Origin of the sequence: Bartonella sp. AC535YNZD, assembly GCF_042196625.1 — a bacterium.
GTDB lineage: Bacteria > Pseudomonadota > Alphaproteobacteria > Rhizobiales > Rhizobiaceae > Bartonella.
The window spans coordinates 1-57,671 of record NZ_JBHIQP010000002.1 but is presented as its reverse complement, the minus strand read 5'-3'; the positions used below and the strand labels follow the sequence as shown (position 1 = coordinate 57,671).

Genomic DNA, 57,671 nt, shown 5'->3' with positions numbered 1-57,671 from the left:
TACGCAGTGAGGTTGGCTTATCTTTAGGATATGAATTTGGTTCTCACATGGATTCCTCATCGCTTGCGTATATTACAGCAGCATGGTTGCGTGAGAATAAAGATGACAATCAAACGTTAATTAATCAACGTCATCCATTTACCACGGACTTATCGGGCAATGCAGGTAAGTTAGGATTAGGTTTAAGCAGTTTTGTGAGTGAGAAGTTAAAGTTATATGGTGAGGCCCATTATGTTAAAGGACATAAAACAAAACAGTCCTTTCAGGGTATTTTAGGTGTACGCTATAGTTTCTAACGATATGGTTATTTTTTGATTGATTTCAATGATAATTTTGATAGGAAGCATTTAAAATTATGGAAGAAGATTCAATATTTATTAAGAGTCGGTAGCGCATTTTTATGATGGGATGAGCAATTGCAGGATTTTTATTAAAGTTTTCTTTATAATTTATTCTATATTTTTGAGAATTTGTGTAGATTTTTGCAGAGCCACTTGGCAAAGGGTTCCTTGCTCGCTATAGGAATGGCTAGAGAATATTATCAATGAAATAAAGGTGGTTAAATGGCTTTAGAGCGTACTTTTTCGATGATTAAACCAGACGCAACCCGTCGTAATTTGACTGGCGCAATTACTAAAATGCTTGAGGATGTGGAGCTACGTGTTATTGCGTCTAAACGTGTCTGGATGAGCAGACGTGAGGCTGAAAAATTTTATGCTGTTCATAAAGAACGTCCTTTTTTTAGTGAATTGGTTGAATTTATGTCTTCTGGTCCAACCGTTGTACAAGTTTTGGAAGGTGAAAATGCAATAGCTAAAAACCGTGAAGTAATGGGGGCTACGAATCCTAGTGATGCAGAAGAAGGGACAATTCGTAAGGTTCATGCTTTATCGATTGGCGAAAATTCTGTCCATGGATCCGATAGTGCTGAAACGGCAAAAACAGAAATCGCCTTTTGGTTTCCTGAGGTAGAAATTGTTGGTTAATAAAGCGTATATAAGAAGCAAAAATCCGAAACACTATATTTCGGTTTTTTGCTTATGAGGTTATAGATTTTTTTGAAAGCATATGGAGCCATTAATCATTTTTTTAGCTTTTAATATTGCAGCTGCTTTTACGAAAATATAAAGCCTATTTACTCTTTTCTGAAGAGTTTTTATCTACACGCTACCCTTACTTGTAATGTGCAAAAAAGTGTTTTATTGATTTATCATTAATAGATTTAAAATAAATCAATCTTATGCTATTCTCATCTCTTATTTAAGTACAAAAAGATAAATCATTTTATAAAATTCCATACTATTCATAGGATAACGTGTTTTAAACCTGCACGAAAATAATCCCACCCTGTCCACAATGTAAGGAGGGCAGAAATCCACAGCATAGTAATACCAAACTCTACTGTGTAAGGGAAAATTTTATTACCGGCTGGTCCAGCTAAAAGAAATACAATAGCGATCATCTGTACAAAAGTTTTCCATTTTGCAAGACGAGAGACAGGAACACTAACTTTTAACTCAGCCAAATATTCACGTAATCCTGACACAAGAATTTCTCTGCAAAGAATGATAATAGCTGCCCATAGAGTCCATCCAGCGATGGTACTGTCTGCGGCAAGCAAGAGCAAACAAGCAGAGACGAGAAGTTTATCGGCAATTGGATCTAACATGCGACCAATATTGGATGTTTGTTCCCAAATACGAGCAAGGTAACCGTCAAGAAAGTCAGTAATGGATGCAACGATAAAAATGGAAACAGCAATCCAGCGGGTGATATCACTTGATTGTAGCCGCCCTTCTAAAAAAAAGCATGCAACAACCATTGGGACTGCAACAATTCGTGCATAAGTTAAAATATTTGGAAAAGAAAAAGTATGATTTTTCATGGAGCCATTTTTAATTCTTGTGAAAGAGAATATATTTCCTAAACGTAACAAGGCGAAGGTTATGAAACAAGCTTATTTTTCATGAAAATGGTTATGAATTTTTTGTGCAATTGTCATAGAGATTCCCGTAACTTTTTTTAAATCTTCAAATGAGGCACTAGCAACAGCTTTGGCACTTCCAAAATGATGAAGCAACGCACGCTTTCTTGTCGGACCGATATTTTCGATTTCATCAAGTGGGTTTTTGAATGTTGCTTTTTTTCGTTTTATCCTATGAGTTCCAATCGCAAAACGGTGTGCTTCATCACGCAGACGTTGCAAAAAATAGAGGATAGGATCACGTGGAGGAAGTGTAAAGGGCGGAATACCTTTTATAAAAAATCGTTCACGTCCCGCATGACGGTCAACACCTTTGGCGATTCCAACAACTGTGAAGAGATCATTTAATTGTAATTCAGCAAGTATTGCATGTACGCTGTTGATTTGTCCTTCACCACCATCGATTAAGATAAGGTCAGGCCAAATGGGAAAAAGATCATCATCTTTTATGTTATGACTTCTATTTGGCAGATCATGCTCTTTGATAAGGCGTGAAAATCTTCGTTTAATCACTTCTTTCATCATACCAAAATCATCGCCAGGCGTGATATCTGTTGAGCGAATGTTGAATTTTCGATATTGATTTTTAATAAATCCCATTTGACCAGCAACAATCATAGCCCCTACAGCATTTGTTCCCATGATATGAGAATTGTCATAGACTTCTATCCGGCGTGGAGGAAAAGGTAGTTGGAATGTTTTAGCAAGACCTTGAAGCAATTTTGTATGGGTGGCTGTTTCAGAAAGCTTATGTTCAAGTGCTTCATGAGCATTGAGATAGGCACGATTAACAAGAGTTTTCCGTTCACCTTGTTTGGGTAAAGAGAGGGATACTTTGTGGTTTGCTTTGAGACTAAATGCTTCTGTAAGAAGTGCCTTTTCTTCAATTTCTTCAGATAAAAGGATGCTTTTGGGAAGTGGTTTATCATCATAAAATTGGGCAAGAAAACTTGCTAAAATTTCAGTACGGGAAAAAGAGGGATCTGCTTTAGGAAAATAAGCACGGTTTCCCCAATTTTGCCCCATGCGAAAAAAGAACACTTGAATACAGGTCATTCCTTCTTTTTGCGCAATCGCAAAAACATCCGCTTCTTTTATCGTTTGAGGATTTATACCTTGATAGCTTTGTATGTGAGAAAGGGCTGATAGGCGGTCACGATAGGAAGCTGCTTGTTCAAAATCAAGATTTTCTGCAGCTTTATGCATAGCTTGAACCATATCGCTTTTAATAGATTGATCTTTTCCCGAAAGGAACGCTTTTGCTCCTTTCACCAGTTCTTTATAATCACTGTCGCTAATTTCATGAGTGCAAGGTGCAGAACATCGCTTAATTTGATAAAGCAAACAGGGGCGTGTACGGTTTTCAAAAACTGAATCAGTACAAGTTCGTAATAAAAAGGCGCGTTGTAAAACATGAACTGTTTGTGTCACTGCACCAGCAGAAGCAAAAGGACCAAAATAGTGAGCTTTTCGTATTCGAGCACCACGATGTTTGTAAAGTGCAGGCACTCGATGATCATCTGTAATCATAATATAAGGAAAACTTTTATCATCACGCAGGAGTACATTAAAATGTGGATGCAATCTTTTGATGAGATTGGCTTCTAAAAGGAGTGCTTCTGTTTCTGTATGGGTGACGATAAATTCCATATGATATGTTGCACGAATCATGCGGGTAATACGATTATTGTGTCCTTGTTCACGTGTATAGTTTGAAACACGTTTTTTGAGATTACGGGCTTTGCCAACATAGAGAATATCACCATTTGCACCAATCATCCGGTAAACCCCTGGCTTATGCGGAAGGTGTCTAACAAACTCTTGTATGAACTTGATACCTTGGAACTGATTTTTCTCATTGCTTTGATTGGCATTATGCCATGTAACATTAGAGAGAAAAGAAAGTTTTTCCCGTTCATTTTGCGGACAATTTGTATTATTTTTCAGGACCATTCCGTTTATTACGAATATGTTGTTTGTTTAATATATGAAATATTCTTTTTTATTAAATAATGATTATTTATGTCTTTATAATTTTTTTTATAAATATATCTTATAGCATAAGAGTATGATTTTAGAGAGCCGATCTTTCATAAAAAAATATGAGAGTTGTTATTCTAAGACAGCTTTATGAATTTGGCCAATTTATCCATTAAAATGATTGAAATAAGAAATCCATGATGATTAAGAGGATAGGCTTTCTAAAAAAATAATTCACGCTGATCGTTATTAGCTTATCATGATAATATGTTGATATTATCCAAAGAATCAAAGAACTTTATCATTTAATGCATTTGTATTTTACAACATGATATTTGATTTAGGAAAGATATCAGAAAAAGATCTAAAATAATAGATGTTCTTTTTGAAGCCACTTATGCGTTATTTTGGCATTTTCATCTTGTCCAAGACGGTTGATAAGAAAGGGGCTGAGTTTTTTCATTTCTTCTTCCAAAAGGTAGGGAGGGTTAATAATAATCATACCGCTTCCATTCATTGTAGGTGATGTTGATTTTTTTCGGATACGCATTTCAAGCTGGAGAATTTTAGGAATTCCTGTTTGATAAAGCGCGTGAAGAAAACTTTCAATTTCTTTGTCATATTTAACAGGATACCATAAAGCGTAGATTCCTCCAGAAAAGCGACGATAGGCTTTCGTTAATCCCTCAATAAGGCGGGAAAACTCTCCAGCTTTTTCAAAGGGAGGGTCAACAAGGATAAACCCACGTTTTTCTTTTGGTGGTACATGAGCATTTAAGGAAAGCCAACCATCTAAATGCAGAACTTTTGTCTGATAATCTCCTGCAAAGTTTTTTGCTAAAATATGATAATCTTCATTGTGCAATTCTATTGCGGTGAGGCGATCTTGTTTCCGTAATAATTGACGAATAAGAACAGGAGATCCAGGATAAAATATAATTTCTTTTTCCCCTTTATTGAGGGCATCAATGATGTCACACCATGGACAAAGGAGTGTTCTTAAATCTTCTGGGATAGGAGTTGAAAAAAGTCGTTGGACACCTTCGCGCCACTCTCCTGTTTTATGTGCTTCTAAAGAAGAAAGGTCATAAATACCGATTCCAGCATGCGTATCTATAACGCGAAAAGCTTTTTCTTTGCGTTTGAGATATTCTACAATGCGAGTGACAATAATGTGTTTAAAAATATCAGCAAAATTGCCAGCATGATAAATATGCCGATAATTCATGGAGTAAACTCTATCATATGTGTAACTGTACCGGATTATTAGCATAGAATAATAGAATTGATATCCATAAAAATACTCTTGTGGAAATCAAACAATGCCCTCATTTCCAAATTATACACTACAGAAAAAATATTAATGTCATGGGAGCATTTATTCACAGGGCTATTTTTATATTATGAGCTTAATCGTTAAAATTTTAAATTTTTTATATGAGAGATAGACAAGAAGAGATCAAACATCTCAATAGAGATATTTATGTTGTAAGAGAATTTTTTTATGATCGCGGTCTCTTCCAGGAATACTATAAAAAAACCTCAATCAACGAGAATATTAGTGAAGTTTGTTGAAAAATTGAAGAGTACCTTTCAAATTCATTCATAAATTTTCTTGTTTAAAGATTAAAGAATTTCAAATACTTGATAAAAACATTGTTACATTTATAAGTTTTTTAGCAAGCGTAAAATTATGGATAGAGCAATAAAGTGCTGGTGTTATAGTGATAGATTTTTGTAAAAGTATGAATGAATCTCATTGCTTTAAGCAGAGCCAAAGCTTTACATTATACACGCTAAATGGCTAGGTTATTGTGTATGATGCTAAAATAAAACTTTTGAGAATTGATATGTGCTCTGCAAGCTATCTCAATAAAATGAGGAATTTTAAACTAAAGCAAATAGGTTTATCTATCTCTAACACTGTATTATCGAGCGGCTTTATAAGGTAATCTTATAAAAAAGGCTAGGATAAGAAATTCTTTTTACATGGATTATGCTTCGATGCCATGCTTTTGATTGAATGTAATTTTCTATTAATGCCCATTCTGGTTTCAATACTGAGATAGGTTAAACACATGATATTATGAGAACGCATGCCCAGAATCCAGAGACTTGTAATAGTTAGAGCATGCCGTGGCTTAGAGAGCTGGTTATATGGAGGTATTTTACTGAATAAAGGCACAAGCTGGTACCTTTTTTATTTTTTAGCAGTATTGCCATACCTCTTGGCACTTGCGTTGGTTCATAAAGTACATTTTTACTCTTTCCGCTAATAGTTTTTATTTACACGACAGATATTTAATTGAATACGATGATGGCTCATATTTCGTATTGTGTATGGAATAATGGATGATAAAATTCCCACCCCAACGCAAAGAATAAATGTTGTGCGTAAGATGATCGTTTTTGAAGAGACTGATGATGTGTTAAGAAAGTTTTTTAGAGATTTTTCTTTCTGATTTTTTTAATTGAATACGTAAAATGTTTTACAGCATTATGATTTTTATCAGTAACGGATAATTTGGCGGAAATATTTGTAATGATACGTACAACATTGTTTAAAAGGAAAGACGTTGGCTATAGTCTTTACAGGAAGATGAGTAACCTAAGAGATCAGATGAAGTTATTTTAGAAAAGTTTTTAAGTGTTTTGAATTTTGTATGAAGCGGTTTATCATTGTTGAATGGTTTGTGTTATAGTACGCTAAAAAGCGATAAGAGGATAAAAAGCTCTTTTTGCAATAAAAGCGTGTAATTGCTTTTAAGTTAAGAAGAAAATATATAAGTAAGATATTATATTTGATACATTCTTCAGAGGAAGCATGAATAAATGAAATCAAATTTAAAAGCATAAAGTTAGAGAGAATAATGGGTAATATTTTTTCACCAACGCATTTAATTATAATTTTATTGATTATCTTTGTGCTTTTCGGTCGCGGTAAAATTTCTGAATTAATGGGCGATGTTGCTAAAGGAATTAAAGCCTTCAAAAAAAATATGAAGGAAGAAGATGATAGCATTGAGGATAAAGTTAAAATGGCTCCTACTTCCCAAATGATTGATGTAGAATCTCAACAATCTCAGCCGTTATCGGTAAAACATGCAACAGTGCGCAGAAAGGTTTCTTCTGCTTCTAAAAAACGCAAAACATCTGTTGCTAAAAAACAGTAACAAAAACGCAATCATCATTGTGCAATATTTTTTGATGAGAAAGTCGAATTAAGAGATGTTTGGGATTGACGGACCAGAGTTTATCGTAATCTTACTTGTTCTCATCATTGTCGTTGGACCAAAAGACTTACCTAAAATATTAAAGACAGTAGCAAAGATAAGAGCGTATGTGTATTCAACAGCAAATGAACTTCGTCATCAGTTTGATAATTTAATAAAACAAATCGAGCGCGATGATTTGCAAAAAGTATGTTCGGATATTAGCGATTCAAGTAAGAAGTTGGCAGAAACTTTTGATCCCACTCAAAATATATTAGAGGATATCCACGATAATTGGGATGTTAAGGAAACACACTATAAATCAAAAAAAGATAAAGAAATTTTGGAATGCGATCAAAACGTAACCAATAAAGATACGACAGTATCTATCGCTTCTAAAGATAAAGAAGATATGTCATGAATGTTAAGAAAGATGAAGTTGATGCCCATATGGCACCACTTTTAGAACATTTAATTGAACTTCGTCAGCGAATTATTGCTGCCTTGGTTGCATTTATGATCGCTTTTATGATGTGTTTTCTTGTTAAAGATTATATCTTAAATTTTTTACTATGGCCATATCAGTGGGCAATGAAAATAGCAGGGGGTAATCCTGAGGGAATTCGTTTACAATCAACGCAAGTATGGGAAACTTTTTTAACGAAGATGAAGCTTTCTGCTTTTGGGGGAATTATTTTATCTTTTCCCTATACGGCTTTTCAGTTTTATAGTTTTATTGCACCAGGGCTTTATAAAAATGAGCGGATGGCTTTTTTACCATTTCTCATTGGGGGGCCTATTTTATTTTGTATTGGAGGAGCGTTTGTTTATGGTCTATTCGCGCCAATAATACTATGGTTTAGCCTTTCTCAACAATTTCTTCCAGATGTTCATTTAAAAATAGAGTTTATAGTGCGTATTTCTGATTATTTGGGCTTTATGACATCATTTATCCTAATTTTTGGTTTGATTTTTCAATTACCTCTTGTCATCAGTCTTTTAACAAAAATTGGATTTTTAACATCTCATGATTTGGCGTCTAAACGAAAATGGGCTATTTTGCTCTCTTTTATCATTGCGGCAATCATAACGCCGTCGGATTTTTTTACGATGTTTGCAGTGGCTTTACCAACGATAGCACTTTACGAGATTTCAATTTTAATTGCTTACAGTATAGAAAAGAGAAGAAAATCCGCTTAAGAAAAGTGTATAATCTTATGCGATAAGGAATGAATAAAAACAATATAAATGAGGAATTTTTATGCTTGATATTAAGTGGATTCGTGACAATCCTGAGAAATTAGATAAAGCACTCGTAAGTAGAGGTCTTGAGCCACAAGCTAAAAGGTTAATACAACTTGATCTTGCACGTCGGTCGCATATTGCTAAGGTGCAATTGGCGCAGGAACGTCGCAATGCTGTTTCAAAGGAAATAGGACAGGCTTTGGCTGTATCTGATCAGCAAATGGCTGAACGTCTTAGAGCTGAAGTTGAAGAGATTAAAGCTTTTCTTTCCTCTGCAACAGTGGAAGAAAAGCAACTGACGGAGAGTCTTGAGAAACTTCTTTCAGCACTTCCAAATATTCCATTAGATGATGTTCCAGAAGGTAAAGATGAAAGTGATAATGTCGTCATTCGACATTTTGGTACACCTCCAACATTTAATTTTACACCAAAGGAACATTTTGATCTTGGTCAAGATCTCAAACAAATGAACTTTGAGCGAGCTAGTCGTTTGTCTGGAACACGTTTTACAGTGCTTTCAGGGGCGTTAGCACGGCTAGAACGAGCATTAGGACAATTTATGCTTGATGTGCATGTGAATGAGCATGGTTATACAGAAGTCTCAGTACCTCTTCTTGTTCGTGATGAGATTGTTTACGGAGCAGCACAATTGCCGAAGTTTGCAGAGGATCTTTTTCAGACAACAGATGGTCGATGGCTTATTTCTACTGCAGAAGTACCATTAACTAATTTGGTTAACGATGAAATTCTTGAAATATCAGATTTACCACTGCGATTTTCTTCTTTATCTCCTTGTTTTCGTTCAGAGGCTGGAGCAGCCGGTCGTGATACGCGCGGTATGTTGCGTCAGCATCAATTTTGGAAAGTTGAAATGGTCTCGATTACCAGTGAAGAGCAGTCTTTAATTGAATTGGAACGTATGACTGAATGTGCAGAAGATATATTAAAACGGCTTGATTTGCCTTTTCGCACAGTGGTTCTTTCTACGGGTGATATGGGGTTTGCAGCGCGTAAAACCTATGACATCGAGGTTTGGCTTCCTGGTCAAGAATGTTATCGTGAAATTTCTAGTTGTTCAGTTTGTGGAGATTTTCAAGGTCGTCGTATGAATGCGCGCTATCGTAAAGACGGCGATAAAAAATTGCATTTTGTTCATAGCCTTAATGGTTCTGGTACGGCTGTTGGACGTTGTCTTATTGCCGTACTTGAAAATTATCAACAGGCTGATGGATCAATTATTATTCCAGATGTTTTACAACCTTATATGGGAGGCATGCGCTGTATTACTGCTTAATTTTACGAAAGGAGAGACAATATGCGTTTATTGCCAAGAGGTGATGATACACAGGCGCAAGTTTTTGCCATTTTAAAAGAAGCAGTTTGTCAGTATGATAAAAGTGCACCTTCATTGGAGATTGAATGATACTATGGGGCAAAAGGGTATTTTACAATTTCGTGAGGAGTTAGCCGCTCTTGTACTGAAAATGCGTAGCAAAGGCATTGATGACGTGCGATTTTTTTCTGCATTAGAGAAAATTCCGCGTCAACAGTTTGTTGCTGCTCCTTGGTTCAATAGTGCTTATGATAATAAAGTTATTCCCCTTGAGTGTGGTGAATATATGGAACGTTTGGAAGAACAACTCTTAATTCTTTCGGCATTATCGTTGAAAAAAAGGCATCGTGTCTTAGAAATTGGTACAGGATCTGGTTTTTGTACTGCTCTTATAGCATGTCTGAGTGACCGTGTGACAACGATTGATCGTTATAAAACGCTTGTTGATTTAGCACGACAAAAATTTCAAACTTTAGGAATTGAAAATATTGTTATACGGCAAATTGATGGAAGTCATAGTGTGACAGGCTTAGGATCATTTGATCGCATTCTTATTTGGCCATCACGTTTTGATGAACCCAAGGAATTTTTAGAACTTTTAGCTGAAAATGGAATTCTCATTCAGGCGATAGGACCTGACGAAGGGGTACAAACGGTGACGCGCTATACAAAAATCGGTAGTCGATTTGAGTGTTTAGAACTGTTCCAAGTGCGTTACCAACCTTTTATTAAAGGCATTGCAGAGATACTTTAATTTTTAAAAGCTAAGAAATTTCTGCAAATTGCCTACGTTAAATTCATTTTGATCTTATATAAAGATATTTATGAATAAAACATCTCATTTTAACTCTTCGGTAATTTAAAAAAGCTTTAATGGAGTGAGTTGATTATTGATGAGTGAGCAAAACGATGTGTCTAAAAGCTTTGGATAATATTTTCCAGCATAATTTTCAGAGAATAACTTTGTTAGCGGTGGTAACTATTGTTGCTGGTTGTAGTTCTGGTACACAGCGTTTTTCCGATACGTTCTCTCATCGTACGGTATCATCTCAATCAAATATATCAAGTACTATGTATACAGATCCGCGAATGCTATCATACGGTAGTGGTATGATACAAAGCACTGAATTGCCACCTGTGGAATCAAGCGATGATTCGTGGGGAGATGATAATTCCCCCTATAATTTTCCACATCAAGGTAGGATAACTTCTTCTGATGGTCGCGTTATGGGCGCCCCTCCACGTAATCTTGGAACACTTTCTCGTTCAGAAATGGATAAATCTCCTATTTTTCGGCGGAATTCTTATATTGTTCAGAGTGGAGATACACTGCTCAGTATTGCACGACAAGTAGGGGTTAGTGTTGAGGCATTAAAATTAGCAAATGGTATAAACGGCAATTCCATTTATATCGGTCAGGTCCTTGTTGTTCCAAGCAGGCGTACATTAGCAGCTTCAAATGCACACAATAATAACGATTGGGCAGTGTCAACAACAGAATCTGCATCCCAATCTCAAGTGATGTCCTCTATAAAAAACAAGAAGTCCTCTCCTATATATAAAGCTCCTGTAACAACGCCACTCTCTGCAAAGATGAACAAATCAAGTTCTGAGAAAAAAATTTCTAGACAGATGATGCAATTGAAACATGAGACTGGTTTGTCAAGTACTGTTACGAATACAGATAATATGATGACTCCGCAAGCCACAGGAATTTCTAAGATGCGTTGGCCAGTACGAGGGCGTTTATTAAGCCAGTTCGGTCAAAAAAAGGGAACAGTAATGAATCGAGGAATAGATATTGCAGTGCCTGAAGGGTCTTCGGTAAAGGCGGCAGAAAATGGTGTGGTTATTTATGCGGGAGATGGACTAAAAGAGCTTGGTAATGTTGTGATGATTCGACATGAAAATGATATTATCACTATTTATGGATGTAATAGTAAGCTTGTTGTTAACAAAGGACAAAGGATAAGGCGCGGTGATGAGATTGCTAAATCTGGTGTTTCAGGAAATGTTAAAACGCCACGTGTCTATTTTGAGATGCGTAAGAATTCATTACCTGTTGATCCCCTTAAATATTTAGAAAACTAATTTATTGATGACTTTTACATTTGAATAGTCTTACAGTTTATAGAAAATTCATGAAAAATAATTGATTTTCTTAAATCAATAACATTGCAGCAAAAAATCATTGGTTTCAGGAAAGTAGTTCGTTGGGGTCGTTAGGTATTACCATCTTTGTATTTATGAAAGTGTAAGACAATAGTATCATACTATTTGTCAGCTTTGAGTGTTCCAATTTCTCTTGCATTTGAGAGAAGCATGAAAAAAATATTTCACGCCTTTCTTAAAAAGTTTTTATCTACAGGCTCATTTCATATGTGTGACGTGCAAGAAAATCGTTTTGATTAATTCAGAAAGTTTGAAATGAGAGCGTTTTATTGTATTTAGATCTGTCATTTGATATCAAAAACGATAAATTATCTATATAAATTAAGTTTGTTCATTAGAAAAATTATCTCGTATAATTTATTGAGTTAGTGAAAAGATTTGTATTGTAGGATATACAATAGGGGAAAGTGAATCTATTTTTTAAGATTTTTCTCATTGTATTTTGGTATTCTGCCTCTTAAGGATTTATTGTATTTTTGTAAAGCTGTGATTAGATTATGTAGTTATTGCTTTTTATGATAAATTCTTTAGGAATTTTTTCTGTATCGGAATTTCATTTTAATAGAGTGGGAAATAACTGAGGTTTAACTATAGGAGATAAAAATGTTTATTACGAACGCTTATGCTCAAATTGCAGGCGATGTTTCCGGTGGAATTTCATTTGCTAGCGCTGTCCCATTCATTTTAATTTTTGCAATTATGTATTTTTTTATCGTTCGTCCACAGCGTGCCCAAATGAAAAAACGCCAAGAAATGCTTAATGCAGTACGTCGTGGTGATACAGTTATAACGGGTGGTGGTATTATCGGCAAGGTTACGAAGGTTCACGACGAGAGTGATGAATTAGAGGTTGAAATTGGTGAGAGTATGAATATTCGTGTTATTCGCTCAACATTAGCTGATGTGCGCATTAAAGGTGAGCCGATTGCAGAAAAAAAATCAAAACTTAATGCTAAAGCAAAAAGACCACAAAAGTCTAAATCTAAAACGGCAACGAAAGAAGATATGAGTATCTCTAAAGAGAAAAAAGCTATATCAAAGGAAAATGCATCTTAAGGTGTAATGGCAGTTTATTACATTTTTTAAGCATTTTTATAAAAAGCTTGGCAAGATCAAGACAATTTCATTGAAAAATGGGCTTTTATAGTGGCTACAGAAAATGGAGTTTTTGTTTTCTTTAGATTATTAAAATAGTTGTTTTATTTATAGAATATTACGCAATTTTTTTCTGTTTTTTTAACAAGATCATTGTTTTTATAAAAAGAGATTTGTGAGTAAATAAGCTGAGGAAACTTTTTAAAAAATAGATTTATTTAAGCAAGTATAGCATTTTACTGCGGTTTATTCCCAAATTTTCATATATTTGTTGTATGATAAGATTAGGGTATTATATAAAAATTTTCACTTCAATACTAGGCTATGTTTAACATATCAATGTTTATATCATCCTTACTTTAATTTTTATGGTGAGAAGTAGCAAAGACAATTGGATTATTCAAAAATAAAAGGTGCATATTCATGTTCGATGCAATTCAAATTCGTGAAGCACATTTTCCAAGTCGCGCACCTATTGATGCTTATGGAAATGGTGGGTTTCGTTTTGCTGATATGTCTCATAGAGGTTCTATTATTTGTGTACCATCAGGCATTTATGGCATTGAGATGGCAGGGCCTGTTCCCACTCAAGGGGATATATCTCGTATTTTAGAAGAAGCTTCTGAAATCGAAGTTTTATTAATAGGTACTGGAATTGAATTATTACGATTACCTGAAGAGTTACGGGTGCTTTTATGGGAAAAACGTATTTCATCAGATACAATGAGTACGGGAGCGGCGGTCCGTACATTTAATGTTTTATTGGCTGAAGATCGCGCTGTTGCGGCGTTATTATTTGCGGTAGAATAGAGTATTGTTTAATAAAAAAAAGGCTCTGGTCTAGCATGAAAGACTTGTGTAATTATTTCCTGCGCTGTAAAATACTGTCGTTTAAGGCGGTGATATAAGGGTATAGAATGTACATAACTTAACACATTAAGTGTTTTTAAATACAGCAGCAAGTATTCAGGACAAAGTTTGCTCGTAGTTCCTAATGAATCACATGAGTGATCAGCTCTTGGCACTTGAGACAGTTCATAAGAGGCATTTTAATTCTTTCTTATACAGTTTTTGCCTACAAGCCAGTTCCGCTTGTGACGTGCAAGGGAATAGTTTTTATTGATGTAACATGAAATTGGTTTGAAATGAAAGCATATCTACGATATTTGGGATTCTAATTTAACATACAAAACACAAAATTGTCATTATAAATCAATGCATTTATAGTAACAGAAACGCACCGAGAGCAATTGGATTTTTTACAAATTGGTGTTGGTAAGAACCTTTGTCTTTTAGAGTGGGGAGGAGGTCAATGATTTGATGAAGTTTTTGTGATCAGTGCATTTTTTATAAAATAACATTGTCATCTATCCACTGAAAAAGTGTTTTGCGTTGTTTGTTGTTCAAGTTTTACTATGCATGTTACGATTGGTTTTTAGCTTTTTTACTGCAAATGAAAACTTGAAGTCCGATAAGATAAGTTTTATCAGAAAAATTATTTATTTAATTTTTTCTTTCTAAAACGAAAAGGGACTAGAAAAGAAATTTTAATTCATAATACAGTTAAGAGACGCATTTAAAAATCTTATTTTCTGAACTGTATTTGCCTATCTTTCATTTTTTAATATGAATAAAAAGAGGGTATTAATTTAATTGCTAAAAAAGGGACGTTAATAGGTTCATAGAATGATAGGCTCTCTTCCTTATTGTCTTGATATTTTACGTACCATAGATCGTGATCGCTATATATCGGTTTTATTTGCGCCTAAAAAAAAGCGCCAAGCATTGGCTGCTCTTTATGTATTTAATGCTGAAGTTTCTCGTATCCGCGAAAGTGTACATGATCCACTTATAGGAGAAATACGGTTACGTTGGTGGTATGACGCTATTGCTCATGGTGAAATGCAAACGAGTGGAAACAATCCGATTTTGAATGATTTATTAAAAGCAATGACTCTTTTTAATTTACCTAAGACAGCTTTTTTACGTTATTGTGATGCGCAAATTTTAGATCTTTATCACAATCCAATAGAAACACTTCATGATCTAGAGCATTATTGTAGTGAGACAGCAGGCATAATTTTACAGCTTTCTTGTCAGATATTAGATCCTGAAACTGCACAAGAGTTTACAGATATCTATGAACACGGAGGGATTTCTCAAGGATTAAGCGGTGTATTGCGTCTTTTATCATTCATGCAATCACGATATCAATATTATTTACCCACTGATATATTAAAAGCTGTAGGAGTGAATAGGGAAGATTTGGAATCTCATCGTCTCAGTGATCAACAAAAGAATTGTATTGTTGAAGCTATAGTAGCATTATCGCGCGATCATTATAACCGATTTTACGAGTATTCTTGTACTTTACCGAGAGTTCTTAAGCCAGCTTTTCTTCCATTGGTCATTGTACCGGCTTCTCTTCAAAAAGCTATACAGCTGGGGGCAGCAATTTTTCAAGAGAGCGCAACTTTGCCATTGATGTATCGCTATTGGTTGATAACAAGGGCAGCAATAAGCGGCAATTTTCCAAAGATATTGTAAAAGAATATTACTATGTTGGAATGCGTGACATGTAGACTGATTTTCTCATATGAAGATAAAGGAGCTATTGTGATTCCAAACCATTTTTTTGTTATAAAAAATGTTGATGTTTTGGTTGTTATGAACACAAAAGAATAAGAAATTTTGTGATCTTGAAAATACGGTATATTTTTTAATCAGTAGTATGTTTTATTCAGTGTATTGGATAGGTGAGATGCAGAGAAAGAAAAACATGAAATAAAATTTCTATTTTATGAGACAAGTTATCTTAGCAGTCTATAAGTCTATAAAAAACTCTTATTTTTGAGAAATTATAACATCATAATTGATGACTGTTATGATTTATGAATATATTGATTTATAATGATAATTCGTTTTTTCTCATATTGAATGAGAGTCTTGAATAGAACAAGATTTCTCCATTTTTATAATGAATTTTAAAAATAGTTTTTTTATCTATTATAAGTTGGGTGTGTAAATGAAATCATTTAAGGAAGAAGCAATACGCTCCCTATGAATGAATATTAAGAGTAGCAATATGAGCTATGAATGAATGACGATAGGGATGACATTTATAGCTTAATGGGCGACAACCTTTGGATGGATAATGTTTTTTAATGCATTGCAAAAACGATTCTACATTCCATTGACTATTTTCTCGCAAATCCATACATGCACTGTTTTGCGAGAAAATGAATCATTATAAAAACGCTGATACTAAGATATGCAGACAAGAAACCTGTCTTACCTCTTAAACTATAGACGAAGAGCGATAGACACTTTATCAAATAAGCCCTTTAAATTATGCACAATCTTTTTATTGGAGAGCGTTAAAGATCTGATTATAATTTGTGCTATTAATTTCCAAAGGATGTTCTTTATTGGCAACTTGGAGCATTTCTAGCTTAAGATCTTCTCTTATCATCATATCTATATTGGCGCGGACCTCAGTTGAAAGAGTATGAGACGTGATATCTTTAGGCATTGTTACAGTCTTTATTTGATAAATGATACGGTTTGTTGCAACCGGTCCTTTTATGACACCATAATGACCTTTGGGACCAGAAAACAAGGCTTTAACACCTTCAACACCAAGGACTTCAGATGAATCTTGACGCCGGAGGGCTGGTGTTGTTTGTTTTGTAACACCAAGGGTATGAGCAAGAGCAACAAGACTTTTTCCTTCCGTGAGCTGTTTGAGAGCATTTTGGGCTTTTTCATCAAGAAGACGTTGGATTTCCTCATTTTTCCATTGAGAAAGAACATCTAGCTTAGCTTCTTCAAGTGTCTTATCGCGGGCAGGAATAATTTTATCGACCTTATACCAGAGATACCCACCATTTTGAAAAGAGAGAGGATCAAGATCGACACCTTCGTTTGATTGATAGATGGCATTCAGTAAAATATCTTTTTGAGGTAAATCCGTGAGTATTGCACCTTCAAGCGTTTTCCCCGTTTTATCAATGGTAATTGTGCGCAAAGATAACTTGTATTGGTCAGCTAACTCTTTGAGAGAAGCACCCTCAAAACGAGCATTTTCAATAGCTACATAATTATTACGAATATCATCCGTAGCACGATTTTTGGCAAGTATTTGGCGAATATTTTCTTCTACACTTTCAAAAGGAAGAGAGCTTGAGGGTTCAATATGTATGATGCGAATGATAACAGGTCCCTGTAAGTCATTGATTACAGCACTGACTTGCCCTTGTTGGAGTTCAAAAATTTCGGATGCTAGATGGCTAGGAAGTTCATTTTCTGCGAGAGGCCCTTTTTGTATGTCATTAAGAGTCTTTTTTTCAGCTTTTACCAGTTCATCAAAACTCAATCCATCGGCTATTTTTTTTGCTGCATTATCGGCTTCTTCGCGTGAGGGGAATCGCAGTTCTTCGAATGTACGCTTTTCAGGGGTTACAAAACGTGAAGCATTTTGGGTATAATAAGCTTTTGCCTCATCTGTTGGGATATCTTTAGGTTTTACGAAATCATTAAGTTCCATAGATAATAAAGAGACAGTGCGGTATTCTGGAGTACGAAATTCATTTTGATGTGTTTCAAACCATTTTTGCAGTGTTTCGTCATCAGGATCAGCTGTTATTTCCTTTTCTTTTAGATCAATCATGAGATAATCTGCGATACGCATTTCTCCTTGATAAAGAGCAAGTGCTTTATAGAAGAGATCTGGTGCTTTCATATCAGAGAATAAAGCTGAAATAATTTGGTTACGCTTTTCTTTTCTGGTGTAATAATTAAGAAAAGCACTTTCACTGATACGTAAATGCTGAAGATAGTTATAAAATAAATTTTTATCAAAAGTGCCATTTATTTGGAACATATTATCAGTTCCAATCATACGCGCTATTGTATCTTTTGAAAGACTTATTTTCATTTTACGGGCTTGTTCATCAAGCAGTGTATTTTGTTGTAATTGATTAAACACAAAAGCGGGAATTTGGTATTGCTGCATTTCATTTGGCGTAAACATTCGTCCAAGATGAGCGGCATGTGCTAAACGTGCGCTTTGATCGGCAAGAGCGAGACGATAATCATCGACAGTTACTGTGGATTTTCCAGAAGTAATAAGGCCTCTTTCATTTTTGGTGTGTAACTGTGGTATCCCCCATAAAAGAATGAAGCATAAGAGTAAAATAGCAAGGAAAATTCTGGCAATCCAAGAATTTGCAGCATTTCTTACGATGTCAAGCATTGTTTAATTCCACTTTTAACATGAGTTATTATCAAAGCAGTAACGGAATTTGCAACAAAGACACGAAAGATGCAAGCTTTAAAGACTTGCTTTCACTTTATAATTTGGTACTTACAGATAAATAATATATTATAATAGCTCTTGAGGTGAAAATATGTCTCCAAATATTCGGCCTTTTCTTGCTGGAAATTGGAAAATGAATGGAACGAGTGAATCGCTTGGAGAGTTGCGTGCTATTGCTACAGGCGTTAGCTCTGATCTAGGTCATTTGTTTGAAGCTTTAATTTGTGTTCCAGCAACGCTTTTATCGCGTGCTTCTGATACGCTGGATGGTGAAAATCTCCTTTTAGGAGGACAAAATTGTCACTTTGATGACTATGGCCCTTATACTGGAGATATTTCAGCTTTTATGCTTAAAGAAGCGGGAGCAAGTCATGTTATTATCGGGCATTCAGAACGTCGTACAGTGTATCAGGAAAATGATGCTATTGTTTGCGCCAAAGTGCAAGCAGCGTGGCGAGCAGGGCTTGTGGCTCTTGTATGTATTGGTGAAACATTGGAAGAACGCAACAATAATAAAGTGCTGGATGTTCTCGCACAGCAGCTTGAGGGATCTTTACCAGATGATGCAACAGCAGAGAATATCATTATCGCTTATGAACCTGTTTGGGCGATAGGCACCGGCAATACAGCAACTGTAGAAGATATTGCAAAAGTGCATCATTTCATTCGTGATGAGATGTGCTCTCGTTTTGGGGAGGAAGGGAATAATATGCGCCTTCTTTATGGTGGATCAGTAAAACCATCCAATGCATTTGAGCTTTTAAGCATTGCTCATGTTAATGGTGCTTTGATAGGTGGAGCAAGTTTAAAAGCGATTGATTTTTTAACTATTTGCGATGTTTATCGTAAATTATAGCGGAGAAATTTGAGTTACCCCTTGGATTGTGTGTTATTTATGTGTAAATAACCATGAAAGAGTTATTTGAAGAGCAGGGTTTATGCAAACAGTACTTATTGTTATTCATTTATTGATTGTGATTACTTTGGTTGGTATTATATTAATTCAACCTTCAGAAGGTGGTGGGCTCGGTGTGAGTAATAGCTCAGGGTTGATGAAAACTCGTGGATCTCGAAACCCTTTAACACGTTTGACTGCTATTTTAGCCTGTTGTTTTTTTGTTGTGTCTATTGGACTTACCGTGGTGAGTAATATATCAAATTCTAGTTCTGATATTTTAAAGCGTATACCGGTTAATTCAGAGCAGAATTCTACCAATAAAGGCTCAGGATCAGTCCCATCATCAGATGGTGAGTCTTCCCCTTCTATTCTTGAGCAGCTAGGAGGTCCTTCGAATTCTCCGCAGGAACAGAAACAGTCCACAAATCCTGAAGCAGAAAGCCCAGTTCCACCGGTTCTTGAAAATACAGTTCCGGATAACAGTACAAAATAGTTTTTTAAGAAAATATAGACTTTTTAAAAAGGTGATTTTTTCACCTTTTTTATTTTAGAAGAAAAATTGTTTCTTTTTGCATTTTTTGCTGGAAAAATCATTATAAATTGCTTATCACCATAAGCCCATGGCACGTTATGTTTTTATTACTGGTGGTGTGGTTTCTTCCCTTGGAAAAGGCATCGCAGCAGCGGCGTTAGCAGCGTTATTACAGGCTCGTGGCTATCGCGTACGTCTTCGCAAACTTGATCCTTATTTAAATGTTGATCCAGGTACGATGTCACCTTATCAACATGGTGAAGTATTTGTGACCGATGATGGTGCAGAAACGGATCTTGATCTTGGTCATTATGAGCGTTTTACTGGGCGTTCTGCAAATAGCCAAGATAATATTACAACAGGGCGTATTTATCGCAATATCATTGAACGAGAGCGGCGTGGTGATTATTTGGGGGCAACAGTCCAAGTTATTCCTCATGTTACAGATGAAATTAAGAGATTCATTACGATGGGAAATGAAGAATTTGATTTTGTTTTGTGTGAGATAGGTGGAACGGTTGGTGATATTGAAGCAATGCCTTTTCTAGAAGCGATTCGTCAGCTTCGCAATGAGCTACCGAGACAAAATGTCGTTTATGTCCATCTCACCTTAATGCCTTATATTCCTTCGGCAGGTGAATTAAAAACGAAACCAACACAACATTCTGTCAAAGAATTGCAAGCAGTTGGTATTTCTCCTGATATTTTGCTTGTACGTGCAGATCGATCTATTCCAGAAACAGAACGATGCAAATTATCACTTTTTTGCAATGTTCGCTCCAATGCAGTCATTCAGGCATTAGATATGCCAACAATTTATGATGTTCCTATGGCATACCATAAGGAGGGTTTGGACTCTGAAGTTCTTTGCGCTTTTGGAATCGATTCGGCTCCTTCCCCCAAGATGGATCGTTGGGAAGATATTACGCATCGCATTCACCATCCTGAAGGAGAAGTTACGATTGCTGTTGTAGGAAAATATACGGGCTTAAAGGATGCTTATAAATCCCTTATCGAAGCGATTGCGCATGGTGGTTTAGCGAATAAAGTGAAGGTTAATATTGAGTGGATTGATTCGGAACTTTTTGAAAAAGAAGATTCTGTTTCAGCTTTACAAAAAGCCCATGGAATTTTGGTTCCAGGTGCTTTTGGGGCACGAGGGTCTGAAGGGAAGATTCGAGCAATTCAATTTGCACGAGAGCGTAAAGTTCCATTTTTAGGAATTTGTTTTGGAATGCAATTAGCTTGTATAGAAGCTGCACGCAATATTGCACAGATTGAGAATGCTTCATCAAGTGAATTTTGCGAAACAGACAATCCAATTGTAGGTTTAATGACAGAATGGCTTAAAGGAGACGTTCTTGAAAAACGTACAAGAAATGGTGATCTCGGCGGTTCAATGCGCCTTGGTGCTTTTGCTGCTGAATTAAAGGAAGAGAGTCATATTGCTCAAATTTATGGGATGACCAAGATTGTCGAGCGACATCGTCATCGTTATGAGGTCAATATTGATTATAAGGATAAGTTAGAACAGTGTGGTTTGATTTTTTCTGGGATGTCTCCTGATGGTATTTTACCAGAAACGATAGAATATGTAGATCATCCATGGTTTATTGGTGTTCAATATCATCCAGAATTAAAATCTCGTCCTTTTGATCCACATCCGCTTTTTTCTTCTTTTATTGAAGCCGCTGTAGAACAAAGTCGATTAGTTTAATGCATAAATTTGGTTACTTTGCTTTTGAGGGATAAAATGACTAAACCAAATGCCCGTGTGAAAGTTGGAAATATGATTTTTTCAAATGAAATGCCTCTTTCATTAATTGCAGGGCCGTGTCAGATGGAAAGTCGAGATCATGCTTTTGAAATGGCTGGTCGTATTAAAACAATTACCGATCAGCTTGGTATCAGGTTTGTTTATAAATCAAGTTACGATAAAGCCAACAGAACCTCTTTGAGTGCGGCACGCGGCATTGGTCTTGAAAAAGCAATGGCTATTTTTTCTGATTTAAAAAAAGAGTTTGATTGTCCCATATTAACTGATGTGCATACAGAAGAGCAATGTACAATTGTTTCTTCTACAGTTGATATTTTACAAATACCGGCTTTTTTATGTCGTCAAACAGATCTTTTGGTAGCAGCCGCTAAAACAGAATGTGTTATTAACATTAAAAAAGGTCAGTTTTTAGCGCCGTGGGACATGGAGAATGTTTTAAAAAAGGTTGTTTACAGTGGTAATCCGAATGTTATGCTTTGTGAGCGAGGCACGTCATTTGGTTATAACCGACTTGTTTCTGATATGCGTTCGTTGCCTATTTTACGTTCATTGGGTGCTCCTGTTATTTTTGATGCAACGCATTCTGTTCAAGAACCTGGGGGGCAGGGGGCTTCATCTGGTGGACAGCGTCAATTTGTTGAAATTTTAGCGCGTGCGGCTGTTTCTGTTGGGGTCGCAGGTATTTTTTTAGAAACGCATCAAGATCCAGATAATGCGCCTTCTGATGGACCCAATATGATTAAAGTTGATGATTTACAAAGATTGCTTGAGACTTTAATGGAATTCGATTATCTGTCAAAGAAACTGAATTGAGAAGAAAAAGTATTTCATTAATAGGTTGTTAGAAATGAATCGCGACTTTTATCGGATAAGGAAATACATATGACTATAATTGTCGATATCATTGGACGTGAAGTTCTTGATAGCCGTGGTAATCCAACGGTAGAAGTTGATGTTCATTTGGAAAATGGTGCGTTTGGTCGTGCTATGGTTCCTTCGGGAGCTTCAACGGGAGCACACGAGGCTATAGAACTTCGTGATGGTGGTTTGCGCTATCAAGGAAAAGGTGTTGAAAAAGCAGTTGCTGCAGTCAATGGCGAAATTCTTGAAGAACTTGGTGGTCGGGATGCAACAAATCAAATCGCTATTGATCAAGCCATGATTGCTTTGGATGGAACGCCAAACAAAGCCCGTCTTGGTGCCAATGCACTTCTTGGTGTTTCATTAGCTGTTGCAAAAGCAGCTGCGGCTTCATTAAATTTACCTTTGTATCGTTATATTGGGGGTACACAAGCGCATATTCTTCCAACACCTATGATGAACATTATTAATGGTGGCGTTCATGCTGATAACTTGATTGATTTTCAAGAGTTTATGATTATTCCTATAGGAGCGCCTACTGTTCGAGAAGCAATTCGTTATGGTGCTGAAATTTTTCATGCGTTGAAAAAGCGTTTAAAGGGTGCAGGTTATAATACCAATGTTGGTGATGAAGGTGGTTTTGCACCTCAATTTAAAAGCGCTGATCAAGCAATTGATTTTATTATGGAATCTATCATGATATGTGGTTATAAACCAGGTGAACAAATTGCCATTGGTTTAGACTGTGCTTCAACCGAATTTTATAAAAATGGCTCGTATTTTTATAAAGGTGAGGGAAAATGCCGTGACACCCAAGAGCAGGTAGAGTATTTAGCGCAGCTTGTGAAAAATTATCCTATTATTACAATTGAAGATGGAATGGCAGAGGATGATTGGGAAGGTTGGAAGCTACTCACGGATACAATTGGAGAAAGATGTCAGCTTGTTGGTGATGATTTGTTTGTAACGAATTCAGCACGTTTGCGTGATGGTATCAAAATGGGGGTAGGCAATTCTATTCTCATAAAAGTTAATCAAATTGGTACATTGAGTGAAACACTTGATGCTGTAGAAGTAGCACATAAAGCAGGTTATCGTGCCATTATATCTCATCGTTCAGGCGAAACAGAGGATTCTTTTATTGCAGATCTTGCGGTTGCAACGAATTGTGGACAAATTAAAACAGGTTCTCTTGCACGTTCGGATAGATTAGCAAAATACAATCAACTTATTCGTATTGAAGAAATGCTAGGAACCCAAGCGCGTTATGCTGGTGATGTATATCGTTGATAGTTGTGAGCACAAAGTGTGAGAGTATGATATTATTTAGATTATGAAATTGAGATTTTTTATCAAAGACATATGCGCAGTAATTTTATAGGTATTTAAATTTATAGGGATTAAGATGAGAGGTATAATTATTACTCAAGATCAAGGAATGTATCTCGTTTCGGGTGATGATGGTAAGCGTTATCAGTTTGCGACTTGGGATTGGTTGGGAAAGAAACCACCAAGGATCGGTGATACTGTTGATTTTGTGTATGAAGGGGGCGTTGTAAGTTCTGTTTTTCCATTGTTGAGAACAGGTACAGAGAACACAAAGATGATGTTCGCACTCCTTTGTTGGTGTGCAGGTATCTTTGGTGTCCATCGCTTTATGGTTGGTAAAGTTAGGACAGGTGCTTTAATGCTGGTTCTATCTTTATCATTGTTTGGATTGATAATTACCGGAATTTGGGCAGTTGTTGATTTTATAGTCATTCTTGGAGGAAAATTTACGGATAAAAATGGGAATCAAATTACAGATTTTTAAAAATCTTATAATAAAAAGGAGGTAATCTAGCCCGCTTTTTATTTTTATCAATATATTAAGTTCATAATAGCTCTGCGTTATTGTATTACATGTCTTTAATGTAAAATATTAAAAGGCTATGCCCAGTTGAACAAAAATATTGAAAAAACTGTGCTATTTTATATAGGTAAAACAAAAGCGCAAATCAATTACAGCGTACTTTAGGTTGCTGCTTATAGCAGGGAAAACATTAGTTATTTGGGGGGGCAAGACTATTCCAATTACACGTTGATCATGGTTTTTATGCGTTTTATTTATACCGTGAGGTTAATCCGCATATTATCGAATTAGAAATAATCTCTTTATGAATAACACATGAGGAGTAGCTTTATAGGTGGGCAAGGATGAAGGGTAAAATTATTGGTCAAGATCAAGGAGATTATTTCGTTTCAGGAGCTGACGGTAAGCGCTATCAATTTACGAGTTGGGATTGGTTAGGAAAAAAAACACCAAAGGTAGGGGATACCGTTGATTTTGTATATGAAGATAATGTTGTTAAATCTGTTCTCCCTCTTTTGAGTAAATCGCAGTCAGAAAAATCAAGATTGGCGATAGCACTTGTTTGTTGGTTTTTTGGTTTATTGGGAATTCATCGCTTTATGGCTGGTAAAGTTGGGACAGGCATTGTAATGCTTCTTATAACGATAACAGGTGTAGGATTGCTCGTTACTATACCGTGGACATTCATTGATTTTATAGTTATTTTATCCGGATATTTTAGGGATGAAAATGGGGATAAAATTATAAATTGGTAGAAATTTTAGAATAATATAAAATGTAAAGAGCTAGAAACTTTCTTTACTTTTAATGTTGTCAATATATTAATTTAATAATGTAAATTATTTTAGGCTATGTCTTTAAATGTGAAATATTAAAGAAAATTATGAATATTTAAATAAAACTATTGAAAAAGATTGTACTATTTCATATGAAAAAAGCAAAAGTGCAAATCGAACAGCGTACTTACCACTTATAATTGCGGGAATTTTAAGTTGTTGGGGGATTTTAAGCTTTTTAAATTGTCATATATCACGGTGAATACAGATTGTATTCATGCTGTGAGGTTTATCCAATATATTATCATATTAGAAGAAAAGCTTCTTTATGAATAACAATTTTATAGGTGGTGAAGATGAAAGGTAAAATTATTGGTCATGATCAAGGAGATTATTTTATTTCAGGGGCTGATGGTAAGCGCTATCAATTTGCGAATTGGGATTGGTCAGGAAAAACGCCGCCGAAAATTGGTGACGTAGTTGATTTTGTGTGTGAAGGGGATACCATTAAATCTATTTTCCCTATCTTGACTGAAGGTCAGTCACAGCAATCAAAAGTGACGTTAGCGGTCGTTTGTTTTTTTCTAGGTGGACTAGGAATTCATCGTTTTATGGTTGGTAAAGTTGGAACTGGCATTGCAATACTTCTTATAAATATAATAAGTGTAATAAGTATAATAAGTGTAATATTTATGCCGGTAGGGCTTATAGGAATTTTTTTGATAATTACACCTTGGGTATTGATTGATTTTATAGTCATTTTAACAGGAAGTTTTAAGGACAAAGATGGGTGTAAAATCACAACTTAGAGGATATCCAATATTTATAATATAAAAAGTGGGTTATTCAGCTTACTTTAATTGTATTAAGGGGGGGGACTTTGGTGGTAACAAATTGTTTGCATGTGTAGATTGAGTAATGAGGTGTTAATCAAAATCGTGCATAGTTGGGCTGAGTATTGAGGAATTTGTGCTGTAAAGACTGTGCTATTTTATGTGGACAAAGCAGAAACGTCGATCAATCAAAGTACGCTTTGTACTACCTCTTATGACGGTGGGAGTCTTAAGCTATTTCAGTTATCACATTTATCATGGTGAGTATGGATTGTATTCACGCAGTGAAGTTAATCAGCATATTAGTGAATTAGAAAAGGAGCTTCATAAAATAGAAGCTGAGCGGATATTCATGGAAAAGCGTATTTCTCTTTTACGCAACGGGCATATAGAAAAAGATATGTTGGATGAGTATGTCCGAAAGAATTTGAACTTCTCTAAGCCAAATGAACTGACAATCTTAATACCTTGAAATTGATACTAAAGGTAAATGAAAAATCGCTTAATTTAGACAACAATCAGCAATGATATTGTTTAAGCCGATTGATAAGGCTTGTAACTTTTGTTCGTAAAGGTTATTCCTAGATAATCATAAAAGGGAGTTTAATATGGCAGAACGACTTAAAAAAAATTCTGCGTCGGTAGCGCACACTGTATTATCAAGCACTACAAAGAAAGCACCAATAGCCTCTTTTACAAAAGAGGAAGAAATTGTTGCCTATCGTGAAATGCTTTTAATTCGCCGTTTTGAAGAAAAAGCAGGACAACTTTACGGTATGGGGCTTATTGGGGGGTTTTGTCATCTTTATATTGGACAGGAAGCCGTTGTTGTTGGAACATTGAAAGCGGCAAAAGAAGGTGATCAGGTTATTACGTCTTACCGTGATCATGGACATATGTTAGCGGTTGGGATGAGTCCGCGTGGTGTTATGGCAGAATTAACGGGGCGCCAAGGGGGCTTTTCCAAAGGGAAAGGTGGCTCGATGCATATGTTCTCTAAAGAAAAAAACTTTTATGGGGGACATGGTATTGTTGGGGCACAGGTTCCCATTGGTTCAGGCTTGGCATTTTCGAATCAATATCTTGATAAAGATAATGTGACATTGGTTTATTTTGGTGATGGTGCTGCAAATCAGGGGCAGGTTTACGAGAGTTTTAATATGGCTTCACTTTGGAAGCTGCCTGTTGTTTATATTATTGAAAATAATCAGTATGCTATGGGAACGTCCGTTTCACGTGCATCTGCAGAAACTGATTTTTCCCGTCGTGGTCTTTCTTTTGAAATTCCAGGTATTGTTGTTGACGGTATGGATGTTCGATCAGTAAAAGGAGCTGCTGATGAAGCAATTTCTTGGGCACGCTCAGGTAAAGGGCCGATCATTCTTGATATGCAAACCTATCGCTATCGTGGTCATTCCATGTCTGATCCAGCGAAATATCGTTCAAAGGAAGAAGTCCAAAAAATAAAAGAGGAACACGATCCGATTGATCAAGTAAAAAGTCGGATTCTTAAAAAAAATTGGGCGAGCGAGGACGATTTAAAATCTATTGAGAAAGAGGTCCGTGCAATTGTTGCTGATGCGGTAGATTTTGCACAAAGTGATCAAGAGCCAGATGCTTCTGAGCTCTATACTGATATTTTAGTTTGATGCGAGGGAAGCAAGTATGTCTATTGATATTTTGATGCCGGCGCTTTCACCAACTATGGAAGAAGGTAAACTGTCTAAATGGCTCAAGAAAGAAGGTGATAAGGTTAGCTCTGGCGATGTTATTGCTGAAATTGAAACGGATAAGGCTACAATGGAAGTAGAGTCCGTTGATGAAGGTACTCTTGGTAAAATTTTTGTGCCTGAAGGTTCAGAAGGCGTAAAGGTTAACACTGTTATCGCAATTTTGTTAGAAGAAGGTGAGCGTGCTGAGGATATTTCGCAACCTACTGATACAGCACAAAAACCTAAGGAATCTTCTCTTTCTCTGCCTTTGTCAGTTCCGCAGGCTGCTCCTACTTTTGATACATCTCTTAATTTTGATATTCCAGCGGGAACACAAATGGTTACAATGACAGTTCGTGAAGCGCTTAATCAGGCTTTGGCTGAAGAAATGCGGCGTGATGAAACAGTTTTTCTTATGGGGGAAGAAGTTGCGCAATATCAAGGTGCCTATAAGGTTAGTCAAGGTTTGTTGGAAGAATTCGGAGAACGCCGAGTTATTGATACCCCAATTACAGAGCACGGCTTTGCTGGGCTAGCTGTCGGGGCTGCTTTTGGTGGGTTACGTCCTATTGTCGAGTTTATGACCTTTAATTTTGCGATGCAGGCGATGGACCAAATTATTAACTCAGCAGCCAAGACACGTTATATGTCTGGTGGACAAATGACCGCTCCTATGGTTTTCCGAGGTCCCAATGGTGCGGCTGCCCGTGTTGGTGCTCAACATTCTCAATGTTATGCAGCATGGTATAGTCATATACCAGGTCTGAAAGTTGTTATGCCTTATAGCGCTGCAGATGCAAAAGGTTTGCTGAAAGCTGCTATTCGTGATGATAATCCTGTTGTTTTCCTTGAAAATGAGATTTTGTACGGGCATCAATTTGATGTTCCTCAACTCGATGATTTTGTTTTACCTATTGGTAAGGCGCGTATTCATAAGTCTGGACAAGATGTGACAATTGTTGCATGTGGGATTGGAATGCATTACGCGGTTGAAGCATTACCAGAAATTGAAAAACTTGGTATTGATGTTGAATTGATTGATTTACGAACCATTCGCCCGATGGATCTTCCAACAATTCTTTCTTCAGTTAAAAAAACAGGTCGTTTGGTAACAATTGAAGAGGGATTTCCTCAGTCATCCGTGGGAACTGAAATAGCAACGCGTGTTATGCAGCAGGCTTTTGACTATCTTGATGCGCCAATTGCTACGATTTCTGGCAAAGATGTTCCGATGCCTTATGCCGCTAATCTTGAGAAGTTGGCTTTGCCTAATACTGCTGAAATTATTGAGGCCGTTAAGGCTGTGACATACAGAGCATAACGGAGGAAAGCATAATGCCCATTAAAATTACAATGCCAGCGCTTTCCCCTACGATGGAAGAGGGAAATTTAACAAAATGGAATATTAAGGAGGGAGATAAGGTTTCCTCTGGTGATGTTATTGCTGAGATTGAGACGGATAAAGCGACGATGGAAGTCGAAGCTGTTGATGAAGGTAGGGTTGCTAAAATTGTTGTTCCTGCTGGAACACAAGGCGTTAAAGTAAATGCTTTAATTGTTGTTTTAGCAGAAGAAGGTGAAGATTTAGCTGAAGCTGCAAAAGTTACAGAAGAAATCTCTTCTTCTACAAGACAAAAACTAGAGGGTATCAAACAGACAGATTCTCTGAAACAGACGGACTCAAAGGGAATAAAAATGTCTCATGAATCATCAACTGGGCAATTAATACAGCAAGATAAAAAGGGAGCTCGTCTTTTTGCTTCTCCCTTAGCGCGGCGATTAGCATCTCAGGCAGGTCTTGATTTATCCCTTATTTCTGGGAGTGGGCCGCATGGGCGTATTATTAAGCGTGATGTAGAAAAAGTTATGAGCGGTGATATTTCTAAGATTTCTTATTCGTCACAGACAGGAGAGTCAGTAGCCGCAGGTGCTTCTGAGAAACAGATATTGAAACTCTTCAAAGAGGATGAATATGTCTTCACACCCCATAATAATATGCGTAAAACAATCGCGACACGTTTGGTGGAATCAAAACAGAAAGTCCCACATTTTTATGTAACGGTAGATTGTGAACTTGATGCGCTATTAGCGCTGCGTACACAATTGAATGTTGCTGCACCAATGGTTAAGATGCAGGAAGAAGCTAAGCCTACTTATAAGATTTCTGTTAATGATATGGTGATCAAAGCTGTTGCACTTTCTTTGAAAGCGGTTCCTGATGCGAATGTCTCTTGGCTTGAAGGTGGAATGCTTCATCATAAACATTGTGATGTTGGGGTTGCTGTTTCTATTTCCAATGGATTAATTACGCCGATTATTCGCCATGCAGAGGAAAAGCCGTTATCGCTTATTTCCAAAGAGATGAAGGATTTTGCAAAGCGTGCGCGTGAGGGCAAGTTAAAAATGGAAGAATATCAGGGTGGAACAACAGCTGTATCCAATATGGGGATGTATGGTGTGAAAAGTTTTTCTGCTATTCTTAATCCACCGCATGCGACAATTTTTGCGATTGGTGCAGGGGAGCAACGTGCTGTTGTTAAAAATGGTGCTTTAGCCATTGCGACAGTTATGTCAGTTACAATTTCTGCGGATCATCGTGCTGTCGATGGTGCTTTAGCAGCAGAGCTCGCGCGGACTTTTAAGAAGATGATTGAAAATCCATTAGCAATGTTGGTTTGAACTGTTTAACAGTTCTTCACGTAAATTGTGAGAGAGTGTATTTAAGAGAATAAAAACAAATTTAAAGAGTTTGAAGAGCAGAGGTATTGCTGTTTCTAGTTTGGGTAAAGCATTTATAGAAAGCTTAGAGTATAAAGACATAAGATAATTCTTTTATGTTCATTTTCATTTTTAAGTTCAAAAAATGCATATCCATTTTATATATATCCATGGAGGAATTACTGTGGCAAATCTTTATGATGTAATTGTGATTGGATCAGGTCCAGGCGGATATGTAACCGCAATTCGTGCAGCGCAATGTGGCTTTAAGACTGCGATTGTTGAACGTGAACATTTGGGAGGGATTTGTTTAAATTGGGGATGTATTCCAACAAAGGCTCTTTTACGTTCAGCGGAAATGAAACATTTTGCTGAACATGCAAAAGATTATGGACTAAAAATTAATGGTTCAATTGAGGCAAACATCAAAAATGTTGTGGCACGTTCACGCGGTGTTTCAGCACGTTTAAATGCTGGTGTTGCTTTTTTAATGAAAAAAAATAAAATTGATATTATCTGGGGTGAAGCAAAGCTTACTAAAGAAGCAAAGGGAAGCCAGCTTGCGGAAATTATGGTTTCTTCATCCTCCAAACCGGTTATGCAACCACAAAATCCAGTCCCTAAAGGGACCTTGGGAGAGGGAACTTACCAAGCAAAGCATATCATTATTGCAACGGGTGCACGTCCTCGTGTCCTTCCTGGTATTGAGCCAGATGGAAATCTCATTTGGACTTATTTTGAAGCTATGATACCGCCAGAAATGCCAAAATCGCTTTTGGTCATAGGGTCTGGGGCTATAGGCATTGAATTTGCCTCTTTTTATCATGATATGGGAGCGACAGTCACTGTTGTTGAAATAATGCCCCACATCATGCCTGCTGAAGATATTGAAATTTCAACATTTGCTTGTAAACAATTAGAGAAAAAAGGTTTACGTGTTCTTCGTCAAGCAAAAGTAACAAGGGTTGAAAAATCTTCCGATTCTGTAACTGTACATATTGATATTCAAGGTAAAAAAGAGACAATGACTGTTGATCGGTTGATTTCTGCTGTTGGGGTGCAGGGTAATATTGAGAATCTTGGATTAGAAGCTTTGGGAATAAAAACCGATCGTGGGTGTATTGTAACTGATGAATGGAGTTGGACAGGAGTTTCGGGTATTTATGCTATCGGTGATGTGGCAGGTCCTCCTATGTTAGCCCATAAAGCAGAAGAAGAAGGCGTAATATGTATTGAACATCTTGCTGGTTTAAAGAATGTTCATCCGCTTGATAAGAAAAAAATTCCAGGATGCACCTATTGCACACCGCAAGTTGCTTCTGTAGGGCTTTCAGAAGCGACAGCAAAAGAAGCAGGGTATGATATACGTATTGGTCGTTATTCTTTTTCCGCGAATGGCAAAGCGATTGCTCTGGGTGAAGATCAAGGGTTAGTAAAAACAATTTTTGATAAAAAAACAGGACAGCTTCTTGGGGCCCATATGGTAGGAGCTGAGGTAACAGAACTAATACAGGGGTTTGTCATTGCCATGAATCTTGAAACAACAGAGGAAGAATTAATGCATACTGTTTTTCCACATCCGACTTTATCGGAAATGATGAAAGAAAGTGTATTGGATGCATATGATCAAGTTTTAAACGCTTGATGATTAGATTGTATGAAAGATCTTAAATTTTTCATTGCTCCTTCGTATTTATAAGGCAAAGGCTTAAATGGTTACGGTTGTTGATAGAGTTACGAATAGACGTTTGCGCCATCCTGAAAAGGCGCATCGTCCGGATACAAGCGTTCAAAAAAAGCCGGATTGGATTCGTGTAAAAGCGCCAACATCACCAATTTATAAGGAAACACATGGTATTGTACGTACGCATAAGTTAGTGACTGTATGTGAAGAAGCTGGTTGTCCTAATATTGGCGAATGTTGGAGCCAGAGGCATGCTAGCTTTATGATTTTAGGTGAAATATGTACGCGTGCTTGTGCTTTTTGTAACGTTGCAACAGGTATTCCACTTGCCGTTGATCATAATGAGCCAGAACGTGTTGCTGATGCTGTTGCACGGATGGAATTAAAACATGTTGTCATTACATCTGTTGATCGTGATGATCTTGCTGATGGTGGTGCTGAGCATTTTGCAAAAGTTATTTATGCGATTCGTCAAAAAACTCCTAAAACAACAATTGAAGTTCTTACACCTGATTTTCGTCATAAGGATGGCGCTTTAGAAGTTGTTGTTGCTGCTAAGCCTGATGTTTTTAATCATAACTTAGAAACAGTTCCTTCTAAATATTTGAAAGTCCGTCCAGGGGCACGTTATTTTCATTCAATTCGTTTATTACAACGTGTTAAAGAACTTGATCCAACAATTTTTACAAAATCGGGAATTATGGTTGGCCTTGGGGAGGAGCGAAATGAAGTTTTGCAATTGATGGATGATTTGCGCGCTGCTGATGTTGACTTTATGACAATTGGACAATATTTGCAGCCTACACGAAAACATCATCCAGTTGTTCGTTTTGTGCCTCCTGAAGAATTTGAGTCTTTTGCCAAGATTGGTAAAGTAAAAGGATTTTTACATATGGCCTCCAATCCTCTAACGCGTTCATCTCATCATGCTGGAGATGATTTTGCCATTTTGCAAAAAGCGCGTGATGAAAAATTTTCCTTACAGAGATAATTATGCCGATTTTTACAATACATCGGCAGATCACCCATAGTGCCAGTGAAATGTTTGATCTGGTTTCGGATATTGAGCGTTATCCTGAATTTTTACCAATGTGTGAGTCTTTAATAATACGTTCTCGAAAAGAATATGGAAAAAAAATATTGCTTCTTGCGGATATGACCGTTGGTTATAAGATTATTCGTGAAACTTTTACGACTCAAGTATTTCTTCAGCCGGAAAAAAGTCTTATAGAAGTTAAATATATTGATGGTCCATTCAAATATCTTGAAAATCGTTGGGCTTTTCATGATATTGAAAATACCAATGCATGTAATGTAGAGTTTTTTATTGATTATGAATTTAAAAGTAAAACGCTTGGATTAGTGATGGGCTCAATGTTTGATATTGCGTTTCGTAAATTTACCGAGGCTTTTGAGAAGCGTGCGCATCAGATTTATGGCTCTACGGTAACATAGTCTATTCTGTTATTTTTTAACAATACGTATTGCTTAAACAGCGTGAAGGTGAAAACGGGTTTTCATCTTTACTATTTGTTTTTAATTCAGCTTTCAAAAGCATATTGAAGGAATATCATTTTAAATGATGAAGATGATGCACAGCTTCATGCTTTTGTTTTTCTCTTTTTTAATGGATGCACACTCGTTAAACGAAACGCCCAAATAGAACATGCTTGCGTCATACCCATTTCATAATAGTGCTCATAATAAATAGTATAGATTCTCGTAAAAGTATATAAAATCTACATCTGTACACTTATGAAGAAGTCCTCCTGCATCATTTATTTGCTATCTCTCAAGATGTTGCGCGCCAGCTATTAGCACTTGAGAGAAGTACAAGTGTCTCTTTCTTTAATTATTTTATTTATACAGTTTTTTCTCTTGTGGCGTGCAAGTGAATAAATTTGATTAATTCAATCTACACAGGACTAAAGTGAGATAACTTTACGCTATTCAGATCTTCTATTTTCAACTTATGATACAATAAATTATTTTTTCAAGAGGTTGATGATTATAGACTCAACGTGGAATAGAGAGTTTTAAAATTGGTGGGGAGAATTCAGTGAAGCAATTCCAGAATCATTTTAAAAGCATTTTCAACTGTTGCATGGCGGATAGCATTGCGATTAAGATGACCAAAGTGCATTTCTTTGTGTAGGAAGGAGTGATTTTTGTAAGCAACTGCGCAATGCACAAGTCCTATAGGTTTATTGAGACTTGCGCCTCCTGGTCCTGCAACGCCTGTTACAGAAACTGCAATATCAGCTTGTGAATGTTTTAATCCGCCTTCAGCCATTGCAAGAGCAACTTCTTTTGAAACGGCACCATAGGTTCTTATAAGTTCAGCACAAACGCCAACAAGGCGTGTTTTGGATTCATTTGAATAAACAACAAATCCACAATCGAGAACATCTGACGATCCTGCAATATTTGTGAGGCTTGCAGCAATGAGTCCTCCTGTACAAGACTCTACAGTTGTTAACAGCAAACCTTTTTGACGAAAGGTATTAAGGACTTCATGTGCGTGTTTTTCACAAAGATATGTCATTGGGGAATTTCTCCTGAATAAAGGACGCTCGCTGTTGCAAGAGCAGCAATTCCCTCACCACGACCAATAAATCCAAGCCGTTCATTTGTTGTTGCTTTGATAGAGATTCGATCAGGTGTCATTGCAAGTATTGTCATAAGATTTTCTGTCATGGCATGACGATAGGGACCAATTTTAGGATTTTCAGCGATAATTGTGATATCAACATTGGCAATACGACCACCTGCTTGTTTTATAATATCAAGAGCATGACGGAGAAAAATTTCTGATGATACATTTTTCCATTGAGGATCAGAGGGAGGAAAATGTGTACCGATATCTCCAGCACCTTGAGTTGCAAGAAGGGCATCTGTTAATGCATGAAGAGCAACATCCGCATCGGAGTGTCCATTTAATTTTTTATGAAAAGGAATTTTTATACCACATAATATAAGAAAATCACCATCCTCAAAAGAGTGAACATCATAACCATTGCCGGTACGAATATCAGGAAATATTTGCATTTTCTTTTGGAGATATAAATGGGCAGTATTAAAATCTTCATGCCATGTAATTTTTATGTTGTTAGGATCCCCAAGAACAGTACGCATAGGAATTCCAAACCATTCGGCAATTGCAGAATCGTCAGTGAATTCTTGTTTGCAAGCTTGTTTTGCTTGTTTATGAGCCGCTAAGATATGTTCAAAGGGAAAACACTGTGGAGTTTGTGCTCTATAAAGATGGGTACGGGGAATTGTTTCTAAAACATGCTGATTATTTACACGTTTAAGGGTATCAGAGATGGGTAGAACAGGAAGAACACCTTCTTGAGGCGTGATAGTGTTGTGAATGTTATTAAGAAGCTTGTTTTCTATAAAAGGGCGTGCACCATCATGAATATGCACATATTGGGGGGCAAATTTTTTGAGTGCCTGAAGTCCATATAAGGTAGAGATTTGACGTGTATTGCCTCCTTCAACGATAATAAGGCGCTCTTTAAAATCGTCAATAGCTTGTTCACAGATTTGACGATCTTCTGGATGAATAACAAGAATAATTGTTGTAATAGCTGGATGCTGCAAAAAACAATGCAAGGTATGACAAATAATTGGCTTTTGTCCTAGAAGCCGATATTGTTTTGGAATTTTATGGGGAGATCCTGCTCTTTCACCGCGTCCAGCGGCTAATATTATTGCTGCAATAGAAATACTTAATCTCCTTGTATTATAATCTTAGTTTGCTTTTTTGTCATTAATTTTAAAATGATTTTGAAAGGGTGATCGTTGTAGATCAGCCAAGGATATCACTGATAATACCTCAAAAAAAGCATTTAATGCTTTTTGAAGTGCGGTATTTAAACCACAAAAATCAAACAAGGGGCAAGTTGGTTCTGCAGTATCGAAACATTCTGCGAGGGAAAAGTTGTCTTCTGTTACTTTCACAACATCCGCGACTGAAATCTCTGCTGCGGGTTTAGCCAATCTAACTCCACCATTGCGTCCACGCACTGTTTGGATAAAACCTGCTTGAACAAGCAGCTGAAGGATTTTAAATAAAAAAAGCTCTGAAACGGCATATGCTTTAGCAATTTCTGGAACACGACTGAGAGTTCCCTGATTATCTGCACAATACATGAGCATTCGAAGAGCATAATTTGTTTGTTTTGTTAATCGCATCTCATTTCCTTCGTAAAGTATTGTCGAACACAGTCTATTTTAAAGATATTTTGCAAAATGTAGAAGTTTTTTCTCGTTGACTATATTTGCCCTATTGTAAATGTAGTATTAGTATTGTCAATTTTTGCTACAAAAGGTTATATGATAATAATGAGATAAGGGTATGTAAGCTCATGACGAATATAACATCTGTGACGAATCTTCAAGACATAGATAAAAATACTTATAACGATGAGTTGTATCGTTTAAGTAAGGTATATATTTTTTTAGGGATTACAATTATTGTATTGGCTTTACTTACGGCCTCTGTTTCGTTCATTATTCTTATTGGCTTAACTCCTGTTGTTCCCAGTAGAACAGTAACCCTTATTCTTATAGGAATTAATAGTTTTTGGGTTTTAGGGCTTATTGTCATCGTTTTTTATGAGATGATTCCGATCATTCGTGCTTGGCGTTCAAGGCGTGCAGGCTCACGTCTTCATGTACGCCTTATTTCATTGTTTGCACTTGTTGCAACAATGCCAGCTGTTGCTGTAGCTCTTGTGTCAGGGCCAGCACTGAATTTGGGACTTGATCGATGGTTTGATACAACAACGCGGCAAATTGTGGGCTCTTCTATTGATTTAGCAAATGCTTATGCAGATGAAATGCTTCAAAATTTAAAAAATTTATCCTACGCGATGGCATTTGCACTTGATAACAAAAAACTCTTAGAACGTAATCCAGCTGAATATAGGATGCAATTGACGCGTCATGCTCTAGGACGCAATTTGCGTGGTGCATTTTTGTTAAGTTCTAGCGGAGCTATTTTTGTATCGAGCGCTCTTGGTGATGAAGATAAACTGCCAATTCCTCCTTCTCATCTTATTGAACGTGCAACCAGTGCGAGACCTTTTTCTTTTCAACCAGGCGTTCATGATTATTTTGGTATTATTTTAAAGTTTACCAATATTCCAAACACATTTTTATATTTGGTGCGTGACGTTGATAAAGGTGTTTTATCTGCTTTGCGTTTGACAGAAGTTAATACAGATCGTTATCGTGATTTAAATGAAAATCGCCTGCTGACACAGATTGCATTTGGTATGCTTTATTTGTGTCTTTTTTTTAGTTTATTCTTATCAGCCATTTGGGCTGCTATTGCTGTTGCTGATCGCTTAGTACGTCCTATTCGTCTTCTCATTAGTGCTGCCGATGATGTTGCTTCTGGAAATATGGAAATTTTCGTGCCAGTACGAGCAAAAGATGGCGATATTGGGCAATTATCCAAAACTTTTAATTACATGGTCAGTGAATTGAAAAGTCGGCGTAATGAATTGATTGCAGTGCGTGATCAAATTGATGAAAGACGGCGTTTTTCTGAAGCTGTATTATCGGGTGTAACAGCGGGAGTAGCAGGGATAGATGATAATGGTGATATCACCATTATCAATCGATCTATTGAAGCGATGTTTGATATTCGCTCTGAGCACGTTGTTGGAAAAAGTCTTTTATCTTTAAGTGCTGAAATTTGGCAGGTTTTTCAGTTTGTGCGTTCATTGGATCGGAAAAACCATCGTGAGCAGGTCACTTTAAACGTTGCAGGAAAAGAGCGTGTCTGTAATGTTCAAGTTACGATGGAGGAGGATGATGGACAGGGGCAATCTTGGGTTCTAACAATTGATGATATTACAGACCTTGTTGCAGCGCAACGTACAGCGGCGTGGGCGGATATTGCGCGACGTATTGCACACGAAATTAAAAATCCTCTTACACCTATTCAGTTATCCGCTGAACGCATTCGTAAACGTTATAACAAAGCTATTACACAAGATAGAGAGGTCTTTGAGCGGTGTATTGACACAATTATTCGGCAGGTTGGAGATATTGGGCGTATGGTTGATGAGTTTTCCTCTTTTGCACGTATGCCCAAACCCAAAATGCATATTTTAGATATACGAGAATTGTTGCGCGAAGCATGTTTCTTGATAGAAGTGACGCGACATGATATTCATTTTGAGCAAGATTTAGGAACTCTACCACTTATGGGTGCATTTGATAACCGTCTCATTGTACAGGCTTTTTGCAATGTGATCAAAAACGCGAGCGAATCCATAGATTCAGTTATGCGAGAGGAAAATATTCACGGTCATATTCTTGTCCGTTCTTATCATCAAGAAGAATGGGTGGTTGTGGATGTTGTTGATAACGGAAAAGGACTTCCTAAAGAGCAAAGACAAAAGTTATTAGAACCTTATATAACAACACGGGAGAAAGGAACAGGACTCGGGCTGGCCATTGTGCGCAAAGTTATTGAAGATCACGGTGGTTCCATGGAGCTTCATGATGCACCGGAGAGTTTTTATGAAGGTCGTGGTGCGATGATCCGTTTGATGTTTCCGACGGTTGGGGGTAAGCAGGGTAGTATTATACAAGCTATAAATCATAAGATAGGGGAATAGTATGGTATCAGATATCTTGATTGTTGATGATGAAGCGGATATTCGTGAACTTGTTGCTGGTATTTTAGATGATGAAGGCTATGAAACGCGTGTTGCTTGTAACTCTGATGAAGCATTAGCTCAAATTAGTGAACGTATTCCAAAGCTCATTTTTTTAGATATTTGGTTACAGGGGAGTCGCCTCGATGGTTTAGCACTGCTTGATGAAATTAAAACACACTATCCAGCTCTTCCGGTCGTTATGATCTCTGGTCATGGTAATATTGAGACGGCTGTTTCCGCTATAAAGCGAGGAGCCTATGATTTCATTGAAAAACCTTTTAAAGCTGATAGACTTGTATTGGTTGCAGAGAGAACACTTGAAAATTCAAATTTAAAACGTGAGCTTTTAGAATTGCGAAAACGTTCGAACGAGACATTAGAGTTGCTCGGAAAATCGACAGTTATAAAAAATTTGCGTCAAATCATAGAAAAAGTAGCACCAACCAATAGTCGCATCATGATAACAGGTCCTTCAGGGGCAGGAAAAGAGACTGTTGCACGAACTATTCATGCGCTCTCCACGCGTTCGAATGGGCCATTTGTTACAATAAATGCTGCAACGATTACTCCGGAAAGAATGGAAATAGAGCTGTTTGGCAGCGAAATGGAGGGAAGAGAGCGTAAAATCGGTGCCTTAGAGGAAGCCCATGGCGGAATACTTTATCTTGATGAAATTGCTGATATGCCACGTGAGACTCAAGGTAAGATTCTTAGGGTGTTAACGGGGCAAACATTTGAGAGAGTTGGCGGTACAAAACGTGTTAAAGTAGATGTTCGTATCATTTCTTCGACAGCGCAAAATCTTGAAAACCTCATTTCTGACGGGCGCTTTAGAGAAGATCTTTTCCACCGTCTTTCCGTTGTTCCCATTACTGTTCCGCCCCTTTCTGCTCGTCGTGAAGATATTCCAGAACTTGTCCATCATTTTGTAAAAACAATATCACAGCAGGTTGGGATTAAGCCACGTGAAATCAGTGATGATGTGATTGCTATTTTGCAAACGCATGCTTGGCCGGGTAATGTAAGACAATTACGTAATAATATTGAGCGTCTTCTTATTCTTGTGCGGGATGGGGATGGTCCTATAACAGCGGATTTTCTTCCCAGTGAAGTGAATGATTCTTTGCCACGTCTTCAAATGGATTCGGATGAGAGTATAATGGATTTACCGTTGCGTGAAGCACGAGAATTGTTTGAAAAGAGATATTTAGTGGCGCAGATTGGACGTTTGGGTGGAAATATATCGCGTACTGCTGAATTTATAGGCATGGAGCGTTCAGCTTTGCACCGTAAACTTAAAGCGCTTGGAGTTTCTTAAAGCGATGCGTATTATTATTTGTGGAGCAGGACAGGTTGGTTATGGGATAGCAGAGCGTCTTGCTGCTGAAAATCACGATGTTACTGTTATTGATATTGAAACAAGATTAATTGAAAAGATTCGCGATACATTGGATGTGAGAGGTTTTGTTGGTCACGGTTCACGGCCTGAAGTTCTTTTGGCTGCAGATGCAGACAAAGCTGATATGTTGATTGCTGTCACTTTGTTTGATGAAGTTAATATGGTAGCTTGCCAAGTAGCACATTCATTATTTAATGTGCCCACAAAAATTGCTCGTATTCGCTCACAATCTTATTTAGAACCACGTTATAAGACGCTTTTTTCTAGAGAAAATATTCCTATTGATGTGGTTATTTCGCCAGAAGTTGAAGTTGGGGAAATGGTTTTGCGTCGTATTGCTTTACCTGGTGCAATAGATGTTCTTTATTTTTGTAATGATGATATTGTTGCGTTAGCCTTGGAATGCATGGAAGATTGCCCCGTTATTAATACACCTTTGCGTCAATTAACAGAGCTTTTTCCAGATCTTCAAACAACGGTTACCGCTATTAAACGTGGCTCGGAATTATTGATTGCACATTCAGAAACGCAATTACGTGTCGGTGATATAACCTATCTTGTTGTTGCTCGTGAACAGATGCGTCGTGCTGTTGGGCTTTTTGGTCATAAAGAACAAGATGCCCACCGCATGATTATTGCAGGGGGTGGTCACATTGGCCTTTATGTTGCACAGGCTATTGAAAAGCGTTTCCATAAATTAAAATTGAAGATTATAGAAGCGCATAGAGAAAGAGCCCTCACAATTGCTGATCAGCTTGAAAAAACAACAGTTTTATACGGTAATGTGTTAGATCCAGTGATTCTTCAAGATGCGGGAATTGATCAGTCCGATTTAATGATTACATTAACCAATCAAGATCAGGTTAATCTCTTAAGCGCTATTATTGCTAAAAGATTGGGCTGCAAAGCCAATATGGTATTGATTAATAATGTTGCCTATCAAGAATTTAGTCGTGCTGTTGGTGTGGATGCATATCTTAATCCCCATAGCGTTACAATATCGAGAATTTTGCAACAAATGCGCCGTGGGCGTATTCGTTCTGTTCATTCAGTTTTTAATGGCCGAGCAGAAATTATTGAAGCTGAAGTGATGCAAACATCTTCATTGGTTGGTAAGTCATTATCAGAGCTCAATTTATCAGATGGTTTGAGAATTGGTGCAATTTATCGCAATAAGACAATAATACAGCTTTCGGCAGATACGCGTATTTTATCTGGTGATAGAATAGTGATTTTTGCTCTTGCTGAGTTCGTTCGTGATGTTGAACAACTCTTTCGCGTAAGTTTAGAATATTTTTGATATATTATCTATGGATATTTGTACTTTTTGGTATAGTGGACAATTAAGATTGGTGGATAGGCTTTGTTTGTCCTCAATGGTTAAAACTGGACAGCGCGTTAAGCTTTTTAGTTATGATAAAAAATAGATAATCTTCCTGCTGGTGTTGAGCTGCATGAAGCCGAATCAATTTTACCACGCTCAGCAATTTATCGCCTTGACCCCGATTTTTCTGATGATAAACTATGGTGTACAATTGTTCAGTTCTCGGATTTTTTTCGTGTTATGCTGATGAAATATCAACAAGGTGTTTGGTTAGATACAGATGTTTACCTTGTTAAACAATTTCAGCCAGATACGGAGAAGGTTTGGTTGGCAAGAGAAAATAATATAAGAGTGGGCGTTTCTGCACTTTATTTTCCGCCCGATAACCCTATTATAAAAGTATTTGAAGATTATTGGGCAGGCGCAGAAATTATTCCTCATTGGCTTGGGTTTAAGCGTCGTGTTTGGAGACCGTTCTGGTTAAAGAGGAAAAAATGCCGATTTTACCGGGAAATTTTGGCGTTACGATATTTGGTAATGATGGTATTTCACGATTAGCAAAAAGATATGGTTTTTTTCATGAAGCAAAGGAAAAGGAAACTTTTTATTATTGGACTGGGCGAAAGTCTGAATATATCTTTGAACCAGCTTTTGGCGTAAAACCGCTCACCGATTCACGCTTGATAGGATTTCATATTCACAGAAAGATAAAGACGACGCAAAAACCTCAGGAAGGAAGTTTTTACCATTGGGCGGTATCTCGCATTCCTGATATTCATGATTTTTTTAGGTAGAGTTATTATTGCTATTTTAATAATTGGGATTTTAATCTATCCTAAACGGCTTTTGATTGTAGCTTGCACAAGAGAGTAATGTTAACAAATGGATAAAAACATTGAATGTGTAAAGAGCGATTGTTATATGAACGGAAAGTAAAAATATGAGTGATCTAATGAAAACGACATTAAGCCTTGTTCCTATGGTTATTGAACAAACCAATCGTGGTGAACGGGCCTATGATATTTTTTCCCGTCTTTTAAAGGAGCGGATTATTTTTATTAATGGTCCTGTTGAAGATGGTATGGCAATGCTTGTTTGTGCACAATTGCTTTTCTTGGAAGCGGAAAATCCTAAAAAAGAAATTAGTCTTTATATTAATTCTCCAGGTGGTGTTGTGACATCTGGTATGGCTATTTATGATACTATGCAGTTTATTCGTCCTCCTGTTTCTACGCTGTGCATGGGGCAGGCGGCATCTATGGGGTCTTTATTGTTAACAGCTGGAGCAAAGGGGCATCGTTTTACATTGCCAAATGCGCGTATTATGGTGCATCAGCCATCTGGTGGTTTTCAAGGCCAGGCTTCAGATATTGAGCGACATGCACAAGATATTATAAAGATGAAACGGCGCTTAAATGAAATTTATGTTCAACATACAGGTCAAGATTATGAGGTCATTGAAAAAACTCTCGATCGCGATCATTTTATGACAGCAGAAGAAGCTAAAGCGTTTGGCTTAGTTGATGATGTTATACAATATCGTGCAGAAACTGAAAAAGAAGAAAAAGATTAAGAATTTTTATAGAAAAAATAGCTACTTTAAAATAAAGAGTTTTATAAAAATATCGCAAAGTTTAGAGAAACACCTAAAAATATTGAGACATGCATGGTTTTCTATATGTCTTTTAGTTTTCATGATGAAAAGCTTCCTTTGAAAAGGCGAAGTGTTCATATATCGTGGTGAAAGGAAAGAAAAATGAGCAAAATTAGCAATAGCGGGAACGAATCAAAAAATACTCTCTATTGCTCGTTCTGCGGCAAGAGTCAGCATGAGGTGCGTAAGCTCATTGCGGGGCCTACTGTATTTATCTGTGATGAATGTGTAGAGCTTTGCATGGATATTATTCGGGAAGAAAATAAGTCTTCTGGGGTTAAGGTGCGTGATGGTGTTCCTACGCCACAGGAAATTATAACAGTTCTTGATGATTATGTTATTGGTCAGCAGCATGCAAAGCGTGTTCTTTCTGTTGCTGTTCATAATCATTATAAACGGTTGGCGCATCAGTCTAAAAGCAATGATATTGAGTTAACTAAATCAAATATTCTTCTTGTTGGTCCAACGGGTTGTGGTAAAACTTATCTTGCACAAACATTAGCACGTATTATTGATGTGCCTTTTACGATGGCGGATGCGACCACTTTGACTGAAGCGGGTTATGTGGGAGAAGATGTTGAAAATATTATTTTGAAGCTTCTTCAAGCAGCAGATTATAATGTTGAACGTGCGCAGCGTGGTATTGTTTATATTGATGAGGTTGATAAGATTTCTCGTAAAGCAGATAATCCTTCTATTACAAGAGATGTTTCGGGAGAAGGAGTTCAGCAAGCGTTATTAAAGATTATGGAAGGAACGATTGCTTCTGTTCCTCCACAAGGTGGACGTAAACATCCGCAACAAGAGTTTCTTCAGGTTGATACCACAAACATCTTATTCATTTGTGGGGGAGCTTTTGCAGGTTTAGAACGGATTATTTCAGGGCGTGGTGAAAAAACTTCTATTGGTTTTTCTGCGACTGTTAAGGCTCCGGATGAGCGTTGTGTCGGTGAAATTTTTCGTGATTTAGAGCCTGAAGATCTTATAAAATTTGGTTTAATACCAGAGTTTATTGGGCGGCTTCCTATAGTCGCCACCTTAGAGGATTTAGATGTTAACGCCCTCATGCAAATTTTATCCCAACCTAAAAATGCGTTAGTAAAGCAATATCAGCGTCTTTTTGAAATGGAGAATGTTGAGTTAGCATTTCATGAAGATGCTTTACGTGTTATTGCAAAGAAAGCAATTGAACGTAAAACTGGTGCTCGTGGTTTACGTTCTATTATGGAGAAGATCCTTCTTGAGACGATGTTTGAGCTACCGGCTCTTGAAGGCGTTCAAAAAGTGGTTATTTCGAGTGATGTCGTTGATGGGAAAGCGCGTCCTCTTTATATTTACTCAGAACGTGCAGAAGATAAAGAAAATGTATCAGCATGACATTGTGCGATGCGCAATATAAAAGGTGGTAATGAACGGTATTTGATAGGTATTTCTAATAATATCATTATAATGCTTGATTTATGTATGAGTAATTACCACTTCATGTACAGTGAAGAGCTGAGATTTTCTACAGGTGGGCTAATTGTTGTAGATAGCTCATAGGCTCCAGAAAGGAGAGTTATGCAATATATTGATGAAAAGACAGATGAAGTAAGAGATGGGGTTTATGCTGTTTTACCTCTTCGTGATATTGTTGTCTTCCCCCATATGATTGTTCCACTTTTTGTGGGTCGCGAAAAATCAATTCGTGCTCTTGAAGAAACGATGGCGGTTGATAAGCAAATACTCTTGGTGACACAAAAAAATGCTTCTGATGACGATCCAAAATCAGAGGATATTTATCATATTGGTACATTTGCTAATATTCTTCAACTTTTAAAGCTTCCTGATGGTACTGTAAAGGTTTTGGTTGAAGGAACTGCACGTGCAAAAATTAGTCAATTTGCTTTAAGTGAAGGTTATCATCAGGCTTTTGCGACTGTTACAGAAGAACCTAGAGAGAGTGATGTTGAGATTGAAGCTCTTTCAAGGTCAGTGATTGCTTATTTTGAAAACTATGTAAAGCTTAATAAAAAAATCTCTCCTGAAGTTGTGAATGCGATTGGCCAGCTTGATAATCCTTCTAAGCTTGCCGATACGATTGCTTCTCATTTGATGATTAAACTTGCAGAAAAACAGGAGATATTAGAGCTCTTACCTGTGCGGGCCCGTCTTGAACGTGTTTTGTCCTTCATGGAAGGAGAAATTTCTGTTTTGCAGGTTGAAAAACGTATTCGTTCGCATGTTAAACGGCAAATGGAAAAAAACCAACGAGAATATTATCTCAATGAGCAGATGAAGGCTATTCAAAAAGAGTTAGGAGCAGGTGATGATAGCCGAGATGAACTCTCTGAATTAGAAGAACGTATCAAGAATACAAAACTATCCAAGGAAGCACAGGAAAAAGCTGGAGCAGAATTGAGAAAATTACGGAATATGTCTCCTATGTCTGCAGAAGCGACAGTTGTACGTAATTATCTTGATTGGTTATTAGCAATGCCTTGGGGTAAAAAATCTAAGATTAAAAACAATTTAGATTTTGCTGAAAAGGTCATGAATAATGAACATTTCGGTCTTGAAAAAGTTAAAGAGCGAATTATTGAGTATTTGGCTGTACAAAGTCGCGCATCAAAGATAAAAGGTCCCATTATTTGTTTGTTAGGTCCTCCTGGTGTGGGAAAAACATCATTAGCGCGCTCTATTGCAAAGGCAACGGGACGTGAGTATGTTCGTATCTCATTGGGAGGTGTCCGAGATGAAGCAGAAATTCGTGGACATCGCCGAACATATATTGGATCGATGCCTGGAAAAATTATCCAGTCTATGAAAAAAGCAAAAAAATCTAATCCACTTTTCTTGCTTGATGAAATTGATAAGATGGGCCAAGATTTTCGTGGCGATCCTTCATCCGCTTTATTAGAAGTTCTTGATCCTGAACAAAATGGTACATTCATTGATCATTATTTGGAAGTTGAATATGATCTTTCTGATGTCATGTTTATCACGACGGCAAATACGCTTAATATTCCAGGTCCATTAATGGATCGAATGGAAATTATTCGTATTGCGGGTTATACTGAATGTGAGAAAATGGAAATTGTTAAACAGCATCTTTTACCAAAGGCACTAAAAGATCACTGTTTGTCTAAAAAAGAGCTCAGCATTTCTGATGGAGCGCTCAGGTCGGTTATTCAGTTTTACACACGTGAAGCAGGAGTTCGTAACCTTGAGCGTGAACTCATGAAAGTTGCCCGTAAATCTGTTACAAAAATTCTCAAAACAAATCAAAAATCTGTAAAAGTTACAGAAAATAATATCAATGATTTTTTGGGTGTTAAACGTTACCACTATAATCAGATTGAAGGAGAAAATCAAATTGGTGTTGTGACAGGCCTTGCGTGGACAGAAGTTGGTGGAGAGTTATTGACCATTGAAGGGGTCATGATGCCTGGAAAAGGCAAGATGACTGTAACTGGAAATTTACGTGACATTATGAAAGAGTCCATTTCAGCAGCAGCATCTTATGTACGTTCTCGTGCTGTTGATTTTGGTATTGAACCTCCACTTTTTGAAAAACGCGATATCCATGTTCATGTTCCAGAGGGGGCGACACCCAAAGATGGCCCATCTGCTGGGATTGCAATGGTGACAGCAATTGTTTCTGTACTTACAGGGATAGCGGTGCATAAAGATATTGCAATGACTGGTGAAATTACTTTACGTGGACGTGTTTTACCAATTGGTGGATTAAAAGAAAAACTCTTAGCAGCTCTTCGAGGAGGGATAAAAAAAGTCCTTATTCCTGAAGAAAACGCAAAAGATTTGGTTGACATTCCTGATGATGTCAAAAATAACATGGAAATTATTCCGGTAAGTCATGTGAGTGAAGTTTTGAAACACGCTTTGGTTCATTTTCCTGATACTATTGAATGGAAGGAGCCTTCTGCAGTGGCTGTCCCCATCAGATCAGAGGGCAGCGATAGTGAAGGAATACAGATTGCACACTGATTCACTTATCTCATTTATAACGGCATTTTTTAGGTGGTAGAAGGTGTTTTTGAGGTTATTATTCTGTTTTTTGTTGGAAAAAGTGAAAAATTCCGTGAATAACTATGATTATTGCTAAAAAAACAATGTTTTGGATAAAAATAAGACTTCTGTTTGCTGTACTTTTCAATAAACTGAGCAATAACATGATTAAGTCATGTTGTCAGGTAATATAGGGAAAGGAAATATTTTATGAATAAAAGTGAATTGGTTAGCTCCGTTGCTGAAAAGGCAGGTGTTTCGAAAGCGCAAGCTGGTGCTGTTGTGGATGCTTTTATGGCTTCTGTAACAGAAGCTTTAGCTTCAGGGGGAGATGTTCGTCTTCCAGGTTTTGGTACTTTTGAAGTTTCTCATCGTGCGGCAACAAAGGGGCGTAATCCTTCAACGGGTGCTGAAATCGATATTCCAGCACGTTCTGTACCCAAGTTTTCTGCAGGAAAAAGCCTTAAAGAAGCAGTTAATAAAAAATAATTTAGGCTACATTAAAAAAACCCGATTTATTTATAAGCGGGTTTTTTTTAACACATGTGTTATGCTCGTTTTTCATATAAAAATTCTGAATCTTTGCGGTATTTTTCTTATTTATATATTTTGGTATTTTTAAATGATTTTAAATATTGCGTAAAATACCGTAGATTTGGAGTGGGTTGTTTTTAGCCATTTTTAATGGAATAGAGTACTGTATCGTTTATAAAATGTGATGGGAGCTTTTATTATACCTTAAAGTGCTTGATCTTTATTTAAAAATAAAGACCTGTAAATAGTGTAAGACGAAAAGCTCTATGAAGTGTATAAAAACTATTATATAGCACCATTTTTACGCTTAATAAAAGAGTAAGGTTGGTGTCGTCATGCTATTTTCAGTTCCTATACTATTGTGACGAGCTTTCAGTATTTGAGATGGATTCACAAGGAGTAGTTTTATTCATTTTTTCATAGTTCTTTATTTACACACTAGCTTCGCTTGCGAAGCACCAAGCGGATGATTTTCATTGTTTTACTATAAGATGAGTTTGAAATAAAAGAATTTTACGATATTCAGGTTTTTCATGCAATATAGAAAGATACAAATTATTATTATAAATCAATTCATTGTAAATTAATAAAGTAGCATCATCATTCTTTTTCTTTTTTAATATTGTGATTTTTCTTGGTGCTTGAAATGAAAGAGAGATTGGGCTCTGTCTTAAAATATTTTTTCTTCCTGTCTTTATTTTACTTGTGATATGCAGGCGAGCGTTTTTTTTCATCATACAAGAGTTAAAATGAGAGAATATCACAAATTTTGAGGGAGGAAGTTACAAAACAGAAAAATGACTCTTATAAAATAATATACATTACATAATATAAAAACTATTAGTAAAGATAATACAGTATTAATTGTGTATTTTTCATCTATTTATTTTTTTGATTATTCATAATATATTTATATGATTATTTTGTTTTTAGTCATTAAATCATATTAAATTGTTGATAGCAGTAAAGTTTTTTTATAGCAAAAAGTTATTTTACAGCACCTGCAAAATTGAATAAATGATGAAACGTAGGGTAGTATTTATTGATTGGGGGAGACAGTCTTTAAAAGGCTTTAGAATGATTTTTTCACGAGAGTCATAAAGATCTATTCAGTAGGTGAGAGGCGAATCGTATGTTTTTTATAAACAGAAGCTCTTTGATTCTTTATCTGCTAACCATTGAGTACAATCATTGAGAGCTCTCGCTGTTATGGCTTGTTTTTTTACTAATTTTTTTTCTTTACTTGGCAAGCGTTTTCCTGAATGTTTAATAGAAGCAATAGGGGGAAAGAGTCCGAAATTGATATTCATTGGCTGAAAAGATTGTGTTTCTACTTTTTCATCTATGATGTGTCCCCCTGTAATATGATTCAATAGGGCTCCGAATGCTGTAGTTTGTGGGGGTAGGCAAGGACAGTTATGATGATATTCGGCAGCAGCAAAACGTCCAGCAAGAAGCCCTATTGCCGCTGATTCTACATAACCTTCACATCCGGTAATTTGCCCTGCAAAGCGTAGTCGTTTTTTTTGTTTTAAACGAAGGGTTTGATCAAGAATGATTGGCGAGTTGAGGTAGGTATTGCGGTGAAGACCACCAAGACGCGCAAACTCTGCTTTTTCAAGACCGGGAATCGTTCTAAAAATGCGAATTTGTTCACCATATTTCAGTTTTGTTTGAAAGCCGACCATATTATAAAGCGTTCCAAGTTTATTATCTTGGCGTAATTGAACAACAGCATAAGGTTTAACTGTAGGGTTATGGGCATTGGTTAAGCCCATAGGTTTCATAGGTCCATGTCTTAAAGTTTCAAGTCCGCGTTCAGCCATAATTTCAATGGGTAGGCACCCATCAAAATAGGGTGTTTTTTCAAAGTCACGAAACTCTGTTTTGTCGGCATTTTTTAACGCTTGAACGAATGTTTCATACTGTTCTTTATTTAAGGGACAATTAAGGTAATCTTTTCCTGTTCCTTCAGGACCAATTTTATCATAGCGAGATTGATACCAACAAATATTCATATCAATACTATCGGTATGGATAATAGGTGCAATAGCATCAAAAAAAGAGAGCGATTCTGTTCCGGTGATTGCTTGTAATTCTTGAGCAAGTGCAGATGAGGTAAGGGGACCTGTTGCGATGATAACATGTTTCCAAGCTTTAGGAATTTTTTGAACTTCTTCACGTTTGATTGTTATAAGAGAGTGGTTTTCTAGTGCTGTTGTGACGGTTTTTGAAAATCCATCACGGTCAACGGCAAGAGCACTCCCTGCAGGGACTTTATTGGTATCAGCAGCTTTCATAATTAATGATTTCGCTAATCGCATTTCAGCATGGAGAAGTCCTACGGCATTTGTTGATGAATCATCGCAACGAAATGAATTTGAACAAACTAGTTCTGCTAAATGATCGGTTTTATGGGCATCTGATTTTTTTAGGGGTCGCATTTCATGCAAAATAACAGAAATTCCTGACTGAGCGATTTGCCAGCTTGCTTCACACCCTGCAAGGCCGCCACCTATGATATGGATTGGAGTATCAAATGTTTTTAACATAATCGACTTTTAGCGTAAGCAACCGTGTATGAAAAGCGTAGATTTTGTTTTTTTTAATATATTTGTTTGCTTTTTTTCTGTAATTAATGGTATAGAGACGCCGCTTGTATAAGGTTATTAGCTTGTCAGTTTGGCGGATGTGGCGAAATTGGTAGACGCACCAGATTTAGGTTCTGGCGGGAGACCGTGGGGGTTCGAGTCCCTCCATCCGCACCAAAGCAATCCCTTAAGTGCTACGGATTTCTACGTGTCTGGAATTCCGCTTCATGGTAATGTAACACTCGAAGTGTTAGAATGTAATGATTATTAGAGTGGGCATATCCCTCTCCTTAGAAAAATGAAGGTGTTTAATGCAGGTTACCGAGACGCTTAATGAAGGACTGAAGCGCGAAATTAAGATCGTGGTTCCAGCGAAAGATTTAGAAGAAAAGTTGAATGAACGGTTGGATGATACCAAGGGAAAAATCAAGCTTAATGGTTTTCGTCCGGGTAAAGTGCCTAGTGGGCATTTGCGAAAAATGTATGGTAAATCCTTTATGGCGGAGATTCTCAATGAGATACTCAGTGAGGCGCCTAGTTCTATTTTAGCGGACCGTAATGAACGTGCAGCGATGCAGCCAAAAATCGACATAGATGAAGATGAAAAAATTCTAGATGGCAAGGCTGATTTTACTTTTAGTTTAAAGTATGAAGTTTTACCAAAAATTGACATTAAAGATTTTAAACATATTGAAGTTATCCGTGAAATTGCAACTATCCCTGAACAGGAGATTGATGATCAAGTCAAACGCGTCCTTTCTTCTACACGTAATTATTCCCTAAAAGAGGGGGCTTCTGAAGAAGGTGATCGTATTACCATAGATTATCAAGGTAAACTTGAAGGCGTTCCATTTGAAGGTGGGGCCGATAGTGATTCACAACTGATTCTTGGGTCAAAACAATTTATTCCTGGCTTTGAAGAGCAATTGGTCGGTGTGAAGGCTGGGGATGCAAAAACGATTTCTGTTAAATTTCCTGATAATTACAGTGCGGCACATTTGGCGGGAAGAGAAGCAGAGTTTGATATTACTGTTAAAGCTGTTTTTAAACCAGATGAATTAAAAGTTGATGATGAAGCAGCGCAAAAAGTTGGTTTAGAATCTCTAGATCGTTTACGTGAGGTCATTCGTGAACAGATTGAAAGCCAATATGGTTCAATGACACGTCAAAAAATTAAGCGTCAAATTCTTGATGCTTTAGATGCTGATTATAATTTTGAGATTCCTGAAGAGCTTTTAGAAATTGAGTTTAGCAATATATGGGCTCAGGTTAATGATGATTTGAAAAAGGCTGGGCGCAGTTTTGAAGATGAAGGTATTACAGAAGAAAAGGCAAGGGAGGAATATCGTGTCCTTGCACAGCGTCGTGTTCGACTTGGTTTAGTGCTTTCTGAAATTGGAGTAAAGGTTGGTGTTAAAGTTAGTGAGGATGAGCTAAAGGCAGCTGTTTTTGATCAGGTTCGCCAGTATCCTGGACAAGAGAAAGAAATTATGGACTTTTTCCGTAAGACGCCAGAAGCTGTTGAAAATCTGCGTGCTCCGATTTTTGAAGAAAAGGTCATTGATCATTTATTGGCACAGATAAAAGTCATAGATAAAGAAGTGACGGTTGAAGAGTTGATGAAAGAATATGACGAATCAGATGTTATTGAAAAAAAGCCAGCAAAGAAAAAATCTGCAGTGAAGGAAAAGTCCGAAGAGAAAACATCAGTTAAGAAAAAGGCTCCTAAAAAAGCTTAAGATTTATATCCTAGGATTGCACTGAGAATAGTTTTAGATAAGCCATGAGTGAATTTTAAATATTGGTAATGGATTGGCAATGAGCATCATTGATACGCGTATTCCTGATTCTAAGCGTTTTATTTCTGGAGTTACAGGTGATTGGGAAGTCATAATTGGCATGGAGGTTCATGCGCAAATCATATCAAATTCGAAACTTTTTTCAGGAGCATCCACCAAATTTGGAGCAGAGCCAAACAATCATGTATCCCTTATTGATGCAGCTATGCCAGGTATGTTGCCTGTTCTTAATCAAGAGTGTGTTCGTCAAGCGATTCGAACGGGGTTAGGATTAAAGGCACGTATTAATTTAAAATCTGTTTTTGATCGCAAAAATTATTTTTATCCAGATTTACCGCAGGGATATCAGATTTCTCAGTTTCACTATCCCATTGTAGGAGAGGGGAAGATTATCATATCTGTTGGTCCAGATTCGAATGGCCAATTTGAGGATATAGAAGTGGGAATTGAGAGGTTGCATCTTGAACAGGATGCTGGAAAATCGATGCACGACCAACATCCAACGATGTCTTTTGTGGATCTTAATCGTTCTGGTGTTGCTCTTATGGAAATTGTTTCCAAGCCTGATATGCGCTCATCAGATGAAGCCAAAGCCTATATGACAAAATTGCGTACAATTGTTCGTTATTTGGGCACCTGCGATGGTAATATGGATGAAGGTTCTATGCGTGCGGATGTCAATGTATCCGTTCGTCGTCCTGGTGAAAAGTTTGGAACGCGTTGTGAAATCAAAAATGTTAATTCTATTCGCTTTATTGGCCAAGCAATTGAGTATGAAGCGCGTCGTCAGATCGCAATTTTAGAAGATGGAGGCGTCATAGATCAAGAGACTCGGCTTTTTGATGCCGCTAAAGGTGAAACGCGCTCTATGCGCTCAAAGGAAGAAGCGCATGACTATCGTTATTTTCCTGATCCTGATCTTTTACCATTAGAATTTGATCAAGCATTTGTGGATGCTTTGGCAGCAGACTTACCAGAGTTACCTGACGCTATAAAAGCACGTTTTGTTAAGGAAATGGGATTGACAGTGTATGATGCTTCCATTCTTGTGACAGAAAAGGCTATTGCTGATTATTTTGAAGAAGTAGCGCGTGGGCGTGATGGAAAAATAGTTGCCAATTGGGTGATTAACGACCTTTTAGGGGCTTTAAATAAAGATAATCGTGAGATTGAAGAGTCACCAGTATCGCCAAATCAATTAGGAAGCATTATTGATCTTATAAAAGAAGGAGTTATTTCTGGAAAAATTGCCAAAGATCTTTTTGAGATTATTTGGAATGAGGGGGGAGATGCACGCCAAATTGTAGAAGAGCGAAATATGAAGCAGGTAACGGATACAATGGCTATTGAAAGAGCTGTTGATGAGATCGTTGCCAATAATTCTGATAAAGTTGCGCAAGCAAAGCACAAACCTGCTTTAGCTAGTTGGTTTGTTGGACAGGTAATGAAAGCAACAGGTGGTAAGGCAAATCCCCAAGCTGTTAATGAATTGGTTAAGATGAAACTTGGCATAGATTAAATTTTATGGGGTGGAGAAGAAGCCATACATATGATATCTTCTTGAAATTAAAGGATAGCACGTTAACCTATCAATTGGAATTGTAGTTGAATTTACTAGTAACTTTTTCGATAATTTCAATCGTTAATAATTTTATTCAAACGATTAATTTCATGAGCGCACTAAATGAATGGAATAGCAGATGGCTCGTTTTTTAAAACAAATCTTCACATGGTGGAATGGCAATACCATTGGTACGCGTTTTTTCACATGGCGCAAAGGTAAGCGGATAGGGGAAGATCAGTTTGGAAATATATATTATGAAGGAGGACTTCATAAGGATGGTTATCCGCATCGTTGGGTTATCTATAAAGACTATTCTGAGGCCTCTACTATTCCACCAGGTTGGCACGGCTGGATTCATCATCGCTGTGAGTGTCCACCAACACAAGAGGATTATCATCCTTATGAATGGGAAAAGCCTCATGTTGCAAATATGACAGGAACAAGTGAGGGCTATCGACCAAAGGGGGCTATCACTTTCAATGGAGAGCATTCTTGTGTGCATGAAGATTATGATGCTTGGTCACCTAAAAAATAACATGTTTTTTAATGTACGTGTGTATTTTTGTCTTATTTGACTCTATGTTATGAAAAGAATTATTTTTTAAGGTGCGATTGATTTTGATATGATGAGATTTTTTTTATTGTTAGGGGTGAGGCATTTTATATATATTTTTTTTATGGGAATTTTAGTGTTTTTATCCTTAAATAATGGAGTGCGGGCTGAGCGTATTAGCAATGGAATTGCTGTTTTTGCAGGTCTTGACAAAATCACGGGACGGACCACACGTTTTGAAGTTACTCTTGGTAAAATTTATCAGTACGGCGCATTACAGGTAACACCACGTGCATGTTATACGAGTTCTAAAGATGAACCCACGCGTACAACTGGTTTTGTTGAAGTCAATGAAGTAACATTAGATAAAAAAATACGGCGTATTTTTACAGGATGGATGTTTGCAGATAGTCCTGGTTTGAACGCTGTTGAGCATCCTATTTATGATGTGTGGTTAAAGGATTGCAAGCAGAATTCTCAAGATCGTTCTCTTCAATAATTAGTGTGTTATCTATTTATAATACATTGATTTATAATAGTCCTTTATCATTTTACAACTTAATAGCAAATTCCTATGATTACCTCATTTAATTTTTTATATTAAATAATCCAAACTATTCTCTTGCGCGTTACAAGTGGCGGATGTGTCAATAAGACTGTCTGAGAAAGGAATAAAAAATTCCGTCATGAACTGTTTAAATTCAAAGATGCATCATTAGAATCAACATATTTTTTCAGTGTTTCATAAGAGATAGTTCTTGAATTATATCTGTTAAAGGTTGAAATGAAAGGCTTGTTTATATTTGTTAAAGAGATGAACTGACGCTTTTGCATGTATGAGGGAAACAGACTATCAAGTAAGTAATTCATCATGAAACACCAATTATTATATCTAGAGAACGCTGTATTGGTATTTTTTCTCATAGAGATGTCGTTTTTCGTTCAAAGCGTAGAAGCAATGCAGGCCATATTAATGGAAAAATTGAGATTTAAGATTCTTTAAAGTTTATCAATCGAGGTATAGCTTGTTTAAGAAATGCAATAATCAATATATTTCTAGTAAGAAAAGAATGTTTATATATTTTTATTATACACCACCTCATAAGTGAGTTTGTCTATTCGTAAGTTCTTGTATATTGCATGGTAATTTCACATTTAAGTAAGCAGGATACCACTAAGTTTGTAAATCATATTCTTGATATCCATACTTTTTAAAATCTTTTGTATAAAATACACGTGTTTTCATGTAGAGCTATTGAAAATTTAAAAAGGGGCTTCGGAGGCGTTGAGAAGATTCTGCATCACTGGGAATGGTATATTTATTTTGTATAAAGAATAACCCATTTTCTAAAAAATACGAGATTTTATACAATGAAAGTTTCTAGTCACCAACATAATGATGTTTCCCGATTGCCGAAACAACCTAAAGAACCCTTATTGAATGTTCCATTTATTATAGTTGTTTTGATAGCATTTTGTTTTTGTCTTTATTGCATTTCTCAGTATTTTTTTTCTCATCATGTTTATGTTGAAAGCCTTGAGTTTTTTTCATTTATACCAGCATTGTTTAAGAGGCATCCTGTAGCATTTTGTTATACCATGGTAAGTTATTCATTTATGCATAGTAGTTTTAAACATGTTGCTCTTAATATGGTTTGGCTTTTGGTTTTCGGCTCTCCTTTAGCAAGGCATTTTGGTGTTTTACGTTTTTTAATTTTTTGGGTGTTAACGGCAGTTATTTCTGTTTTGACTTATTTTACATTTCATCAAGAAAGTACCATATCACTTATTGGGGCGTCAGGTGCCGTATCTGGAATGATGGGTGCTATTGCACGTTACGGTTTTCCTAGTGGTAATCTAGCTGTCAATGCGCAGAACGAAAAACTTTTGGGACCTTTATTGTCTGTCAAAAAAGCTCTGTGTTCTAAGGGGGTTCTTGTTTATATGAGTGTATGGCTGACGACTGATTTTATCATAGGTATTTCTTCTATTTTGTTTGAAGAAAATGGCATCTCAATAGCATGGGAAGCTCATATTGGCGGATTTCTTGCGGGTTTTTTGTTGGTTGGTTTTTTTGATGTTTCACAAAAAATTAAAAACTAGAATCTAAGATATTGATGTGCCACATAAAGAGCTATTGTTGCTGCATTTGAAACATTTAATGATTTAATATGTCCAGGCATATCAAGGCGTGTTAAAGCGCAAACGGTTTCGCGTGTTTTTTTACGCAAGCCTTTACCTTCTGCTCCTAAAACAAGAGCAATTTTATTTCCTTTTAATGCTGTTTCTAGAGGTTGTTCACCTTCTGAATCGAGACCAAAGCTTGTGAAACCTGTTTGATGAAGTTCTTGAAGAGCTTCAGCAAGGTTTCGTACGGTAATATAATGAATCATTTCCAGAGCTCCAGATGCTGCTTTCGCAAGAACACCGCTTTCGTGGGGAGAGTGACGGCAAGTTGTAATAAGTGCTTTAGCTTTCAATGCGACTGCAGAGCGCATAATAGCGCCAACATTATGTGGATCGGTAATTTGATCCATGACAATGACCAGATCAGTATTGGTTAGTTCCGACAGTTTGCATGGTTTGAGGGGGAGAGTTTCCAACACAACACCTTGATGAACTGCTTCACTTCCAACAAGCGAATCAAGATATTTGGGCGTGCATAATGTAACAGAGCAAGGATAATCTGATTCGGATATATTTAATCGTTTTAAGGCATTTTGTGTAACGTAAAGACATTTTAAAATTCTTTTTGGGTTTTCTAAAGCAGCCTGAACAGAATGAATGCCATAAAGATGGATGATCTCTTTCTGTAAAGAAGCAGCTTTCTTCTTTGGGTGTGTAAAAGATCGAGAAGGAGAGCCTTTTGTATCGCGATATCGGCGACGCAAACGAGCATAATGAGAATTTTGTGATGTTTTTTCTTTCATAGCTTCTTTATAACGTGTTAATAAGAAAAATAGAGAGAAAAAATCTATGATTTAAAATTATGAGCAGGAAATTTGTACAGAATTGTATTTATTCTGTTGACAGATACAATAGTAATCGTCATAACCACTTCGCAATCAGATTGAATTGAATGGGTATTCAAGATGGTTGTCGTGATGTCTCATTGCGCGACTTTATCGGTGTAATGGAGGGGTGCCCGAGTGGTTAAAGGGGGCGGACTGTAAATCCGTTGCGTATGCTACGTTGGTTCGAATCCAACCCCCTCCACCATTCATCGAAGGAGAGTTAGTACGTGGGTCATGCGGGTATAGCTCAATGGTAGAGCAGCAGCCTTCCAAGCTGAATATGCGGGTTCGATTCCCGCTACCCGCTCCAAATGGTTGTTGATGATTGGGCAAATAGGTATGATGGAGGATATTCCATTTATAGATTTTGTGGGGTTTTCCGTCTAAGAGTTGTGGTGATTGGGCTGTTTACAGTCTGGTCAGACTTAAGTTTTGCAGAACTGTCCCTAGGTGCTAATAAAAATAGGGAATAAAACAAGAGATTAATAGCAATGGCGAAGAGCAAGTTTGAACGAACAAAACCGCATGTTAATATTGGTACGATTGGTCACGTTGATCATGGGAAGA

Annotated in this window: 47 protein-coding genes, 3 tRNA genes and 2 pseudogenes (1 of these 52 running past the window's edge); 43 read left to right on the top strand and 9 right to left on the bottom strand. The window is 36.9% G+C overall.

Going from position 1 to position 57,671, the window contains the following annotated elements:
- Together bafA and ndk are read left to right on the top strand one after the other, a co-directional pair.
- Window positions 1-296, top strand: partial view of a BafA family autotransporter gene (gene bafA, locus ACFIM8_RS01520; RefSeq protein WP_375614384.1) — the 3' portion only. 2,281 nt of this gene lie to the left of the window's left edge; 296 of the gene's 2,577 nt are visible here — the last part of the coding sequence; its start codon lies off the left edge, out of view; its stop codon occupies window positions 294-296.
- Between the two features lie 267 nt (window positions 297-563).
- Entirely contained in the window at window positions 564-986 is a 423-nt protein-coding gene (gene ndk, locus ACFIM8_RS01515; RefSeq protein WP_375606272.1) for a nucleoside-diphosphate kinase, read from the top strand.
- A gap of 317 nt (window positions 987-1,303) precedes the next feature.
- Here ndk and pgsA read toward each other — a convergent pair whose 3' ends face one another.
- The 3 genes from pgsA to ACFIM8_RS01500 form a co-directional block, all read right to left on the bottom strand.
- Window positions 1,304-1,885 (bottom strand): CDP-diacylglycerol--glycerol-3-phosphate 3-phosphatidyltransferase, encoded by a 582-nt coding sequence (pgsA, locus tag ACFIM8_RS01510; protein ID WP_273723320.1) that lies wholly within the window; start codon window positions 1,883-1,885, stop codon window positions 1,304-1,306.
- A 72-nt stretch (window positions 1,886-1,957) separates the two neighbouring features.
- Window positions 1,958-3,937 carry an excinuclease ABC subunit UvrC gene (uvrC, locus tag ACFIM8_RS01505; RefSeq protein WP_375614383.1) on the bottom strand — a complete coding sequence of 660 codons (1,980 nt, stop codon included), beginning with the start codon at window positions 3,935-3,937 and terminating at the stop codon, window positions 1,958-1,960.
- 391 nt (window positions 3,938-4,328) lie between these two features.
- Window positions 4,329-5,192, bottom strand: coding sequence for a 23S rRNA (adenine(2030)-N(6))-methyltransferase RlmJ (locus ACFIM8_RS01500; RefSeq protein ID WP_375614382.1), 864 nt, complete (start codon window positions 5,190-5,192; stop codon window positions 4,329-4,331).
- A 1,642-nt stretch (window positions 5,193-6,834) separates the two neighbouring features.
- On the opposite strand from ACFIM8_RS01500, the gene tatA reads away from it, so the two are divergent.
- From tatA to ACFIM8_RS01455, 9 genes are all read left to right on the top strand, one after another.
- A complete protein-coding gene (gene tatA / locus ACFIM8_RS01495; RefSeq protein WP_375614381.1) occupies window positions 6,835-7,137 on the top strand; it encodes a twin-arginine translocase TatA/TatE family subunit in 303 nt (100 codons plus the stop codon).
- 55 nt (window positions 7,138-7,192) lie between these two features.
- Window positions 7,193-7,597: a twin-arginine translocase subunit TatB gene (locus ACFIM8_RS01490; protein WP_375610177.1), complete on the top strand. Its 405-nt coding sequence runs from the start codon at window positions 7,193-7,195 to the stop codon at window positions 7,595-7,597.
- Complete coding sequence (gene tatC, locus ACFIM8_RS01485) at window positions 7,594-8,376, top strand: twin-arginine translocase subunit TatC (protein WP_375606267.1); 783 nt, start codon at window positions 7,594-7,596, stop codon at window positions 8,374-8,376. Before ACFIM8_RS01490 ends, tatC begins: the two co-directional genes overlap by 4 nt.
- Window positions 8,377-8,437: 61 nt before the next feature.
- Window positions 8,438-9,715 (top strand): serine--tRNA ligase, encoded by a 1,278-nt coding sequence (serS, locus tag ACFIM8_RS01480; RefSeq protein ID WP_375610178.1) that lies wholly within the window; start codon window positions 8,438-8,440, stop codon window positions 9,713-9,715.
- A gap of 133 nt (window positions 9,716-9,848) precedes the next feature.
- On the top strand, window positions 9,849-10,508 hold the full coding sequence (locus tag ACFIM8_RS01475) for a protein-L-isoaspartate(D-aspartate) O-methyltransferase (RefSeq protein ID WP_375606265.1): 660 nt from the start codon (window positions 9,849-9,851) through the stop codon (window positions 10,506-10,508).
- Window positions 10,509-10,663: 155 nt separating this feature from the next.
- Window positions 10,664-11,845, top strand: a complete 1,182-nt coding sequence (locus tag ACFIM8_RS01470; RefSeq protein WP_375606264.1) for a peptidoglycan DD-metalloendopeptidase family protein — start codon at window positions 10,664-10,666, stop codon at window positions 11,843-11,845.
- 684 nt (window positions 11,846-12,529) lie between these two features.
- Window positions 12,530-12,982 (top strand): preprotein translocase subunit YajC, encoded by a 453-nt coding sequence (yajC, locus tag ACFIM8_RS01465; protein ID WP_375606263.1) that lies wholly within the window; start codon window positions 12,530-12,532, stop codon window positions 12,980-12,982.
- 462 nt (window positions 12,983-13,444) lie between these two features.
- Window positions 13,445-13,831 carry an Mth938-like domain-containing protein gene (locus tag ACFIM8_RS01460; protein WP_375606262.1) on the top strand — a complete coding sequence of 129 codons (387 nt, stop codon included), beginning with the start codon at window positions 13,445-13,447 and terminating at the stop codon, window positions 13,829-13,831.
- An 876-nt stretch (window positions 13,832-14,707) separates the two neighbouring features.
- Window positions 14,708-15,568, top strand: a complete 861-nt coding sequence (locus ACFIM8_RS01455; RefSeq protein WP_375614380.1) for a phytoene/squalene synthase family protein — start codon at window positions 14,708-14,710, stop codon at window positions 15,566-15,568.
- A gap of 817 nt (window positions 15,569-16,385) precedes the next feature.
- Here the strand turns inward: ACFIM8_RS01455 and ACFIM8_RS01450 are convergent.
- On the bottom strand, window positions 16,386-18,275 hold the full coding sequence (locus ACFIM8_RS01450) for a peptidyl-prolyl cis-trans isomerase (RefSeq protein WP_375606260.1): 1,890 nt from the start codon (window positions 18,273-18,275) through the stop codon (window positions 16,386-16,388).
- Window positions 18,276-18,429: 154 nt separating this feature from the next.
- Between ACFIM8_RS01450 and tpiA the strand changes: the two genes are divergently transcribed.
- The 15 genes from tpiA to ACFIM8_RS01375 all read left to right on the top strand — a co-directional run bounded on the left by tpiA (window position 18,430) and on the right by ACFIM8_RS01375 (window position 33,436).
- Window positions 18,430-19,194: a triose-phosphate isomerase gene (gene tpiA, locus ACFIM8_RS01445; protein WP_375606259.1), complete on the top strand. Its 765-nt coding sequence runs from the start codon at window positions 18,430-18,432 to the stop codon at window positions 19,192-19,194.
- A gap of 82 nt (window positions 19,195-19,276) precedes the next feature.
- Complete coding sequence (gene secG / locus ACFIM8_RS01440) at window positions 19,277-19,729, top strand: preprotein translocase subunit SecG (RefSeq protein ID WP_375606258.1); 453 nt, start codon at window positions 19,277-19,279, stop codon at window positions 19,727-19,729.
- Between the two features lie 127 nt (window positions 19,730-19,856).
- The gene (locus ACFIM8_RS01435; RefSeq protein ID WP_375606257.1) at window positions 19,857-21,485 is read left to right on the top strand and encodes a CTP synthase; all 1,629 of its coding nucleotides are present in this window, start codon (window positions 19,857-19,859) and stop codon (window positions 21,483-21,485) included.
- Window positions 21,486-21,521: 36 nt separating this feature from the next.
- Window positions 21,522-22,358: a 3-deoxy-8-phosphooctulonate synthase gene (gene kdsA / locus ACFIM8_RS01430; RefSeq protein WP_375606256.1), complete on the top strand. Its 837-nt coding sequence runs from the start codon at window positions 21,522-21,524 to the stop codon at window positions 22,356-22,358.
- Window positions 22,359-22,427: 69 nt separating this feature from the next.
- Window positions 22,428-23,696 (top strand): phosphopyruvate hydratase, encoded by a 1,269-nt coding sequence (gene eno / locus ACFIM8_RS01425; RefSeq protein WP_375606255.1) that lies wholly within the window; start codon window positions 22,428-22,430, stop codon window positions 23,694-23,696.
- A 115-nt stretch (window positions 23,697-23,811) separates the two neighbouring features.
- Window positions 23,812-24,219, top strand: a complete 408-nt coding sequence (locus tag ACFIM8_RS01420; protein WP_375606254.1) for a TM2 domain-containing protein — start codon at window positions 23,812-23,814, stop codon at window positions 24,217-24,219.
- A gap of 383 nt (window positions 24,220-24,602) precedes the next feature.
- Window positions 24,603-25,013: a TM2 domain-containing protein gene (locus ACFIM8_RS01415; protein WP_375606253.1), complete on the top strand. Its 411-nt coding sequence runs from the start codon at window positions 24,603-24,605 to the stop codon at window positions 25,011-25,013.
- 377 nt (window positions 25,014-25,390) lie between these two features.
- On the top strand, window positions 25,391-25,843 hold the full coding sequence (locus tag ACFIM8_RS01410; RefSeq protein ID WP_375606252.1) for a TM2 domain-containing protein: 453 nt from the start codon (window positions 25,391-25,393) through the stop codon (window positions 25,841-25,843).
- Between the two features lie 184 nt (window positions 25,844-26,027).
- Window positions 26,028-26,339, top strand: coding sequence for a septum formation initiator family protein (locus ACFIM8_RS01405; RefSeq protein ID WP_012754998.1), 312 nt, complete (start codon window positions 26,028-26,030; stop codon window positions 26,337-26,339).
- A 136-nt stretch (window positions 26,340-26,475) separates the two neighbouring features.
- A complete protein-coding gene (pdhA, locus tag ACFIM8_RS01400) occupies window positions 26,476-27,516 on the top strand; it encodes a pyruvate dehydrogenase (acetyl-transferring) E1 component subunit alpha (RefSeq protein ID WP_375606251.1) in 1,041 nt (346 codons plus the stop codon).
- Window positions 27,517-27,532: 16 nt separating this feature from the next.
- The gene (locus ACFIM8_RS01395) at window positions 27,533-28,900 is read left to right on the top strand and encodes a pyruvate dehydrogenase complex E1 component subunit beta (protein WP_375606250.1); all 1,368 of its coding nucleotides are present in this window, start codon (window positions 27,533-27,535) and stop codon (window positions 28,898-28,900) included.
- A 14-nt stretch (window positions 28,901-28,914) separates the two neighbouring features.
- The gene (locus tag ACFIM8_RS01390) at window positions 28,915-30,258 is read left to right on the top strand and encodes a pyruvate dehydrogenase complex dihydrolipoamide acetyltransferase (protein ID WP_375614379.1); all 1,344 of its coding nucleotides are present in this window, start codon (window positions 28,915-28,917) and stop codon (window positions 30,256-30,258) included.
- 223 nt (window positions 30,259-30,481) lie between these two features.
- The gene (gene lpdA, locus ACFIM8_RS01385; protein WP_375614378.1) at window positions 30,482-31,942 is read left to right on the top strand and encodes a dihydrolipoyl dehydrogenase; all 1,461 of its coding nucleotides are present in this window, start codon (window positions 30,482-30,484) and stop codon (window positions 31,940-31,942) included.
- Between the two features lie 67 nt (window positions 31,943-32,009).
- A complete protein-coding gene (gene lipA, locus ACFIM8_RS01380; RefSeq protein ID WP_375606247.1) occupies window positions 32,010-32,972 on the top strand; it encodes a lipoyl synthase in 963 nt (320 codons plus the stop codon).
- A 2-nt stretch (window positions 32,973-32,974) separates the two neighbouring features.
- A complete protein-coding gene (locus ACFIM8_RS01375; RefSeq protein ID WP_273791149.1) occupies window positions 32,975-33,436 on the top strand; it encodes a type II toxin-antitoxin system RatA family toxin in 462 nt (153 codons plus the stop codon).
- Between the two features lie 601 nt (window positions 33,437-34,037).
- On the opposite strand, the gene ACFIM8_RS01370 is transcribed toward ACFIM8_RS01375, so the two are convergent.
- Genes ACFIM8_RS01370 through rirA form a run of 3 tightly spaced genes read right to left on the bottom strand, consistent with a single transcriptional unit; the run spans window position 34,038 to window position 36,181 of the window.
- Window positions 34,038-34,526, bottom strand: coding sequence for a CinA family protein (locus ACFIM8_RS01370; protein WP_375606246.1), 489 nt, complete (start codon window positions 34,524-34,526; stop codon window positions 34,038-34,040).
- Window positions 34,523-35,713, bottom strand: coding sequence for a bifunctional 2-C-methyl-D-erythritol 4-phosphate cytidylyltransferase/2-C-methyl-D-erythritol 2,4-cyclodiphosphate synthase (locus tag ACFIM8_RS01365; protein ID WP_375606466.1), 1,191 nt, complete (start codon window positions 35,711-35,713; stop codon window positions 34,523-34,525). The genes ACFIM8_RS01370 and ACFIM8_RS01365 overlap by 4 nt, the downstream gene beginning before the upstream one ends.
- 24 nt (window positions 35,714-35,737) lie before the next feature.
- On the bottom strand, window positions 35,738-36,181 hold the full coding sequence (rirA, locus tag ACFIM8_RS01360; RefSeq protein ID WP_375606245.1) for an iron-responsive transcriptional regulator RirA: 444 nt from the start codon (window positions 36,179-36,181) through the stop codon (window positions 35,738-35,740).
- Window positions 36,182-36,354: 173 nt separating this feature from the next.
- On the opposite strand from rirA, the gene ACFIM8_RS01355 reads away from it, so the two are divergent.
- From ACFIM8_RS01355 to ACFIM8_RS01320, 8 genes and pseudogenes are all read left to right on the top strand, one after another.
- Window positions 36,355-38,622, top strand: a complete 2,268-nt coding sequence (locus ACFIM8_RS01355; protein ID WP_375606244.1) for an ATP-binding protein — start codon at window positions 36,355-36,357, stop codon at window positions 38,620-38,622.
- A gap of 1 nt (window position 38,623) precedes the next feature.
- Complete coding sequence (locus tag ACFIM8_RS01350; RefSeq protein ID WP_375606243.1) at window positions 38,624-39,982, top strand: sigma-54-dependent transcriptional regulator; 1,359 nt, start codon at window positions 38,624-38,626, stop codon at window positions 39,980-39,982.
- 4 nt (window positions 39,983-39,986) lie between these two features.
- Window positions 39,987-41,363 carry a Trk system potassium transporter TrkA gene (gene trkA / locus ACFIM8_RS01345; protein WP_375606242.1) on the top strand — a complete coding sequence of 459 codons (1,377 nt, stop codon included), beginning with the start codon at window positions 39,987-39,989 and terminating at the stop codon, window positions 41,361-41,363.
- 10 nt (window positions 41,364-41,373) lie between these two features.
- Window positions 41,374-42,181: pseudogene (locus ACFIM8_RS01340) on the top strand (hypothetical protein).
- Between the two features lie 146 nt (window positions 42,182-42,327).
- Window positions 42,328-42,960: an ATP-dependent Clp endopeptidase proteolytic subunit ClpP gene (gene clpP, locus ACFIM8_RS01335; RefSeq protein WP_375606241.1), complete on the top strand. Its 633-nt coding sequence runs from the start codon at window positions 42,328-42,330 to the stop codon at window positions 42,958-42,960.
- Window positions 42,961-43,143: 183 nt separating this feature from the next.
- Complete coding sequence (gene clpX, locus ACFIM8_RS01330) at window positions 43,144-44,418, top strand: ATP-dependent Clp protease ATP-binding subunit ClpX (protein ID WP_375606240.1); 1,275 nt, start codon at window positions 43,144-43,146, stop codon at window positions 44,416-44,418.
- Window positions 44,419-44,601: 183 nt separating this feature from the next.
- Entirely contained in the window at window positions 44,602-47,028 is a 2,427-nt protein-coding gene (gene lon, locus ACFIM8_RS01325) for an endopeptidase La (protein WP_375614377.1), read from the top strand.
- 231 nt (window positions 47,029-47,259) lie between these two features.
- Window positions 47,260-47,538, top strand: coding sequence for an HU family DNA-binding protein (locus tag ACFIM8_RS01320; RefSeq protein WP_273791158.1), 279 nt, complete (start codon window positions 47,260-47,262; stop codon window positions 47,536-47,538).
- A 1,184-nt stretch (window positions 47,539-48,722) separates the two neighbouring features.
- Here ACFIM8_RS01320 and trmFO read toward each other — a convergent pair.
- Window positions 48,723-50,135 (bottom strand): methylenetetrahydrofolate--tRNA-(uracil(54)-C(5))-methyltransferase (FADH(2)-oxidizing) TrmFO, encoded by a 1,413-nt coding sequence (gene trmFO, locus ACFIM8_RS01315; RefSeq protein ID WP_375614376.1) that lies wholly within the window; start codon window positions 50,133-50,135, stop codon window positions 48,723-48,725.
- 133 nt (window positions 50,136-50,268) lie between these two features.
- Here trmFO and ACFIM8_RS01310 point away from each other — a divergent pair.
- From ACFIM8_RS01310 to ACFIM8_RS01285, 6 genes are all read left to right on the top strand, one after another.
- Window positions 50,269-50,351 (top strand) — tRNA-Leu (locus ACFIM8_RS01310).
- A gap of 134 nt (window positions 50,352-50,485) precedes the next feature.
- The gene (tig, locus tag ACFIM8_RS01305) at window positions 50,486-51,913 is read left to right on the top strand and encodes a trigger factor (RefSeq protein ID WP_375614375.1); all 1,428 of its coding nucleotides are present in this window, start codon (window positions 50,486-50,488) and stop codon (window positions 51,911-51,913) included.
- Between the two features lie 79 nt (window positions 51,914-51,992).
- Window positions 51,993-53,492: an Asp-tRNA(Asn)/Glu-tRNA(Gln) amidotransferase subunit GatB gene (gene gatB / locus ACFIM8_RS01300; RefSeq protein ID WP_375606236.1), complete on the top strand. Its 1,500-nt coding sequence runs from the start codon at window positions 51,993-51,995 to the stop codon at window positions 53,490-53,492.
- A 181-nt stretch (window positions 53,493-53,673) separates the two neighbouring features.
- The gene (locus ACFIM8_RS01295; RefSeq protein WP_375606235.1) at window positions 53,674-54,072 is read left to right on the top strand and encodes an NADH:ubiquinone oxidoreductase subunit NDUFA12; all 399 of its coding nucleotides are present in this window, start codon (window positions 53,674-53,676) and stop codon (window positions 54,070-54,072) included.
- A gap of 91 nt (window positions 54,073-54,163) precedes the next feature.
- The gene (locus ACFIM8_RS01290; protein ID WP_375606465.1) at window positions 54,164-54,589 is read left to right on the top strand and encodes a DUF2155 domain-containing protein; all 426 of its coding nucleotides are present in this window, start codon (window positions 54,164-54,166) and stop codon (window positions 54,587-54,589) included.
- Between the two features lie 872 nt (window positions 54,590-55,461).
- Window positions 55,462-56,193, top strand: coding sequence for a rhomboid family intramembrane serine protease (locus ACFIM8_RS01285; RefSeq protein WP_375606234.1), 732 nt, complete (start codon window positions 55,462-55,464; stop codon window positions 56,191-56,193).
- Here the strand turns inward: ACFIM8_RS01285 and ACFIM8_RS01280 are convergent.
- A complete protein-coding gene (locus ACFIM8_RS01280) occupies window positions 56,190-57,020 on the bottom strand; it encodes a TrmH family RNA methyltransferase (RefSeq protein ID WP_375614374.1) in 831 nt (276 codons plus the stop codon). The genes ACFIM8_RS01285 and ACFIM8_RS01280 overlap by 4 nt on opposite strands.
- Before the next feature lie 205 nt (window positions 57,021-57,225).
- Between ACFIM8_RS01280 and ACFIM8_RS01275 the strand changes: the two genes are divergently transcribed.
- From ACFIM8_RS01275 to ACFIM8_RS01265, 3 genes and pseudogenes are all read left to right on the top strand, one after another.
- A tRNA-Tyr gene (locus tag ACFIM8_RS01275) sits at window positions 57,226-57,309 on the top strand.
- Window positions 57,310-57,340: 31 nt separating this feature from the next.
- Window positions 57,341-57,414: transfer RNA gene (locus ACFIM8_RS01270), tRNA-Gly, on the top strand.
- A 181-nt stretch (window positions 57,415-57,595) separates the two neighbouring features.
- A pseudogene (locus ACFIM8_RS01265) lies at window positions 57,596-57,671 on the top strand (elongation factor Tu); the annotation flags it as partial.

Coding starts and splice junctions, on each gene's coding strand:
- tpiA (WP_375606259.1), top strand. CDS start 18,430: ATGTCTCCAAATATTCGGCCTTTTCTTGCTGGAAATTGGAAAATGAAT.
- ACFIM8_RS01290 (WP_375606465.1), top strand. CDS start 54,164: ATGAGATTTTTTTTATTGTTAGGGGTGAGGCATTTTATATATATTTTT.
- kdsA (WP_375606256.1), top strand. CDS start 21,522: ATGACTAAACCAAATGCCCGTGTGAAAGTTGGAAATATGATTTTTTCA.
- trmFO (WP_375614376.1), bottom strand. CDS start 50,135: ATGTTAAAAACATTTGATACTCCAATCCATATCATAGGTGGCGGCCTT.
- trkA (WP_375606242.1), top strand. CDS start 39,987: ATGCGTATTATTATTTGTGGAGCAGGACAGGTTGGTTATGGGATAGCA.
- ACFIM8_RS01375 (WP_273791149.1), top strand. CDS start 32,975: ATGCCGATTTTTACAATACATCGGCAGATCACCCATAGTGCCAGTGAA.
- eno (WP_375606255.1), top strand. CDS start 22,428: ATGACTATAATTGTCGATATCATTGGACGTGAAGTTCTTGATAGCCGT.
- ACFIM8_RS01490 (WP_375610177.1), top strand. CDS start 7,193: ATGTTTGGGATTGACGGACCAGAGTTTATCGTAATCTTACTTGTTCTC.
- uvrC (WP_375614383.1), bottom strand. CDS start 3,937: ATGGTCCTGAAAAATAATACAAATTGTCCGCAAAATGAACGGGAAAAA.
- secG (WP_375606258.1), top strand. CDS start 19,277: ATGCAAACAGTACTTATTGTTATTCATTTATTGATTGTGATTACTTTG.
- ACFIM8_RS01390 (WP_375614379.1), top strand. CDS start 28,915: ATGCCCATTAAAATTACAATGCCAGCGCTTTCCCCTACGATGGAAGAG.
- ACFIM8_RS01370 (WP_375606246.1), bottom strand. CDS start 34,526: ATGACATATCTTTGTGAAAAACACGCACATGAAGTCCTTAATACCTTT.
- lipA (WP_375606247.1), top strand. CDS start 32,010: ATGGTTACGGTTGTTGATAGAGTTACGAATAGACGTTTGCGCCATCCT.
- ACFIM8_RS01475 (WP_375606265.1), top strand. CDS start 9,849: ATGGGGCAAAAGGGTATTTTACAATTTCGTGAGGAGTTAGCCGCTCTT.
- clpX (WP_375606240.1), top strand. CDS start 43,144: ATGAGCAAAATTAGCAATAGCGGGAACGAATCAAAAAATACTCTCTAT.
- tatC (WP_375606267.1), top strand. CDS start 7,594: ATGAATGTTAAGAAAGATGAAGTTGATGCCCATATGGCACCACTTTTA.
- ACFIM8_RS01415 (WP_375606253.1), top strand. CDS start 24,603: ATGAAGGGTAAAATTATTGGTCAAGATCAAGGAGATTATTTCGTTTCA.
- gatB (WP_375606236.1), top strand. CDS start 51,993: ATGAGCATCATTGATACGCGTATTCCTGATTCTAAGCGTTTTATTTCT.
- yajC (WP_375606263.1), top strand. CDS start 12,530: ATGTTTATTACGAACGCTTATGCTCAAATTGCAGGCGATGTTTCCGGT.
- pdhA (WP_375606251.1), top strand. CDS start 26,476: ATGGCAGAACGACTTAAAAAAAATTCTGCGTCGGTAGCGCACACTGTA.
- ACFIM8_RS01420 (WP_375606254.1), top strand. CDS start 23,812: ATGAGAGGTATAATTATTACTCAAGATCAAGGAATGTATCTCGTTTCG.
- ndk (WP_375606272.1), top strand. CDS start 564: ATGGCTTTAGAGCGTACTTTTTCGATGATTAAACCAGACGCAACCCGT.
- ACFIM8_RS01280 (WP_375614374.1), bottom strand. CDS start 57,020: ATGAAAGAAAAAACATCACAAAATTCTCATTATGCTCGTTTGCGTCGC.
- ACFIM8_RS01295 (WP_375606235.1), top strand. CDS start 53,674: ATGGCTCGTTTTTTAAAACAAATCTTCACATGGTGGAATGGCAATACC.
- tig (WP_375614375.1), top strand. CDS start 50,486: ATGCAGGTTACCGAGACGCTTAATGAAGGACTGAAGCGCGAAATTAAG.
- clpP (WP_375606241.1), top strand. CDS start 42,328: ATGAGTGATCTAATGAAAACGACATTAAGCCTTGTTCCTATGGTTATT.
- ACFIM8_RS01320 (WP_273791158.1), top strand. CDS start 47,260: ATGAATAAAAGTGAATTGGTTAGCTCCGTTGCTGAAAAGGCAGGTGTT.
- ACFIM8_RS01470 (WP_375606264.1), top strand. CDS start 10,664: ATGTGTCTAAAAGCTTTGGATAATATTTTCCAGCATAATTTTCAGAGA.
- rirA (WP_375606245.1), bottom strand. CDS start 36,181: ATGCGATTAACAAAACAAACAAATTATGCTCTTCGAATGCTCATGTAT.
- ACFIM8_RS01460 (WP_375606262.1), top strand. CDS start 13,445: ATGTTCGATGCAATTCAAATTCGTGAAGCACATTTTCCAAGTCGCGCA.
- ACFIM8_RS01500 (WP_375614382.1), bottom strand. CDS start 5,192: ATGAATTATCGGCATATTTATCATGCTGGCAATTTTGCTGATATTTTT.
- serS (WP_375610178.1), top strand. CDS start 8,438: ATGCTTGATATTAAGTGGATTCGTGACAATCCTGAGAAATTAGATAAA.
- ACFIM8_RS01410 (WP_375606252.1), top strand. CDS start 25,391: ATGAAAGGTAAAATTATTGGTCATGATCAAGGAGATTATTTTATTTCA.
- lon (WP_375614377.1), top strand. CDS start 44,602: ATGCAATATATTGATGAAAAGACAGATGAAGTAAGAGATGGGGTTTAT.
- tatA (WP_375614381.1), top strand. CDS start 6,835: ATGGGTAATATTTTTTCACCAACGCATTTAATTATAATTTTATTGATT.
- pgsA (WP_273723320.1), bottom strand. CDS start 1,885: ATGAAAAATCATACTTTTTCTTTTCCAAATATTTTAACTTATGCACGA.
- ACFIM8_RS01450 (WP_375606260.1), bottom strand. CDS start 18,275: ATGCTTGACATCGTAAGAAATGCTGCAAATTCTTGGATTGCCAGAATT.
- ACFIM8_RS01285 (WP_375606234.1), top strand. CDS start 55,462: ATGAAAGTTTCTAGTCACCAACATAATGATGTTTCCCGATTGCCGAAA.
- ACFIM8_RS01435 (WP_375606257.1), top strand. CDS start 19,857: ATGGCACGTTATGTTTTTATTACTGGTGGTGTGGTTTCTTCCCTTGGA.
- ACFIM8_RS01350 (WP_375606243.1), top strand. CDS start 38,624: ATGGTATCAGATATCTTGATTGTTGATGATGAAGCGGATATTCGTGAA.
- ACFIM8_RS01405 (WP_012754998.1), top strand. CDS start 26,028: ATGTGGACAAAGCAGAAACGTCGATCAATCAAAGTACGCTTTGTACTA.
- ACFIM8_RS01355 (WP_375606244.1), top strand. CDS start 36,355: ATGACGAATATAACATCTGTGACGAATCTTCAAGACATAGATAAAAAT.
- ACFIM8_RS01395 (WP_375606250.1), top strand. CDS start 27,533: ATGTCTATTGATATTTTGATGCCGGCGCTTTCACCAACTATGGAAGAA.
- ACFIM8_RS01455 (WP_375614380.1), top strand. CDS start 14,708: ATGATAGGCTCTCTTCCTTATTGTCTTGATATTTTACGTACCATAGAT.